This window comes from Azotobacter armeniacus (assembly GCF_054779355.1).
This window is the reverse complement of sequence record NZ_BAAGYK010000134.1, coordinates 1-55422: the sequence shown is the minus strand read 5'-3', so window position 1 is coordinate 55422 and position 55422 is coordinate 1. Positions and strand designations below refer to the sequence as shown.

At 65.4% G+C, this 55422-nt stretch carries 57 protein-coding genes and 1 tRNA gene; 17 read left to right on the top strand and 41 right to left on the bottom strand.

Annotated features, from left to right (window positions below):
* The first annotated feature begins 107 nt into the window (after positions 1 to 107).
* On the top strand, positions 108 to 479 hold the full coding sequence (locus tag ACYVD0_RS18025) for a flagellar protein FlaG (protein ID WP_460428090.1): 372 nt from the start codon (positions 108 to 110) through the stop codon (positions 477 to 479).
* 55 nt (positions 480 to 534) lie between these two features.
* Here the strand turns inward: ACYVD0_RS18025 and ACYVD0_RS18020 are convergent, their stop codons facing one another.
* The 27 genes from ACYVD0_RS18020 to fliE all read right to left on the bottom strand — a co-directional run bounded on the left by ACYVD0_RS18020 (position 535) and on the right by fliE (position 30443).
* Positions 535 to 2229, bottom strand: coding sequence for a PilZ domain-containing protein (locus ACYVD0_RS18020; protein ID WP_460428089.1), 1695 nt, complete (start codon positions 2227 to 2229; stop codon positions 535 to 537).
* A gap of 87 nt (positions 2230 to 2316) precedes the next feature.
* Positions 2317 to 3012: an RNA polymerase sigma factor FliA gene (locus ACYVD0_RS18015; protein ID WP_460428088.1), complete on the bottom strand. Its 696-nt coding sequence runs from the start codon at positions 3010 to 3012 to the stop codon at positions 2317 to 2319.
* Positions 3013 to 3192: 180 nt separating this feature from the next.
* Positions 3193 to 3597: a flagellar protein FlhE gene (locus ACYVD0_RS18010; RefSeq protein ID WP_460428087.1), complete on the bottom strand. Its 405-nt coding sequence runs from the start codon at positions 3595 to 3597 to the stop codon at positions 3193 to 3195.
* A gap of 53 nt (positions 3598 to 3650) precedes the next feature.
* Positions 3651 to 4196 (bottom strand): hypothetical protein, encoded by a 546-nt coding sequence (locus ACYVD0_RS18005; protein ID WP_460428086.1) that lies wholly within the window; start codon positions 4194 to 4196, stop codon positions 3651 to 3653.
* Complete coding sequence (gene flhF / locus ACYVD0_RS18000; protein WP_460428085.1) at positions 4196 to 6463, bottom strand: flagellar biosynthesis protein FlhF; 2268 nt, start codon at positions 6461 to 6463, stop codon at positions 4196 to 4198. Before flhF ends, ACYVD0_RS18005 begins: the two co-directional genes overlap by 1 nt.
* Before the next feature lie 3 nt (positions 6464 to 6466).
* Complete coding sequence (gene flhA / locus ACYVD0_RS17995) at positions 6467 to 8548, bottom strand: flagellar biosynthesis protein FlhA (RefSeq protein WP_460428084.1); 2082 nt, start codon at positions 8546 to 8548, stop codon at positions 6467 to 6469.
* Positions 8545 to 9762 (bottom strand): flagellar type III secretion system protein FlhB, encoded by a 1218-nt coding sequence (gene flhB, locus ACYVD0_RS17990; protein ID WP_460428083.1) that lies wholly within the window; start codon positions 9760 to 9762, stop codon positions 8545 to 8547. The genes flhA and flhB overlap by 4 nt, the downstream gene beginning before the upstream one ends.
* A gap of 226 nt (positions 9763 to 9988) precedes the next feature.
* On the bottom strand, positions 9989 to 10672 hold the full coding sequence (gene cheZ, locus ACYVD0_RS17985) for a protein phosphatase CheZ (RefSeq protein WP_460428082.1): 684 nt from the start codon (positions 10670 to 10672) through the stop codon (positions 9989 to 9991).
* A 22-nt stretch (positions 10673 to 10694) separates the two neighbouring features.
* Entirely contained in the window at positions 10695 to 11084 is a 390-nt protein-coding gene (gene cheY / locus ACYVD0_RS17980) for a chemotaxis response regulator CheY (protein ID WP_376948881.1), read from the bottom strand.
* A 112-nt stretch (positions 11085 to 11196) separates the two neighbouring features.
* The gene (locus ACYVD0_RS17975; protein WP_460428081.1) at positions 11197 to 12918 is read right to left on the bottom strand and encodes a methyl-accepting chemotaxis protein; all 1722 of its coding nucleotides are present in this window, start codon (positions 12916 to 12918) and stop codon (positions 11197 to 11199) included.
* A 37-nt stretch (positions 12919 to 12955) separates the two neighbouring features.
* On the bottom strand, positions 12956 to 14017 hold the full coding sequence (locus ACYVD0_RS17970; protein WP_460428080.1) for a protein-glutamate methylesterase/protein-glutamine glutaminase: 1062 nt from the start codon (positions 14015 to 14017) through the stop codon (positions 12956 to 12958).
* Positions 14018 to 14135: 118 nt separating this feature from the next.
* The gene (locus ACYVD0_RS17965; protein ID WP_460428079.1) at positions 14136 to 15008 is read right to left on the bottom strand and encodes a CheR family methyltransferase; all 873 of its coding nucleotides are present in this window, start codon (positions 15006 to 15008) and stop codon (positions 14136 to 14138) included.
* On the bottom strand, positions 15005 to 16696 hold the full coding sequence (locus ACYVD0_RS17960) for a methyl-accepting chemotaxis protein (RefSeq protein ID WP_460428078.1): 1692 nt from the start codon (positions 16694 to 16696) through the stop codon (positions 15005 to 15007). Before ACYVD0_RS17960 ends, ACYVD0_RS17965 begins: the two co-directional genes overlap by 4 nt.
* Before the next feature lie 66 nt (positions 16697 to 16762).
* Positions 16763 to 18559, bottom strand: a complete 1797-nt coding sequence (locus ACYVD0_RS17955) for a methyl-accepting chemotaxis protein (protein WP_460428077.1) — start codon at positions 18557 to 18559, stop codon at positions 16763 to 16765.
* A gap of 66 nt (positions 18560 to 18625) precedes the next feature.
* Complete coding sequence (locus tag ACYVD0_RS17950) at positions 18626 to 20272, bottom strand: methyl-accepting chemotaxis protein (RefSeq protein WP_460428076.1); 1647 nt, start codon at positions 20270 to 20272, stop codon at positions 18626 to 18628.
* A gap of 170 nt (positions 20273 to 20442) precedes the next feature.
* Positions 20443 to 20943, bottom strand: coding sequence for a CheW domain-containing protein (locus ACYVD0_RS17945; RefSeq protein ID WP_460428075.1), 501 nt, complete (start codon positions 20941 to 20943; stop codon positions 20443 to 20445).
* Positions 20940 to 23045, bottom strand: a complete 2106-nt coding sequence (gene cheA / locus ACYVD0_RS17940) for a chemotaxis protein CheA (protein WP_460428074.1) — start codon at positions 23043 to 23045, stop codon at positions 20940 to 20942. Before cheA ends, ACYVD0_RS17945 begins: the two co-directional genes overlap by 4 nt.
* Positions 23046 to 23068: 23 nt before the next feature.
* The gene (gene motB, locus ACYVD0_RS17935) at positions 23069 to 23998 is read right to left on the bottom strand and encodes a flagellar motor protein MotB (RefSeq protein WP_460428073.1); all 930 of its coding nucleotides are present in this window, start codon (positions 23996 to 23998) and stop codon (positions 23069 to 23071) included.
* Positions 23995 to 24870 carry a flagellar motor stator protein MotA gene (motA, locus tag ACYVD0_RS17930; RefSeq protein WP_460428072.1) on the bottom strand — a complete coding sequence of 292 codons (876 nt, stop codon included), beginning with the start codon at positions 24868 to 24870 and terminating at the stop codon, positions 23995 to 23997. Before motA ends, motB begins: the two co-directional genes overlap by 4 nt.
* Positions 24871 to 25032: 162 nt before the next feature.
* Positions 25033 to 25614 (bottom strand): flagellar transcriptional regulator FlhC, encoded by a 582-nt coding sequence (gene flhC / locus ACYVD0_RS17925; protein ID WP_460428071.1) that lies wholly within the window; start codon positions 25612 to 25614, stop codon positions 25033 to 25035.
* Positions 25611 to 25946: a flagellar transcriptional regulator FlhD gene (gene flhD, locus ACYVD0_RS17920; RefSeq protein WP_460428102.1), complete on the bottom strand. Its 336-nt coding sequence runs from the start codon at positions 25944 to 25946 to the stop codon at positions 25611 to 25613. Before flhD ends, flhC begins: the two co-directional genes overlap by 4 nt.
* Positions 25947 to 26170: 224 nt before the next feature.
* Positions 26171 to 26473: an EscU/YscU/HrcU family type III secretion system export apparatus switch protein gene (locus ACYVD0_RS17915; RefSeq protein ID WP_460428070.1), complete on the bottom strand. Its 303-nt coding sequence runs from the start codon at positions 26471 to 26473 to the stop codon at positions 26171 to 26173.
* Positions 26466 to 27578, bottom strand: coding sequence for a hypothetical protein (locus ACYVD0_RS17910; protein ID WP_460428069.1), 1113 nt, complete (start codon positions 27576 to 27578; stop codon positions 26466 to 26468). Before ACYVD0_RS17910 ends, ACYVD0_RS17915 begins: the two co-directional genes overlap by 8 nt.
* A complete protein-coding gene (locus tag ACYVD0_RS17905; protein ID WP_460428068.1) occupies positions 27575 to 27898 on the bottom strand; it encodes a flagellar protein FliT in 324 nt (107 codons plus the stop codon). The genes ACYVD0_RS17910 and ACYVD0_RS17905 overlap by 4 nt, the downstream gene beginning before the upstream one ends.
* Before the next feature lie 56 nt (positions 27899 to 27954).
* Positions 27955 to 28350 carry a flagellar export chaperone FliS gene (fliS, locus tag ACYVD0_RS17900; protein ID WP_460428101.1) on the bottom strand — a complete coding sequence of 132 codons (396 nt, stop codon included), beginning with the start codon at positions 28348 to 28350 and terminating at the stop codon, positions 27955 to 27957.
* A 27-nt stretch (positions 28351 to 28377) separates the two neighbouring features.
* A complete protein-coding gene (fliD, locus tag ACYVD0_RS17895) occupies positions 28378 to 29772 on the bottom strand; it encodes a flagellar filament capping protein FliD (protein ID WP_460428067.1) in 1395 nt (464 codons plus the stop codon).
* Between the two features lie 131 nt (positions 29773 to 29903).
* Positions 29904 to 30443, bottom strand: a complete 540-nt coding sequence (gene fliE, locus ACYVD0_RS17890) for a flagellar hook-basal body complex protein FliE (protein WP_460428066.1) — start codon at positions 30441 to 30443, stop codon at positions 29904 to 29906.
* 70 nt (positions 30444 to 30513) lie between these two features.
* Here fliE and fliF point away from each other — a divergent pair, with 70 nt between their 5' ends.
* The 13 genes from fliF to fliR all read left to right on the top strand — a co-directional run bounded on the left by fliF (position 30514) and on the right by fliR (position 41590).
* A complete protein-coding gene (fliF, locus tag ACYVD0_RS17885; RefSeq protein WP_460428065.1) occupies positions 30514 to 32238 on the top strand; it encodes a flagellar basal-body MS-ring/collar protein FliF in 1725 nt (574 codons plus the stop codon).
* Positions 32231 to 33226 carry a flagellar motor switch protein FliG gene (gene fliG, locus ACYVD0_RS17880; RefSeq protein ID WP_460428064.1) on the top strand — a complete coding sequence of 332 codons (996 nt, stop codon included), beginning with the start codon at positions 32231 to 32233 and terminating at the stop codon, positions 33224 to 33226. The genes fliF and fliG overlap by 8 nt, the downstream gene beginning before the upstream one ends.
* Positions 33219 to 33971 carry a flagellar assembly protein FliH gene (gene fliH, locus ACYVD0_RS17875; RefSeq protein WP_460428063.1) on the top strand — a complete coding sequence of 251 codons (753 nt, stop codon included), beginning with the start codon at positions 33219 to 33221 and terminating at the stop codon, positions 33969 to 33971. Before fliG ends, fliH begins: the two co-directional genes overlap by 8 nt.
* Positions 33968 to 35347, top strand: a complete 1380-nt coding sequence (fliI, locus tag ACYVD0_RS17870) for a FliI/YscN family ATPase (RefSeq protein WP_460428062.1) — start codon at positions 33968 to 33970, stop codon at positions 35345 to 35347. The genes fliH and fliI overlap by 4 nt, the downstream gene beginning before the upstream one ends.
* 29 nt (positions 35348 to 35376) lie before the next feature.
* Positions 35377 to 35838, top strand: a complete 462-nt coding sequence (gene fliJ / locus ACYVD0_RS17865; protein ID WP_460428061.1) for a flagellar export protein FliJ — start codon at positions 35377 to 35379, stop codon at positions 35836 to 35838.
* A gap of 9 nt (positions 35839 to 35847) precedes the next feature.
* Positions 35848 to 37194, top strand: coding sequence for a flagellar hook-length control protein FliK (locus ACYVD0_RS17860; RefSeq protein ID WP_460428060.1), 1347 nt, complete (start codon positions 35848 to 35850; stop codon positions 37192 to 37194).
* 156 nt (positions 37195 to 37350) lie between these two features.
* Complete coding sequence (fliL, locus tag ACYVD0_RS17855) at positions 37351 to 37827, top strand: flagellar basal body-associated FliL family protein (RefSeq protein WP_460428059.1); 477 nt, start codon at positions 37351 to 37353, stop codon at positions 37825 to 37827.
* Positions 37828 to 37831: 4 nt separating this feature from the next.
* Complete coding sequence (gene fliM / locus ACYVD0_RS17850) at positions 37832 to 38881, top strand: flagellar motor switch protein FliM (protein ID WP_460428058.1); 1050 nt, start codon at positions 37832 to 37834, stop codon at positions 38879 to 38881.
* Positions 38878 to 39345, top strand: a complete 468-nt coding sequence (gene fliN, locus ACYVD0_RS17845) for a flagellar motor switch protein FliN (RefSeq protein WP_460428057.1) — start codon at positions 38878 to 38880, stop codon at positions 39343 to 39345. Before fliM ends, fliN begins: the two co-directional genes overlap by 4 nt.
* On the top strand, positions 39342 to 39752 hold the full coding sequence (gene fliO, locus ACYVD0_RS17840; RefSeq protein WP_460428056.1) for a FliO/MopB family protein: 411 nt from the start codon (positions 39342 to 39344) through the stop codon (positions 39750 to 39752). Before fliN ends, fliO begins: the two co-directional genes overlap by 4 nt.
* Positions 39749 to 40498, top strand: coding sequence for a flagellar type III secretion system pore protein FliP (fliP, locus tag ACYVD0_RS17835; protein ID WP_460428055.1), 750 nt, complete (start codon positions 39749 to 39751; stop codon positions 40496 to 40498). Before fliO ends, fliP begins: the two co-directional genes overlap by 4 nt.
* Before the next feature lie 24 nt (positions 40499 to 40522).
* On the top strand, positions 40523 to 40792 hold the full coding sequence (gene fliQ, locus ACYVD0_RS17830) for a flagellar biosynthetic protein FliQ (protein ID WP_460428054.1): 270 nt from the start codon (positions 40523 to 40525) through the stop codon (positions 40790 to 40792).
* Positions 40793 to 40795: 3 nt separating this feature from the next.
* Complete coding sequence (gene fliR / locus ACYVD0_RS17825; RefSeq protein ID WP_460428053.1) at positions 40796 to 41590, top strand: flagellar biosynthetic protein FliR; 795 nt, start codon at positions 40796 to 40798, stop codon at positions 41588 to 41590.
* Positions 41591 to 41636: 46 nt separating this feature from the next.
* Here the strand turns inward: fliR and flgL are convergent, their stop codons facing one another.
* From flgL to flgB, 11 genes are all read right to left on the bottom strand, one after another.
* Entirely contained in the window at positions 41637 to 42836 is a 1200-nt protein-coding gene (gene flgL, locus ACYVD0_RS17820; protein ID WP_460428052.1) for a flagellar hook-associated protein FlgL, read from the bottom strand.
* A 19-nt stretch (positions 42837 to 42855) separates the two neighbouring features.
* Entirely contained in the window at positions 42856 to 44475 is a 1620-nt protein-coding gene (gene flgK, locus ACYVD0_RS17815; protein WP_460428051.1) for a flagellar hook-associated protein FlgK, read from the bottom strand.
* Positions 44476 to 44583: 108 nt separating this feature from the next.
* Entirely contained in the window at positions 44584 to 45576 is a 993-nt protein-coding gene (gene flgJ / locus ACYVD0_RS17810; protein ID WP_460428050.1) for a flagellar assembly peptidoglycan hydrolase FlgJ, read from the bottom strand.
* The gene (locus ACYVD0_RS17805) at positions 45576 to 46730 is read right to left on the bottom strand and encodes a flagellar basal body P-ring protein FlgI (protein WP_460428049.1); all 1155 of its coding nucleotides are present in this window, start codon (positions 46728 to 46730) and stop codon (positions 45576 to 45578) included. The genes flgJ and ACYVD0_RS17805 overlap by 1 nt, the downstream gene beginning before the upstream one ends.
* A gap of 11 nt (positions 46731 to 46741) precedes the next feature.
* Entirely contained in the window at positions 46742 to 47422 is a 681-nt protein-coding gene (locus ACYVD0_RS17800; RefSeq protein WP_460428048.1) for a flagellar basal body L-ring protein FlgH, read from the bottom strand.
* Positions 47423 to 47444: 22 nt separating this feature from the next.
* Positions 47445 to 48227, bottom strand: coding sequence for a flagellar basal-body rod protein FlgG (flgG, locus tag ACYVD0_RS17795; protein WP_460428047.1), 783 nt, complete (start codon positions 48225 to 48227; stop codon positions 47445 to 47447).
* A gap of 45 nt (positions 48228 to 48272) precedes the next feature.
* Positions 48273 to 49028 carry a flagellar basal body rod protein FlgF gene (locus ACYVD0_RS17790; RefSeq protein ID WP_460428046.1) on the bottom strand — a complete coding sequence of 252 codons (756 nt, stop codon included), beginning with the start codon at positions 49026 to 49028 and terminating at the stop codon, positions 48273 to 48275.
* Between the two features lie 13 nt (positions 49029 to 49041).
* On the bottom strand, positions 49042 to 50193 hold the full coding sequence (gene flgE / locus ACYVD0_RS17785) for a flagellar hook protein FlgE (RefSeq protein WP_460428045.1): 1152 nt from the start codon (positions 50191 to 50193) through the stop codon (positions 49042 to 49044).
* A 72-nt stretch (positions 50194 to 50265) separates the two neighbouring features.
* Entirely contained in the window at positions 50266 to 50934 is a 669-nt protein-coding gene (gene flgD, locus ACYVD0_RS17780; protein ID WP_460428044.1) for a flagellar hook assembly protein FlgD, read from the bottom strand.
* Positions 50935 to 50942: 8 nt separating this feature from the next.
* The gene (flgC, locus tag ACYVD0_RS17775; protein WP_460428043.1) at positions 50943 to 51350 is read right to left on the bottom strand and encodes a flagellar basal body rod protein FlgC; all 408 of its coding nucleotides are present in this window, start codon (positions 51348 to 51350) and stop codon (positions 50943 to 50945) included.
* A 19-nt stretch (positions 51351 to 51369) separates the two neighbouring features.
* Positions 51370 to 51780, bottom strand: a complete 411-nt coding sequence (gene flgB, locus ACYVD0_RS17770) for a flagellar basal body rod protein FlgB (protein ID WP_460428042.1) — start codon at positions 51778 to 51780, stop codon at positions 51370 to 51372.
* Positions 51781 to 51938: 158 nt separating this feature from the next.
* On the opposite strand from flgB, the gene flgA reads away from it, so the two are divergent.
* The 3 genes from flgA to ACYVD0_RS17755 all read left to right on the top strand — a co-directional run bounded on the left by flgA (position 51939) and on the right by ACYVD0_RS17755 (position 53502).
* Positions 51939 to 52640 carry a flagellar basal body P-ring formation chaperone FlgA gene (flgA, locus tag ACYVD0_RS17765; RefSeq protein WP_460428041.1) on the top strand — a complete coding sequence of 234 codons (702 nt, stop codon included), beginning with the start codon at positions 51939 to 51941 and terminating at the stop codon, positions 52638 to 52640.
* Between the two features lie 100 nt (positions 52641 to 52740).
* Positions 52741 to 53028 carry a flagellar biosynthesis anti-sigma factor FlgM gene (gene flgM, locus ACYVD0_RS17760; protein ID WP_460428040.1) on the top strand — a complete coding sequence of 96 codons (288 nt, stop codon included), beginning with the start codon at positions 52741 to 52743 and terminating at the stop codon, positions 53026 to 53028.
* Between the two features lie 24 nt (positions 53029 to 53052).
* Positions 53053 to 53502, top strand: coding sequence for a flagella synthesis protein FlgN (locus ACYVD0_RS17755; protein ID WP_460428039.1), 450 nt, complete (start codon positions 53053 to 53055; stop codon positions 53500 to 53502).
* A 110-nt stretch (positions 53503 to 53612) separates the two neighbouring features.
* Here the strand turns inward: ACYVD0_RS17755 and ACYVD0_RS17750 are convergent.
* The 3 genes from ACYVD0_RS17750 to ACYVD0_RS17740 all read right to left on the bottom strand — a co-directional run bounded on the left by ACYVD0_RS17750 (position 53613) and on the right by ACYVD0_RS17740 (position 55119).
* Positions 53613 to 53702 (bottom strand) — tRNA-Ser (locus tag ACYVD0_RS17750).
* Between the two features lie 865 nt (positions 53703 to 54567).
* Positions 54568 to 54711, bottom strand: a complete 144-nt coding sequence (locus tag ACYVD0_RS17745) for a hypothetical protein (protein ID WP_460428038.1) — start codon at positions 54709 to 54711, stop codon at positions 54568 to 54570.
* Between the two features lie 156 nt (positions 54712 to 54867).
* Positions 54868 to 55119 carry a hypothetical protein gene (locus ACYVD0_RS17740; protein WP_460428037.1) on the bottom strand — a complete coding sequence of 84 codons (252 nt, stop codon included), beginning with the start codon at positions 55117 to 55119 and terminating at the stop codon, positions 54868 to 54870.
* Between the last annotated feature and the right edge of the window lie 303 nt (positions 55120 to 55422).

Sequence of the window (55422 nt, the reverse complement as noted above, 5' to 3'; positions counted from 1 at the left end):
GACCGCCAGCCCGGCTGGCAGCATCCAGATCCGGCAGTCGTCTCAAGATTTAATTCCCCCATCCGATAAAGGGTTATGGATCTGTCCGTCTGCCAAGGAGAACACTCATGAGCTCGCCCCTGAACGATGCCGGTGCCCTTTCCAGCTCGCCCCTGGCCAACCTGACCCCGCGCCAGCGCCTGGAAAACGCCCTGGATGAGTTGCCGCCGGCCGCCGGCAGTGCCGCAGCCCAGGCCGCGGGCGCCCAGCCGGCGCTGATCGCCCGCGAGGAGCTGGTCGAGCCAGTACAGCGCATCAACGAGGTACTGAGCAGTTACGGGGTGGAATTCCACCTGAAGGAGCCCGGACCGCGGGTGGTCGCCGAGATCGTCGACCGCGAGAGCGGCGAAGTGATCCGGCAGATTCCCAGTGAGGAAGTGCTGCGGGTCGCCGAAAGTCTCGAACAGTTGCGCGGGATTCTGCTGCGGGAACAGGCTTGAGCGGCGCATTCGCGCCTCCCGCCACGACGCCCTGCCGGCCTCGACCGAAACCCTCTCAGCCGCTCGCCTCCGGCAGGACGATGCCCTCGATGGGCCCCAAAGCAGCCAGTTCGCTGCCCGAAACCGACGCGCTGAGGGTCGCGCCGCGCAGGGTGGCCTGGTCGGTGAGACGGACCTGGACGATGGCGCCCTTGCGGTCGAGGCGCTCGACCCAGCCCAGGTCGCCCCCGGCGAAACGCACCAGGGAACCGATAGGAATCAGCCCGAAACGCTGGATGTACTCCTGGCACCAGCGCCGGTCGAGCTGGTTCTCGCGGCCGATCAGCTGGCGGTAGACACCGCTGATCGCCTGCTCTGTACGGTCCGGGCGGGCGCGCCCCATGGCGTCGATCACGTCGACCACGGCGGCGATCCGTGCCAGCTCGCCGAGCTGCCCGGCCTCGAGGCCGCGCGGGTAGCCGCTGCCGTCAAGGCGCTCGTTGATCTCCTCGACCACGCTCCGGATCACCGCCTCGGCCAGCCACTTGCAGTGCACCAGCCGCGCGCGCAGCAGCTCCACGTGCCGGACGAAAGCCTCCCGCTGCTCGTCGTCGAAGGAGTCGCTACGCACCAGTGACGACGGCAGCAGCCCCTTGCCCAGATCGTGAACCAGAGCGCAGGCGCAGATGCTCTTGAGCAGATCGGACGGCAGACCACGACTGCGGGCCAGGTCGGCGAGGCGCACGGCCACGGCAATGCAGTGCTGGATCAGCGGCGGATCCTCCACCAGGCAATGCACGGCGAACAGCACGGCCTCTCGGTCCTCGTCCAGCAGTCCGAGCAGAAAGTCACTGTGCCAGGAGAGCTGGACAGGGTCGATCTCGCTACCCTGCTGCAATTGCACCAGGAGACCGTTGAGGTATAGCGCCAGCCGGGCCAGGCGTCGGGCCATGGGCGTGGCGTAGTCCAGCCCGTGAGGACGCGAGGCGCCCGCCGCCGGCTCCGCCGCGCGCGGCACGAACAGCTGCGAGGGCATGCGCGAGGGGTCGCCGCCGACGACACTGCGGGTGCTTTCCCGCTCGATCTCCCGCACATAGAAGTAGAGCCGCCGCTCTTCCTCGGCAGCGAGGTCGACGAAGGCACAGCCGAAGCGGACTGCCTGCCAGTCGTCGTTAAGCTGACGATGACGAATCTGCCCGCGCAGGTCGAGCTGCTGACCATTGGGAAAGCGCAGGCAAAGCCGTTCGACATGCTGCCCGGCCTGTAACTCGGAAGCGGCGCTGGCCGGCAGCTCGATCCGGCAGCCGCCCAGCGACAGATCCAGCAGCCGTCCCAGGATCGGCCGGTCGTCCGCAGTCATCCGCACCTCGGCCTTCACCGAAATACGGGCGCTCAGCTCGGCGCGGAAGGTGCCGCGCCGATGGAGAACCTCCAGCCACTCGGGCCAGGCGCTGGTCAACTGGATGCGGCCCGGGACGCTCAGCCGCTGCCAGCCGCCCAGCGGGGCACTGCGCAGCAGGGTTCCGGCCACCCGCCCGGCGAGCCGGCACGCCTGCCCGGCCTCCAGCTGGGAAGCCACGACCGGCACCGCGGTCAGATCCAGAGTCAGCCGCTCCCCGACGAGAGCCTCCATCAACACCACGGGCAAGGACGGATGGTCCGGCGAGAAGCCAATCAGCCGGGCACCGCCGCGCTCGCAGAGCTGCTCGAGCAGTTCCCGACATGTGTCTGAATTATCGATGCGTGCATAGGCATCGCTGGCCTGAGCCATTTTCATCCTCCGTTCGACGCCGCTCCTCTGGCGGTGTCATGTCCTTCACGCAAACCACGGCTGGCCGGCCACTCCAGAAGCTAAAGGCTAGCCAGCCAGGCCGTTGCGCAGACGGGCCACCGCCTGGCTGTGCAGCTGGCAGACGCGGGACTCGCTGACGCCCAGCACGGCGCCGATCTCCTTGAGATTGAGATCCTCTTGGTAATACAGGCCGAGCACCAGCTTCTCCCGCTCGGGCAGCGCCTCGATGGCCTTGACCAGCCGCTCCATGTCGCGCCCCTCGGCCAGCTCGGCGAAAGGCGAGGCGTAGTGCCCGACGCTCATGGCATCGACCTCGTCCTCGCCCAGCTCGTCGATGGCCACCAGTTGGCTGCCGTTGCTGTCCAGCAGCAGTTGCCGATAGTCGGCCAGCTCGAGCCCCATGGCCGCGGCGATCTCGCGCTCTTCGGCGGGCCGGCCGAGGCGCTGCTCGAGCCGGCGCAGGGTATCGTCCAGAAGGCGCGCATTGCGCCGTACGCTGCGCGGCACCCAGTCGCGGCTGCGCAGCTCGTCGAGCATGGCACCACGGATGCGCAGGCTGGCGAAGGTGGCGAAAGTGGCCCCCTGGCTGGCGTCGTAACGCGGGAGGGCATCGAGCAGACCGATGGTGCCGGCCTGGATCAGGTCGTCCAGCTCGACACTGGCCGGCAGCCTGGTCTGCAGGTTCAAGGCCTGCCGGCGCACCAGCGGCAGGTACTGCTCAAGCAGGTCGCGCTGTCTGATTTTGCCCTGTGCCGTATACATTCCACTGACCTGGAGCATGACGAAAAACGGCCTGTCCTGTCCGGCGCTGCCGGGGCCGATCCTGGCCGGACGGAGGCTCTCCGGTCGGCATTCTCGCCTTGGGGAAGCGCCCGGAAAGCGTCGAACAGTCGCCGGGGAAACGGGCTATTCCGGGCTTTGGGAAATAGCGGCATAGTCAGCCTAGCGGTATTCGGCGATCAGCTCGATTTCCCGCACCGGCTGCGGTTCGGCGCGGGGCGCCAGGCGAAAGCGGAACTGCAGTGGCTGCCCGGCGTCCAGCCCGGCCAGGGCGGTGCTGCGCCCCCGGCCAGCGGACAGCTCGATGCAGCGCTCCGGGTGGCAGAGCCAGGCCCGGACCGGCGCACCGGCCGCAAGCGCGAAGCGCCAGCGCACCCCGGCCAGGCGTTGCCCCTGGGCAAGCGCCGGCGGCTGCAGGGCATCGGATGCGCTTTCCCGGCCGGGCAGCGCCAGGCGCAGGCTGGCAATCCGCGCCTGCCAGCTGCCCGGTGCGGCCTCTGCATCCAGCGCGAAAGCCGGCAGGGCCAGCAACAGGATGCCCAGAAATCCGCCCGAAATAATTGGCATGAATGCCCTTGCGCCGCTGCCGGCAGGACCGGCCTCCGCTTCGATGCCCTGGCTCATCCCTCATGCCCTTTCGGTCGCTCGGCCAGCAGCAACAGCTCGATCTCGAGGAAAGCGCTCGCGGCCTGGCGCAGGTTGTCGAGCAGCCCAGCGTGCGAGGCGAACCCAGGGTGCAGGACCAGCAGCCGGGCCGGCCCGCCGCCCTCGCGCAACCAGCGCAGGCACAGGTAGGCGCGGCGGAAGCTGTCCGGATCGCCTTCGACCCAGAGGGCCCAGCGCGGCTGCTGGCAGGCCAGGGTATGCAGGTGCGGGCTGTCCTCTTCCAGGGCGACCAGCTGCCAGCGGGCCGGATCGCCGACCCAGGCATGGCCATGGGCCTGCCAGCGTTGCAGGGTCTGGCGCACCCGCTCCAGACGCTGGCGCTGCGAGCCGGGCGGCAGGCCGACCACCATCAGGGTCGGGCGCGGCTCCTCGGGGGTGCCGGACGACAGCGCGGCGACGGGCACCTCCCCGGCGTCCCCCCCATGCTGCTCCGCCCAGCTCCGCAGCCCCGCGGCCTGATCGAGCAGGCCGAACCCGTCCTGATCCTCCGGAGCGGCCATCAGTGAACGCGCTCGCCGCCGAGCTGGCGGAAGGCATCGCCAGCCATCAGAAGATGCAGCAGGGCATCGAGCTGCTGACCGGAACCGCGCAGACGCCGCCCGCTACCCAGACCGGCCAGCCGGGCACGCAGGTCCATCGCCCAGTTCTCCGCGGACTGGTCCAGACGACTGGCACTGGCGGCCAAGGCGGCGGCGAGGAACAGCCGCAGCTCCGCCTGCAGCGCTCCCAGGGCCTCGCCGAGGGCCTGCCAGGCACGCAGGGTCAGCGCCGGCAAGTCATCGCAGGCCAATTGCAGACGCAGCCCCTCCGCCTGCCCGGCGAGCGCCTGGCGGCCCGGCTCCGGCGACCAGGCCAGCCAGTGGCGCTGGCCGAGCGGCTGGCCGCTGTCGCCATCGCGCAGGGTGCCGAACCAGGCCTCTACCGGCCAGAGCATCGGTTCCCCCGAACGGTTGCCGGCGACGCGCAGGCGGACCGGCAGATGCCGCAGCTCCAGCCACCGCGGTCGACCACGGTGGCTCAGCTGCAGACTCTCGTGGGGGGCGGCGATGTCGGCCAGCCGGGCCAGGCTGTGGCGTTCGCCCTGGAAGTCGACCCGGTTGCCGGCTCTGGCCCCACCTACCCAGGGACTACACAGCTGCGCCAGACAGTGCAGAAGCCCGCCCTCCGGGCTGGCCGGCAGAAGATGGCAACGCGCCTTGAGCCGCTCGAAGGCCCAGCCCAGGCGCTGCTCGTACCCGGTCGGCAGCAGATGGGCCAGCCAGGGGCGCACCTGCAGGCGACCCTCCGTGTCCAAGGTCAGCAACGGCATGCTCCAGGTGCCACCCGGCACCGGCTTGCCGCTGCCCCAGAGCAATTGTCGCGCACCGGAGTCGACGGATTCGCCGTCGTACTCCTCCAGCAGCCGTGCCAGCCTCTCCCCCTGCACGCCGGTCGGCAGGGCGGCGAGGCACCAGGCGCGCTCCAGCAGGGTAAAGCCGTCCAGCTCGCGACGCAGGCTCTCGAGCGAGGCAGCCAGAGTCCGGCCCCGGCCGAGCAGGCCGCGGGCCCAGGTGTCGAGACGCCGTCCGGCGCCGTCCAGCCCATCCTCTGGGACGAACGGAGACGGCTGGCTGACCGCCAGCGCCTGTTGCAACAACGGTCGGGCCTCGGCTGGTTGCAGGTCTTCCGGCACCTGTTGACCGGTGGACAGGTAGTTCAACCGCAGGCCGTGGCGCATCAGGATGTCCAGCACCGGGCCGAGCCGCGCGGCCTCGTCGCACTTGCTGACGATGCAGTCCCGCAGCCGGGCGCCGGCGGCCAGGGCGGCCCGCTGGTAGGTACCGACCACCTCCTCCAGGGTATCGCCGTGGCAGGCGGCGTTGAGTAGCAGCATCAGCCGCACCGGGCGGCCGGCGGCGCCGAGCTGATTGATCTGCAGCAGCAGGCGCCGGTCGCGCTGGCTCATGCCGACGGTATCGATGATCACCAGGCGCTTGCCGGCCAGTCCGGCGAGTAGGGGCTCGAGCGGCGCGACGGCGGCCAGCGTGTGAACCTCGACGCCAAGCAGGCGGGCATAGATGCGCAGCTGCTCGTGGGCGCCGATACGGAAGCTGTCGGTGCTGACCAGGGCCACCTGGCTGGCACCGTGGCGCATCACGTAGCGCGCCGCGAGCTTGGCGGCAGTGGTGGTCTTGCCCACCCCGGTGGGGCCGATCAGAGCGATAACTCCGCCGCCATCGAGCAGTTCGGCCTCGTCCTCGAGGACCGGCAGGCGCGCCTCCAGCTGGCGCTCCAGCCAGCCCTGCAGGGCCGGATCGGCGACGGACCCGGCGCCCAGTTCGCCCGGCAAGCCGGCCAGGATTTCGTCGCTCAGGCAGGGACCGAAGCCAGCGCCGAGCAAGCGCTGTCGCAGCTGCCCGCGGCAGCTGCTGGTACCCGCCGGGGCCTGCATCTGCCGGTCGAGCAGCGCGCGCATATCCTGCATCTCGCCGAGCAGACGCTCGCCAAGGGCGGCGAAGTCAAGCGTCGCAGGCGTAGGCGAGCGCCCGGCCTGGGCGGAACTGGCCACCTGACGATAGTCTGCGGGGCCGGCCGGCCTTGTCTGCACGGCGGGAGATACAACAGCGGCGGCCTGGGCGGCCTGCTGCGCCTCCTCGGCCAGAGCGAGGACTTCCACTCCCTCGGCAACAGGACGGTTGGACAGGATCAGGGCATCCTCGCCCAGGACCTCGCGCACCTGGCGCATGGCCTCGCGGCTGTTGGCTGCGACGAAACGTCTGACGCTCATGAATCATTTCCCTCCGATCAGGCTGGTCACGCGTAGAGAGCGGTCGTCGGGCAACTCCACCAGCGACATCACCACCAGCTGGCGCAGACGCCGGCGCAGGAAGCGCGCGAGCAGGGCGCGCAGCCTGTGCGGCACCACCAGCACCGGCGGCTCGCCGTTGGCTTCCTGGCGGGCCAGGGCGGTTTCCGTCTGTTGCATCAGGCTGTCGGCCAGTCCCGGCTCCAGGGCGCCGTTGTTCACCGCCTGCAGGAGCACCTGCTCGAGTTGCAGGTCGAGACCGATGACATGCAGCTCGCTTCTGCTGCCGAACCACTGCTGGGTGATCGCGCGACCCAGCGCCACGCGCACCATGGCGGTCAGCTCCTGGACATCGTTCGCATGGGCGGCGGCGTGCTCGGCCAAGGCATCGAGGATGCTGCGCATGTCGCGGATCGACACCTCTTCCTCCAGCAGGCTCTGCAGGATGCGCTGCAGGGTATTGAGCGGGACCAGCTTGGGCACCACCTCCTCGACCAGGGCCTTGTTCTCGTCGCCAAGCTTGTCCAGCAGGCGCTGCACTTCGCTGCGTCCGAGCAGGTCGGCGGCATGTCGATGCAACAGGTGGTTGAGGTGGGTGGCAGTGACCGTGCCGGCATCGACCACGGTGTAGCCGTAGATCTGCCCGTGCTCGCGCAGGCTCGCATCGATCCAGATTGCTGGCAGGCCGAACGCCGGGTCGGTGGTGGCGACGCCTTCGAGACGGCCGCCGACCTGGCCGGGATCGATTGCCAGCCACTTGCCAGGATGGATCTCGCCGCGGCCGATCTCCACGCCCTTGAGACTGATGACATAGGCATTCGGGCCTAGCCCCAGATTGTCGCGGATGTGCACCACCGGCGGCAGGAAACCGACGTCCTGGGCGAACTTCTTCCGCACGCTCTTGATCCGCGCGAGCAGCTCGCCCTGCTGGCGGTTGTCGACCAGCGGGATCAGCCGATGGCCGACCTCCAGGCCCAGAGTATCGACCAGTTGCACATCGTCCCAGCTGGCTTCCGGGGCCTCCAGCCTGGCCGGCGGCACCTCGTTGACGACCCTCTCCACCAGGCGCTCCTGCTCGCGCCGGCCGAGCCCCCAGCCAAGCCCGGCGAGTAGTACGGTGAACAGCAGGAAGACGAAGTTCGGCATGCCCGGCACCAGGCCGAGCAGGCCGATCACCGCGGCAGCCAGGTAGAGCACCTGCGGGCGGCTGAACAGCTGGCCGACCATCTGCTGGCCGACATCCTGCTCGGTGTTGACCCGCGACACGGTGACGCCCGCGGCGATGGAGATGACCAGTGCGGGGATCTGCGCCACCAGGCCGTCGCCGATGGTCAGCATCACGTAGGTCCGCGCCGCGTCGGCGAAGGCCATGTTGTGCTGCAGCATGCCGATCAGCAGGCCGCCGAGGATGTTCACCATCATGATCACCATGCCGGCCATGGCGTCACCGCGGACGAACTTGCTGGCGCCATCCATGGAGCCGTAGAAATCGGCTTCCTGGCTGACCTCGCGGCGCCGCTGGCGGGCTTCGTCCTCGCCGATCAGGCCGGCGTTCAGGTCAGCATCGATGGCCATCTGCTTGCCCGGCATGGAGTCGAGCATGAAGCGCGCACCCACTTCGGCGATGCGCCCGGCGCCCTTGGTGATGACCATGAAGTTGATGATCACCAGGATCAGGAATACCGCCAGGCCCACCGCGAAGTTGCCGCCGACGAGGAACTCGCCGAAGGCCTCGATCACCTTGCCGGCGGCGCCGGTGCCCTGGTGACCCTCCATCAGCACCACGCGGGTCGAGGCGACGTTCAGCGACAGGCGCAGCAGGGTGGTGAACAGCAGGATCGCCGGAAAGGCGGCGAAATCCAGTGGCTTCTCGGTGAGCATGCTCACCAGCAGGACCATGATCGCCAGGGCGATGTTGAAGGTGAAGAACAGGTCGAGGACGAAGGGCGGCAGCGGCAGAATCATCATCGACAGGATGAGGACGATCAGTACCGGCCCGGCCAGCAGCTTGAAGTCCGCCCGCCCCTGCCAGGAGCCTTGGCCCAGTAGATCGGTCAGTGCTTTCATCGGGTCTGCGATTCCTCAGAGTTGTCCCGCCGGACGCGTTCGTCCATCCCCGTGGGAACCGGCAGATCGCGCGGGGTTTCCGGCATCTCGCCGCCCTCCTCGCGGACCCGCCTGAGGCGGTAGGCCCAGGCCAGTACCTCGGCCACGGCGGTGTACAGTTCGGCCGGGATTTCCCGGTCGAGATCGACGTGGTAGTAGAGCGCCCGTGCCAGGGGCGCGGCCTCCAGCAGCGGCACGCCATGCTCGCTACCCAGTTCGCGGATGCGCGTAGCCACCGCGTCAGTGCCCTTGGCCGCCACCCGCGGCGCGCTCATCTGTCCATCCCGATAGCTCAGCGCGACAGCGAAACGGGTGGGGTTGGTGACGATCACGTCGGCGCTCGGCACCTTGCTCATCATCCGCGAGCGGGCCATGGCCTGCTGCTGCGAGCGGATGCGTCCCTTGACGTGGGGATCGCCTTCCGCCTCCTTGTGCTCCTGGCGCAGATCCTCCTTGCTCATGCGCAGCTTCCTGGCGTGGCTCCACAGCTGGTAGGGCACGTCCAGAAAGATCACCAGGATCAACGCCAGCACGATCAGCCCGCAGGCCAGGGCGATCAGGCGCATGGCATCGGCCAGGGCCTGGTGGATCGGCATGCCGGACAGCGCCATCAGTTCGTCGATGTATTTCCTCAGGAAGAACACCGCGACCCAGCCGACCAGAACGGTCTTGGCAAGCGCCTTGCAGAGCTCGGCCAGCGCCTGGGTCGAGAAGATCCGCTTGAGGCCCTTGAACGGATTGAGCCGAGACAGCTGCGGCTGCAGCGCCTTGACCGAAACCAGCAGGCCGCCGAGCAGCGAAGGCGCGACCAGGGCCATCATCGTCATCAGCAGAAACAGCGGCAGCAGCGCGAACAGCGTGTCTTCGCCGAGACGCCAGAAATGCGCCAGCATGTGGGCGGTGTCGAAGGCCTGGTCGTGCTCGAACAGCAGGGCCTGCTCCATGACCTGCGCGAGCTGGTCGTAGAGCACTCCGCCCATGCCCCACAGCGCCGCCACACCGGTCAGCAGCAGCAGGAAGGTGGTCAGCTCGCGCGAGCGGGCGACCTGCCCCTCTTCCCGGGCTTTCTCGAGACGTCGCGGGCTCGCCGCTTCGGTTTTTTCCTGATCGCTGCTCTCGTCAGCCATGGCCCACCAGTGCGCCGGTGGCGACTCATGCAGATGAACGGTGGCCATTCTGCATGGGCATGCCGAAAGGCCATCACCCGAATAGCACGACGAATTCCGTGCTTATGTCGCGATTGGCACAGGCAATGAAACCCGTCGCCGCCCCCATGCCCGTCGGTAGGGTGGGGAAACGGCCGCAGGCCTTTCCCACCATGAGCGCCGCGGCAGCGGTGGAAAATCGCTGCGCGAGTTTTCCACCCTACAAAGCTGAAGCCAAGGTCGGAGGCAGCGGACCTCAGAAGCCGAGCTGATCGAGCAGATCGTCGACCTGATCCTGGTTGACCACCGCATCGCCCGGCGTGGGCTTGATCTGCGGCCCGTTGAGCAGTTTCCTGTGATCGTCGACCGGCTCCCACTCGGCCTCGGCCAGGCGTTTCAGGACCGTCTGTTCGTTGCCATCGGGAACGCTGTCGATCAGCACCTGGAGCAGCTGATGCTCGATCTCCTGGATCACTTCCATCATCTTCTTGATGACCTGGCCGGTCAGGTCCTGGAAGTCCTGGGCCATCAGGATTTCCAGCAGCTGGCTCTGGGTGGCCTGGGTCTGCCGCGGCACCTCGGCCAGGTAGGCACGGGTATCGGTGACCAGTGCCTTGGCCTGGTCCAGCTCCAGCGGGTCGGCGAACCAGGCCTGCCAGCGCTCGTCCAGTTCCCTGGCGCCCTTGGCCAGCTCGTCCTGGATCGGCTGGGCGCGATCGACGGCGTTCAGCGCCCGATCGGCGGCCTGCTCGGTCATCGCGGCGATGTAGCCGAGACGGTCGCGCGCATCCGGAATCGCCTGGGCTGCCTTCTCGATCTCCTTGTCCAGCCCCAGTTCGCGCATGCTGTCGCGCAACATCCGGGTCAGTTGGCCGATACGCTGGATCAAATCCTCCGGGCTGGCGGTGCAGCCCTCTCCCTTCAGCTCGTTGGCGCACATGGACCTGCCTCCCCCCCTGAATTCATTTGCCCAGTTTCTCGAATATCTTGTTGAGCTTTTCCTCCAGGATCGCGGCGGTGAAAGGCTTGACCACATAGCCATTGGCGCCCGCCTGTGCCGCGGCGATGATGTTCTCCTTCTTCGCCTCGGCAGTCACCATCAGCACCGGCAGGTGCTTGAGCCCGTCGTCGGAGCGAATCTGCTTGAGCATCTCCAGACCATCGAGATTAGGCATGTTCCAATCCGACACCACGAACTCGAAACCGCCCCCGCGCAGCTTGTTCAGCGCATCCTGGCCGTCCTCGGCCTCGTCCACATTGTTGAAACCCAGTTCCTTGAGCAGACTGCGGACGATCCGGCGCATGGTCGGAAAGTCGTCCACCACCAGGATACTCATGTTCTTGTCGGCCATTTATGGTCCCCCTCGCGATCAAGGGCGGGTACATCATCGAAACCCGCCGTGGCATGCAAAACGGGGCGCGAAAAGCGCCCCTCATCATCGACCTGTCAGGCGGTCGCCCCACTCAAAACTCCTCCCACTGCTCTTCGGCGACGGCCGCGGCCGCCCTGCCATGCTCCTTCTCCGGCACCGGCTTCGCCACCGGTCGGGCCTGCATTACCGGCCGCGTGGCACGCGGCTCTCTCCGGGCTTCCCGCTGCGGCGCGCGCTGCTGCTCTGCGTTCAGACGAAACACCGCCACCGCCTCCTCCAGATGCCGCGCCTGCTCCGCCAGCGACGCCGACGCCGCCGACGCCTCCTGCACCAGCGCCGCGTTCTGCTGCGTCACCTCGTCCATCTGCGCAATCGCTGTGTTCACCTGCGCGATGCCCTCGCTCTGCTCGTGCGAGGCCGCGGAAATCTCGTCGACGATGTCGGTCACCCGATGCACCGACCTGACCACCTCCTCCATGGTCTTGCCCGCCTGCTCGACCAGCTGCGAGCCGTCGCCGACCCGCTTGGTGGAAGCCTCGATCAGCGTCTTGATTTCCCGCGCCGCGTCCGCGGAGCGGCCGGCCAGGTTGCGCACCTCCCCCGCCACCACCGCGAAGCCGCGCCCCTGCTCGCCCGCGCGGGCGGCCTCCACCGAGGCGTTGAGGGCGAGGATGTTGGTCTGGAAGGCAATCGAATCGATGACCCCGACGATCCGGGCGATCTGCTGCGAGCTGTCGCTGATCTCGCGCATCGTCTCCACCACCCGGCCGACTACTTCGCGGCCCTGGCCGGCGGTGCTCGAGGCGTCGTTGGCCAGCGCGCTGGCCTGACGCGCGTTGTCGGCGTTCTGCTTCACCGTCGCGGTCAGCTCCTCCATGCTCGCCGCGGTCTCCTCCAGCGACGCCGCCTGCTGCTCGGTGCGCGAGGACAGGTCGGCGTTGCCGCCGGCGATCTGCTGCGAGCCGACCAAAATCGAGCCGCTGCCGGCACGCACGCTGCCGACGATCCTGATCAGGCTCTCCTGCATGTCGCGCAGGGCCGCCATCAACTGGCCGATTTCGTTGCGCGAAACCACCGGGATCGGCTGCGACAGGTCGGCCCGGGCCAGGCGCTGCACATGGCCAGCCGCGTCCACCACCGGCCGGACCACGAAGCCCATCAGCATCGCCCGCAGGGCCAGCAGCAGCAGCAGGGCGACGGCCAGCGAAACTCCACCGATGATGGCGAAAGCAGTGAGGTTGCCGCGATAGTCGGCTAGCTGCTGCGCGCCATGGGCTTCGAGGTAAGCTATGCCGGCGGCCAGGTCCTTGCCGATCTGCGGCCCGCGCTTGAGCATCATGTCCTCTTCGAGCCGGTTGTAGGTTATGGCGTCGCTCTTCGCCCAGGCCTGCAACTGCTGATCGAGAGCATCCAGCGCCTCGGCCAGACTCGCCGCTGCCTTTTCAAGCAGCTTGCGCCCATCCTCCTTGGCGAGCGGAGGCATAGCCTGGAAGTCCGCCAGAGTCTTGCCCGCTTCGGTGATCAGCTCCTGGAGCTCGGCCTGCTGCTTCTGCTGATCCATGGCACCGACCAGCCCGACGAGGCTCATCCTGCCGTAGGCCTCCAGGCGCGCGAAGGCTTTCAGACACAGCATGTCGACCTGATGCAGAAGATCGATTCGGTTGGCGGTCCGGGTCCGGTCTTCGAGCGCCTGATCGCCTATATGGGTGCCTCCGTAGCCCAAACCGGCAACGATGGCCAACAACAACGCGAAACAGCCAAGGGTGGTGGTAACGACCGCCCTGATACTCAGACTACGCAAGAAACCCAGCATGAAAATCTCCTTAGCGGCTGTCGAAACAGCCTGAGAATCAAACCCGCTGCGCCCGCCCGGAGGCAGCCACCTGCTTGAGAACCAGCTCGGCCATGTGCTCGAGCGACACCACTTCGCATGCCCCCCCGAGGGCGATGCCCTCCCGCGGCATGCCGAAAACGACACAACTGGCCTCGTCCTGGGCGAAGGTGAAGGCTCCGGCCTGGCGCATCTCCAGCAGACCCTGGGCACCATCCTTGCCCATGCCGGTAAGCAGTACGCCGATGGCGTTGCGCCCGGCGCTCTCCGCCGCGGAACGGAACAACACGTCCACCGACGGGCGATGGCGATTGACCGGTGGCCCGTCGTCCAGCCGTGCGACGTAGTTGGCGCCGCTGCGCGCCAGCCTCAGGTGCGCGGTGCCCGGCGCGATGTAGGCATGGCCCGGCAGAATCCGCTCGCCGTCCTCGGCTTCCTTGACGGCGATGCTGCACAACCGGTCCAGGCGCTCGGCGAAGGAGCGGGTGAAGCCACCGGGCATGTGCTGGGCGATGAGAATGGCAGGGCTGTTGGCGGGCAGCGGTTCGAGCACGGCGCGAATCGCCTCCGTGCCGCCGGTGGAGGCGCCGATGATTACCAGCTTTTCACTGGAGATGATCGGCGCCTGCAACGCCCTCGCTCGCGGTGTCACACCCGAAGGCGCCTGGCGTGGGCGCGAGCGGGCGGCGGCGCGGATCTTCTCGGCGATCAGCTCGCTGTAGTCGAGCATCCCGTGGCGTATGCCCATCTGCGGCTTGGCGATGAAGTCGAGGGCGCCCAGTTCCAGGGCCCGCAGGGTGACTTCCGAACCGGCCTGGGTCAGGGACGACACCATCAGTACCGGCATGGGCCGCAGACGCATCAGTCGCTCGAGAAAGTCGAGACCGTCCATGCGCGGCATTTCGACGTCGAGGGTCAATACATCCGGGTTATGCAGCTTGATCAGATCGCGGGCGACCAGGGGATCGGCGGCGACAGCCACCACTTCCATGTCCGGTTGCGAGTCGATGATTTCGCTCAAGAGGTCGCGTATCAGCGCCGAGTCATCGACGCACAATACCTTGATCTTGGAACTGTCCATGACGGATCTCCTTTTCAACGACCACGACCGCTGCCGGCAACCCGGCAACCCGGCAACCCGGCAACGGGCAGGACCAGCCGTTCGGTCTGCATGTTTTCTGTATATCGGTTGATTGGCGTCAAACTTTAGACTTGCCGGCGAGCGTATAGACGGTGTGCCCGCGCAGCCTGAAGTCATCGCAGAGGTAGGTGAAGTTTTCCGAATGACCGGTGAACAGCAGGCCATCTTCCTTGATATAGGAAACGAAGCGCTTGAGGATGCGTGTCTGGCTCGGTTTGTCGAAGTAGATCATGATGTTCCGGCAGAAGATCGCATCGAACGGGCCGCTCAGATCCCAGCGCGGTGCGTGCAGGTTGACCTGCCTGAAGTCAATCATGCTCATCAGCTCCGGGCATACCCGGGCCAATCCCTCCTGCCCGCCGCTGCCCTTGAGGAAGAAGCGCTTGACCCGCTGCTCGCCGAGCTCGAGGACCTGCTTGAGCGGATACACGCCGATCCGGGCCTTGGCCAACGCGTCGCTGTCGATATCGCTGGCAATGATCCGCGCCTGGCTGGCCTGCTGCGGCCCCAGCGCCTCGACCAGGGTCATGGCGATCGAGTACGGCTCCTCCCCGGTGGACGCCGCGGCGCACCAGATCCGTACCGGCTCGCGACGGCCAGCCACCTGCTCGGCGAGCAACGGAAAATGGTGCGCCTCGCGGAAGAAGGCCGTCAGGTTGGTGGTCAGTGCATTGGTGAAAGCTTCCCACTCCCGCGCCGCGGGCTGCCGGGCCAGACGCTCCAGGTACTCCGAGAAGTGGCTGATGCCGTGCAGACGCAGGCGCTTGGCCAGGCGGCCGTAGACCATCTCGCGCTTGTTGGCGGCCAGGACGATGCCGGCACGCTGATAGATCAACTGGCAGATGCGCTCGAAATCGGCATCGCTCAGCACCAGATCACGTCCCAGTAGGTCGCCCAATAATGGCGATTCGGGGTTCTGCGGAACACTCAAGATCTTTCTCGCTCCCGGCTCTCGTCGCTCCGCTGCGTGCTGTGACGCTCTCTGCCATCATGCCCGCGCCATGGCGACGGCCCCCGGAAAGGCGCCCTGTTCTCGGCTACCCGGAATACGGAAATCGCACGCTGCACCTCCGTCGCCTGGACCTCCAGGTGCGTAGCCTGCTGCGCCACCGACTCCACCAGGCGAGCATTGTGCTGGGTCACCTCGCCCATCTGCGCGACAGCCTGGCTGGCCTGGCCGATGCCGCTGTTCTGCTCGGCGGAGGCCGAGGCGATCTCCTCCATGATGTCGTTGACCCGGGCGACCGCCGCCACCACACCTTCGATGGTCTGCTCGGCATGCCGCACCAGGTGCTCGCCCTCAGTGATCTGTCGCGACGAATTGTCGATCAGGTTGCGGATTTCACTGGCGGCCTCCGCCGAGCGGCTGGCGAGATTGCGCACCTCGCCGGCCACCACGGCGAAGCCGCGGCCCTGCTCGCCGGCCCGGGCCGCCTCCACCGAGGCGTTCAGAGCAAGAATGTTGGTCTGGAAGGCGATCGAATCGATCACATTGATGATCTCGGTCATCTTGTGCGAGGTTGTGGTAATCGACCCCATGGTATTCACCACCTGCCCCATCACCTGGCCGCTCTCGCGCACGGCCCCTGCTGCCTCCTCGGCCAGTCGACTGGCCTGGCGGGCGTTGGCGGCATTCTGCTCCACGGTGACGGTGAGCTGCTCCATGCCAGCCGCGGTTTCCTGCAAGGAGGCCGCCTGCTGCTCGGTGCGGGAGTGCAGCTCCAGGTTGTCCCTGGCGATCACCTGGGCAGAATTGGTGAAGGTGTCGATGCTGCCATTCACATCCACAGATATGCTCACCAGGCTCTTGCGCATGGTTTCCAGCATCCGCGTCATCTGGCCCATTTCGCCGCTGCCGTAGTCGGACATGCGCACCATGAGATTGCCGGCAGCCAGCTGGGCGATGAAGGCGATGGAACCTTGCAGCGGGCGATCCAGCGTACGGACGGTCAAGCGCGCCAGCAGGGTCAGCCAGATCATTCCCAGGACGACCAGCCCCAGCTGAATCTGCAGCAAAGTTTCCGCCAGCTCCTTGTTCCCACTCTGCAGGCCGAAATAGCCGAGCATGCCGCTGGCCAGGAGCAGCATCCCGCCGGTCGAGACGATCAGCTCCAGCTGCATGGACAGGGAGCCCAGCTGCAAACGCTCGAGAAAGCCACGCCAGCCCCGTCGCACCAGTTTCCCGCGCATCAGCCCAAGGTGGTTGCCGCATCCCTCGCGAATGCTCCGGTAGGCCCGCTCGGCCGTTTCGATTTCCTTGCGCGAAACCTTGGTGCGCACCGAGGTATAACCGACCAGTTGCTCGCCCTCGTAATAGGGCGTGACGTTGGCGCGCACCCAGTAATGGTCGCCGTTCTTGCGCCGATTCTTGACGATGCCATTCCAACCCACGCCTTTGCGGACGGTTTCCCAGAGGTTGGCGAAGGCCACTGGCGGCATGTCCGGATGCCGGACGAGATTATGCGGAGCGCCCATCAGCTCCTCATAAGTAAATCCACTGACCTTGATGAATGCGGGATTGGCATAGGTGATCCGTCCTTCGAGATCGGTCCGCGAAATCAGGAAATCGTCCTCCTGCAATTCATACTCGCGTTGGGTAACGGGCCGATTGTTGCGCATGCGAAATTCTTCCCCCGGTACTGCGAAGCGGTGGGCGGTTCGTTGCCGCTCACTCGTGGGTTGCGTTTAGAAAGGCCGCCAGTCATAGCCGGCCTCGGAAGAGGTCCGACCTTGCCGCAACGTGGTCGGCAGCTCCTGCTCCGCCACCTCGCGTTCGGCGCTCTCGTACTGGCATTGAGCCCAGGACTCGGCAGCCTGCCCCGACTGTGAGGGGCTCGCCTCCAAGGCCGCATCGATGCGGAAACCCTCGACGGCCTCGCGCAGGTGGTGGGCTTCGCCGACCAACTCGTCCGCCGCCTGATTGGTCTCCTGCACTAGGTTGGCGTTCTGCTGGGTCACGGCATCCATCTCCAGCACCGCCTTGTCGACCAGGGCGATGCCGTTACTCTGCTCCCGGGAGGCGGCAGAGATTTCGTCCATGATGTCGGCCACCTTCTGCACCGACTCGACGATCTCCTGCATGGCACTGCCAGCCTGGGCGACCAGCTTGCTGCCCGTGTCGACCTGATCGACTGACGCGGTGATCAGGTCGCGAATCTCCTTCGAAGCCTGCGCACTGCGACTAGCCAGGTTGCGTACCTCCCCTGCCACCACAGCGAAGCCACGCCCCTGCTCGCCGGCGCGAGCGGCCTCCACCGAGGCGTTCAAGGCAAGGATGTTGGTCTGGAAGGCAATCGAATCGATCAGCTTGATGATTTCCGCCACCTTGTGCGAGCTTTCGCTGATCCCGCCCATGGTGCTGACTACCTCGGCGACCAGGGCTCCGCCACGCCTGGCCACCTCGGCGGCACTGTCGGCCAGGGCATTGGCCTGATGGGCGTTGTCGGCGTTCTGGCTGACAGTGGAGGTCAACTGCTCCATGCTCGAAGCGGTGTTTTCCAGCGACGCGGATTGCTGCACCGTGCGGGTCGAAAGGCTGCGGCTGCCTTCGGCGATCTCCTGCGCACCTTCGTGGATCAGGCGGCTGCTGTGGCGGACGGTACCCACGGTCTGCGCCAGACGCTGCTGGATGTTGGCCAGGCCGGCGAACAGCTTGCCGATCTCGTTGGTGCTGTGCACTTCGATCCGCCCGGCCAGATCGCCGGCGGCGATCTGTTCGCAATGCTCCACCACCCGCTGCAGCGGACGAATGACATTGGCCGTGACGCCCCACAGCACGATAACGACGGTCAGTACGGAGACGAGCAGGGCCGCGTAGATGGCCCACTCGATCGCCGTCTCGACCCACTCGAGCTCGTTCTGCGGCATCTGCCTGCCGCCAGCAAGCGTCTGGATCAGCGTCTCCAGGTCACGCAGGAAAGGCAAGCTGTACACCTTGGTCGCATTGGCATGATAGGCAGCGACGTCCGGATAGCGCTTGACCAGCTCCTGCAGCTGCTGACGCAGCCCATTGTCGACCAGATTGGCAAAATGCTTCTTCAGCGCCTGCACCTGCTCGGCATGAACGGAAACCTGCGGCAGGGAGACGAGGTGCTCGACTGACGCCTGCAGTTTTTTCAGATGCCCCTCCAGCGCGACCTTGTCCACCTGATAGGTTGGCGTCAACGAGGCCGTCGCATCGACGGCCTCCTGAGCGGCCGCGACTGCTGCACGCTCGCGTTGCACGGCCTGAGCCAGACGACCCTGCTCGTCGTCCAGCAGTTGGCGTAGCTCCCGCAACCTGGCTTCAATGCCCTGCAGACTGACGACCTGCTGGAAATCCTCCTGCTGCTGCCGATTGAACTCGACGAGCCGGGCCTGGTTGCGCTCGGTGTAGTGAAGCGCATAGAGGCCCAGCGCACTCAAGCCCAGCACCACCACGCTGAAAAACGCCAGCACCAGCATCCAGCTCAGTCGTACCGTCATGTTGTTCAGTAATTTCACCTTGCCCTCCCTCTGCGGAGCTCTCCGCTACAAGTGTCTTGCACTGATGATCTGCCCCGACTGGCTTCAGGCCGACTCGGTCATCTCCACGTCTTGCCAATCGCGCGAGCGCTTGCCGCCGAACCTCTCCCTTCTCTGCGCTTCACCAATGGCGTCGACATGACGGGCATCGATGACGAAGCGCACCACATGCCGATTGAGCTGGATACTCTGGCAGGTCAGGCGCTGAGCAGCCTGGGCACCGTCCTGGACCATGCCGGCATTGCGCTGGGTCATCTGGTCCATCTGCACCACAGCCAGATTGACCTGTTCGATACCGTTGCTCTGCTCGGCGGAGGCTGAGGAAATCTCGCCGATCAACGTGTTGAGCTGGCCGATATCGGCGACCATGTTGCGGATCAGTTCGCCGGTCCGGCTCACCTGCTGGTTGCCCGCCTGCACCTGGCTGCCGGCACCGTCGATCAGCCCCTTGATCTCGCGCGCCGCCTCGGCGCTGCGGCTGGCCAGCTGGCGCACCTCGCCGGCCACCACGGCGAAGCCGCGGCCTTGCTCGCCGGCACGGGCCGCCTCCACCGAGGCGTTGAGGGCCAGGATATTGGTCTGGAAGGCGATCGAGTCGATGGTGTCGACGATCCCGGACATGCGGTTGGCACTGACCTGGATGGCGGCCATGATGTCCACCACCGACTGCATGGCCTCGCCGCCCTTGTGCGCGCTCGCCGCGCAGTTTTCCGCCAGGCTGCTCGCCCGGCCGGCGTGTTCGGCATTCTGCCGCACGGTGGCGGTCAGCTGCTCCATGGTCGAAGCCGTCTCGGCCAGGGCCGCAGCCTGCTGCTCGGTTCGGGCGGCCAGCTCGCCATTGCCGACACCGATCGCCTCGGCCTCGGCCTCGACCTCGCGGACGCTGCTGGCGATGTCGCCAATGACCCTGGCGAGGGCTTCGCGCATGCGATTCATGTTGGCCAGTACGCTGTCGCTGTCGCCGGCGCGCAGCACAGGCACCCTGCTGAGGTCGCCATTGGCGATATGCCTTACCACCTCGACCGCATGACGCGGATCGCCACCGAGATTGCGCATGAGATCACGGATGACCCAGCCCATCACCAGCGAGACGGCTGCGCCGGCGAGCAACAGGCCGAATACCGACTGTAGCAATCGCTGAACGAACAGCTCGTCGATGTCGGCAAGGTAGATGCCGGTTCCGACATACCAGCCCCAGGGTTCGAAGGCACGGATGAGGGAACGCTTGCTCTCTAGCTTGCCACCATTGCTGTGGCGCCAGCGGTAGTCGTAGTACGCGCGGCCATGTCCCCCCTCCACCGCCTTGACGAACTCGACGAACAGGTTGCGGCCATCGGCATCCTTGAAATCAGCCAGCGAGGCCCCCGTGGTGATGGTCGGATTGGCAACCATGCGCAAGTCGGCGTCGAAGACGAAGAAATACCCGCGACCATCGTCGTAGCGCATGCTCTTGATCAGCTCGGTAGCACGGGCCTGGCCATCCTCGCGGCTCATGCCACCGAGCGCGACCTGCGCGGCAACCTCCCCCAACACCGAGAGCGCGATATCGACTTCACTCTCCACCTTGGCCCTGCGCTCGTCGAATATCGCGCCGCGCATGCCCCAAACCTCCAGAATCATCAGTGCCAGCATCGCCAACCAGGCTGCCACCAGGGTGCCCCAGAGCCTCTGGCTCGTCGTCAGATTGCCCATTCATCTCTCCTTGTTCTGCTTTTTTATGGTTATGACTCTCGAGATGCTGCCGCCAGCCCTTCTGTCCAACGAGGGCCTTTTCCGCACTATCGGCAATCTCCAGATGAACTTGAGATGAAACCGGTGCCAATCAGCGCAGCCGACAACCGGTGAGCCGGAGAGGCTCCGTTTCAGGCCACGGTCTTCTCCACCAGCGCCATTTCCTCGCTGGTCAGCAGTTTGTCGATATCGACCAGCACCAGCATGCGCTCACCGATGCTCGCCAGACCGCAGAGGTAGTCGGAAGACAGCGACAGACTGAAGTCGGGCGCCGGCTTGATCTGCTCGGGGGGCAGGCTGATCACATCGGAAACCCCATCGACCACCACGCCGACGATGCGCCCTTCGACGTTGACCACGATGACCACTGTCTGCCCGCCATACTCGACGCGGTCGAGGTGGAACTTGATGCGCAGATCGACGATGGGCACGATCACCCCCCGCAGGTTGGTCACGCCCTTGATGAAGTCCGGGGTATTGGCGATCCGCGTGACATTCTCGTAGCTGCGGATTTCCTGGGCCTTGAGGATATCGATGGCGTACTCCTCGCTGCCCAGCGAGAACACCAGAAATTCGCGGGTATGGGTATCGGCGATGGCAGCCGCCAGATCGGCTTGCTTGAAGGTGGTCATGACAACATCGGCTCCTGTTCGTCGGTTGCGGCCGTACGTTCTTGACGGACGGCGCCCTGTCTACGGTTGAGGCGTTGCAAATCGGCGATGTCGAGAATCAGCGACACGCTGCCATCGCCGAGGATGGTCGCGGCAGAGACGCCCGGCACCTTGCGGTAATTGGTTTCCAGATTCTTCACCACCACCTGCTGCTGGCCGACCAGCTCGTCCACCAGCAGGGCGCAGCGGGTACCCTCGCCCTGGACGATCACGGCGATGCATTCGCTGGGCCGGGTACGTGCACGAGGAATGCCGAAGACCCGGTGCAGCGGTAGCAGCGGCAGGTACTCGTCGCGCACCTTGAGCAGTTGGTCGGCGCCGGCCATCGCGTAGATATCCTCGCTGCGCGGCTGCAGGGACTCGATCACGGCATTCAGCGGCAGGATGAAGATTTCCTCACCGGCACGGATCGACATGCCATCGAGGATCGCCAGGGTCAGCGGCAGGACGATGCGGGTGGTGGTGCCCTGGCCCTGGCGCGAAAGGATCTGCACGTGCCCGCCGAGCGACTGGATGTTGCGCCTGACCACATCCATGCCGACGCCCCGTCCGGAAACGTCGCTGACCACCTCGGCGGTGGAGAAGCCGGGGGCGAAGATCAGTTGCCAGACCTCGTCGTCGCTCATACCGTCGGAAACCGGTAGGCCGTTGCTGCGTGCCTTGGCCAGCAACCTGTCACGGTTGAGGCCAGCGCCGTCGTCGCTGACGTCGATCAGGATGTTGCCGCCCTGATGCTGCGCCGACAGGGTCAGGCGCCCGGTACGCGGCTTGCCCGCGGCCTCGCGCACCTCGGGCGACTCGAGGCCGTGGTCGAGGCTGTTGCGCACCAAGTGGTTCAACGGGTCGACGATGCGCTCCACCAGGCTCTTGTCCAATTCGGTGGACTTGCCGACGGTGACCAGTTCGACCTCCTTGCCCAGTTTGGCCGCCAGGTCGTGCACCTGTCGCGGAAAACGGCTGAACACGAAATCCATCGGCACCATGCGGATGGACATCACCGCCTCCTGCAGGTCGCGGGCATTGCGCTGCAAGAGGGCAATGCCGTTGACCAGTTCGCTGTGCATGGCGCCATCCAGCCGGCCGAGCATCTGGTCGAGCATCGACTGGGTGATCACCAGCTCGCCCACCAGATTGATGATCTGGTCGACCTTGGTCACCGGCACGCGCAGGGTGGTGGACTCGTTACTGGCCGGCGCCTTGCCCGGGGCAGCCGGGCAAGGCTGGGAAGCCGCAGCACCAGGAGCCGGAACCGCGACCACTGTGGCCGGAGCCTGTTTCTCCCCAGCAGGCGGGACAGGCTCGCCTGGCTCAGGCTCGGTACCCTCTTCCTGTACCGCCACCTGCGGAGCCGCGGCGAACGCGTGGATCTCCAGCTGTTCGGGCTCGACCACGAAGCAGAGCACGGCCTCGATGTCATCGGCGCTCTCGCCAGTGGCCAGCTCCACTTCGTAACGCCGGGCATCGCCGGCCTGTCCGAGGATGCTGCCGAAATGCCTGAGCTCCTCGATCAACAGCTCGCGGTCCTTTTCGGCGACGCCGAGCAGAACCACGCTCAACCGCTTGCTCCCCTCCTCACCCGCCGGGTCCTTCGCTGTATCCGGCACGGGCGGCGGGGCCGGCTCGGCGGCTGGAGCCGGGGTCGGAGCCTGGATCGCAACCTCCGCCCCTTGCTTGCCGAGTTCATCCATGGCCATCTGCTGCAAGGTTTGACAGATACGCGCAAATGCCTCGGGGTCAGGTTCGCTGCCGTTGCGATAGGCGGCTAGCTGGTCTTGCAGCATGTCCTTGGTTTCCAGGAAGGTGTCAACGATGTCGCGGCGCAGCTTCAGCTCGCCGCGCCGCAGATGGTCGAGAATGTTCTCGAAGATGTGGGTGGTCCGTTGCAGTACGTCGAAGCCGAACGTGCCGGCGCCTCCCTTGATCGAGTGGGCGGCGCGGAAAATGGCATTGAGCTGCTCCGGATCGGGAGCCTCGATATCCAGCTCCAGCAGATGGCGCTCCATATCTTCCAGTAGTTCTGCGGCCTCCTCGAAAAAGGTGTCGTAGAAATCGGTGATATCCATGTAGGCACCCTGGCAGTGGTTGGTTAAGGCCTGGCCTCTCGGCTGCCGAAGCCGCGGGCGGCATCAGGCGCCGCGACATCGGCGGGCTTTTCGGTTGCGGGCATGACCGGCATAGGGCCGTACTCTCGCTGATCGAGAATCGCATCGGCGATGCGGCTGTCGAGGACGATCACGGCGATGCGCCGGTTGGCGGCATCGTTCGGCCCGGCCCCCTGGAAAGGGATGCGGTCGGACATTCCCGAGGCGCGCAACAGTTTTTCGGAAGCCAGCCCGCCGCCGACCAGCTCGCGCCGGGAGGCATTGGCACGCTCGGCGGACAACTCCCAATTGCTGTATCCCGCCTCGCCTCCGGCATAGGGACGGCTGTCGGTGTGCCCGGTGATCTGGATGCGGTTGGGCAGCTCGTTGAGCATGGGCGCGAGGGTACGCAACAGGGTGCGCATATAGGGAGCGACCCGGGCACTGCCGATCTCGAACATGGGCCGCTGCTCGGTATCCACCAGTTGGATGCGCAGCCCTTCAGGCGTGAGGTCGATGAGGATCTGATCCTTGAGCTCCTTGAGTATCGGATCGACCGTCAATGCTGCCTTGATGCGCCTCTCCAGTTTTTGCAGGCGTGCGCGCTCCTGCTCGTCGACCCGCCGCGACTCCTGGCGCGGGTCGACGCGACTGCGCTCGCCCTCGGCGAAGCTCGGGTCGGGACCACCGCCGGGAATGACGTTCTCGCTGGCCCCCTCACGGTCGCCCCCCATCAGGGCCACCACGAGCGGGGTGCGGAAATATTCAGCGACCGCGGCCCGCTGCTCCTGACCGGCGCCGGCGAGCATCCAGAGCACCAGGAACAGGGCCATCAGCGCCGTCATGAAGTCGGCAAAAGCGATCTTCCAAGCACCACCATGATGGCCATGGGCTGCCTTCTTCTTGCGCCGGATTATGACAGGACGATCATTCATGCACTGTCGGCTCCGGAGCTTTTGCTGTTGCGCACATGCTCCTCGAGCTCTGTGGCGCTGGGGCGCTCGGCGGTATGCAGAGCCTTGCGACCGAACTCGACGGCCAGCTGAGGCGCGTAGCCATTGAGGCTGGCCAGCAGGGTGACGCGCATGCACTGCAGCATCTTCACCGCCTCGCCTACCTGGCGATCGACGCGGCTGGCCAGCGGAGCGACCATCCCATACGCCAGCAGGATGCCCAGGAAGGTGCCGACCAACGCATGGGCAATCATCTGCCCCATCTCGTCCGGGTCGGCATCCGCCATGCTCAGCGCCTTCACCACCCCCATGACGGCGGCCACGATGCCGAAGGCCGGCAGCGCATCGCTGACCTTGTTCATGGCATCGACCGGCAAATGCACCTCATGCTCGAACTCCTCGATCTCATGGATCATCAGTTCGTCGATCTCATGGGGCGAGGTGTTGCCGCTGACCATCAGCCGCAGGTAGTCGGTGAGAAAACCAATGATCATCGGATCCTGCACGACCTTGGGATATGCGGCGAACAATGCGCTGTCGTCCGGGCTGTCGATGTCCTTCTCGATAGCCAGCATGCCGTCACGCCGGGTCTTGCTCAGCAGGTTGAACAGCAATGACATCAGCTCCATGTAGAGCGCCTTATCGTAGCCGTTGGCACGCCTGAGGCGGGAAAAGCTTCCCAGCGTGGCCTTGATGGTCTTGCCATTGTTGGCAGCGATAAAGGCTCCCAGTCCGGCCCCGGCGATGATGAGCAGCTCGAAGGGCTGAAACAGCGGCCCCAGACTGCCGCCGGACAGCGCGTAGCCGCCGAATACCGAGAACATGACAACGATGAGTCCTAGAGCGATCAGCACAGGCGCGTCCTTCCAGAGAGAAGCGGTATCCGGGATATCGGCAGGACGGTGCAATGCTTGAGGGCTTTCCGGAAAACTTTGCCGGCCCCCGCTGTTGCGGGGACCGACAGAACCTGACGAGCTACGAACATGAGGAAGCGGAAGGAGGACCGCCGGCTGGAGTCAGCCCTTGGCGCAGAGCCCCGGCAGCACCGGCTCGTCGACTGCCATCCGCAGCTCGATTTCCCGCCGCTTGCGCGTCTTGCCGGCACGCGAGGGCGGCTGGCAGATGCCACAGACGAAATCCCGAGCCGGCGCATGGGCATGGGCCACGAACGCTCCCCCACAAGAGGTGCAGCGGATCATTTCGAGCATTTCACTCTCGAAGAAACGCACCAGCGTCCAGGCCCGGGTTAAGCCAAGGACGAATTCGGCATCATCCAGACCAACCTGCTCGAGATAGAGACGGAACGCCTTGACGAACGCCTCCATCCGCTCGCAGCCGCAATTCTCCAGCAGGTTGCGATAGATCCCGTAGAACAGCGAGGAATGGATATTTGGCAGCCAGGTGACGAACCAGTCGGTGGAAAAAGGCAGCATGCCCTTCGGCGGCGACACGCCCCGCAACTCCTTGTACAAGCGGATCAGCCGGCCCCGACTGAGATCGGTCTCGGTTTCCAGGACCTGCAGGCGAGCCCCCAGCTCGATCAGCTCGATGGCCAGCTGCACCTGGAGCATTTCGTTGACCAGACTCTTCTCCGTCATCGCTCGGCATTCCCAACCCGCTCCGCCGGTTGATCGGCGGAAACCATCAGCAAGGTCGCATGGAGCCGTGCCAGCCCCGGCTCGCGGGAATTGTTCAGAACCTTCGTCAACTGCCCGGCATCCTCGAAGCCCGGCCGACAGATCAACTGATTGGTACGTGCCAGCTGCATCAGCTGCTTGCCCGATAACCCTGCCAGCAAGTTGGCCATCTCGTCGCTCAGTTTCAAACGAAAAATGGCAGTAGCGCGATCCTTGCGTAACAGCCGCTGCACCAGCAGCAGATAAGTGAGATTCAAATCCTGAATCTCTTCGATGAGGCTATCGGCAACCATTGGCACCCCTGAAACTCCTAACGACAAGCACTCCTGAACGCGGAACGCCCTATGAAGATTTCCGAAAAATCATCGCACTAGAAATGGCTGGCGAGGCAATTGTGAACAGCGTCAAAAAAACCGACGAGCGGAGCGTCATTTTTTGAACTTTATCATGCTGCAGCTGTATCCACCCTATCAGGCCGGGCAAAGTTATCCATGGAAGGCAGGACGCTCTTGCGCCCTCAATCGACAGGCTCACGACGAGCCGCCTCGAGGCCATAGACCCAGACCAGCAGTTCGGCTACCACCTGGTAGAGCTGTGGCGGAATCTGCGCATCCAGTTCCACCTGCATGAGCAGGCCGACCAGTTCCGGCGCGGCATGCACCGGAACGCCCTGACGTTGCGCCTCGGCAACGATGCGCTCGGCCAACTGCCCATATCCCTTGGCCACCACCCGCGGCGCCCCATCCCCCTCGCCATAGGCCAGTGCCAGCGCCTGCCGGCGCCCCCCCTGCGCGTCCTGGCCGCTCCGCTCCTCACTCATCCTCAGTCTCCGCGGCCTGCCGCGCATCGAGGCAGCGCAATTTGAGCTCACCAGGACAGCACTGCCCGATACGTTCCCGCAAGAGCTGGCCGGTACGCGAAAAATAATCGAGCAGGGCCTCCGAAGCGGTGACCATCGTCAACGACAAGGACTGCGCCCCCAGCCAGGCCTCCATTCGCAGCGTACCGTGCCCGGGCAACTCCAGATCCAGCCGCAGGCACCACTCCGACCCCTCCTGCACAGCCGTGCCCCCACCCTTATCCTGTCGAACCGAGTCCTGCCGGTCCGCTTCCGGCGCCTGCACGAGCAGGGACATGAACAAGCCCGGCCAGGCTTCGCCTTCCCAACGCAGGGCCGGATTGACCAGCAACTCCAATTGATGGCGAACCAGGCCTTGCAGTTGCTCCTGTGAAAGCGCCGCCCCGGTCTGAAGAGCCTCCTCGGCACGGATCGAGGAAGGCGCGGCGGGCAGCATCTCGGCCGGCAGCGACTCACTGTCCGCAGCCCCTGGCATGCCAGGCATCGGCACAGGAGGTGGCACGCCGCCACCCGCGCGCGGCGAGGCTGCAACGCCCTCGCCCGGGGGCAGCCAGCCCCCCATCTGCGGCTCGCGCGCCAACGCCTGCAGCGGCAGTTCACCGCGATACCAGCGCGCCAAGTGCGCCTCGTAGAAGAGCCCGCTCTCGCCGATGCTTTGCCTGAGCAGGGCGGCGAGCAGGGTGGCGACAGGAGGGGTGCCGACGGAGGAGAACAAAGGGGTGCCCGGCGTGATCGCCGAGGGTTGCGGCGGGTGTTCGAGGAGCACATCGGCAATGGTGCGCGCCGCCGGGCTGAGCTGGGTCGAGGCGGAAACCGCCCCCGCCGGCCCTGCTGGGGGCGACGGGCGGGGAGCCGCCTCATCGCCACGTTGCGGAGTCTGCAACAGCGGCGACAGCAGCCGGGGACTGCGCGCATCCAGACGGGAATCGCTGTGCACCACACGCGCCGCACCATCCGGGGCGATCGGCTCGACCGGCCGCCCGTCCTGCCTTGCCGCAGGCAGATCGGCCGGTTTGCCCAACACCTGATGCAACAGACTGTCAAGCAGAGGGGTGATCCCGCTCACGGCAAGTCTTTGTCAACGCACTCGGCAGCCTGGTACATCATCGATGCACCCACGGCAGGACGATAGGTACGATTCAGCTCGCGCTGGCGGCGCGAACTCAGGATCAGCCGGCCGAGCTCATCTCGCCGCGTCAGCAGATGCGTACGAATCTCCGCATCCAGCGCGAGAATCTGCTCCAGCAACTCCACCTTGCGCAGCTGCTCCCGGCGATCGAGAGAGGCCCGGACTTCCAGCTGCCGCAGTTTTTCGGCATCGATCAACCCACAGGACTTTTTCTGCAGCAGAGCAGCCCAGTCGCCACGACGGGCCAGCTCCAGCATGCTTTTCGACTGCTGCAGAAGCAGTTCGTAGGACTCGATGAGTTGCCAACCTCCATTCATGATCGGCCTCCCCCTGCCTGGGGGCCGACTTCCCGCCAGGCGGAGCCGATCTGCTCCAGCAGGGCCGAGGCCTCGTCCAGACTGCGCTCGTCGTTGCGCAAGTTGGCCTGCAGCAGCAGCCGCGACACATAGTCGTAGAGCTGCTCCAACCGTCCGGCCAACTCTCCGCCGCGCTCATGGTCCAGAGCGGCCAGCAACCCCTTGTTGACAATATCGATCGCCTTGGAAATGGCCTTGCCCCTCTCCGCGACGTTACCTGCCTGCATGTGCAGCCGGGCCGCCCGGATCGCAGCGTGGGCACCATCGAACAGCATCACGATCAACTGGTGCGGAGAGGCAGACATGACCCCAGTCTCAACCCCCACCCTGGCATAGGCACTGGCCCCGCGCATGACAGCCACGTCAATCCCCCCTCTTGCTTACGAGCTGCCCAGCATCGCGCTCAGGGCGTCGAACTGCTGGGTCAGATAGGTACTGGTCGAGTTCATCTGGGCGACCAGGGTGTCGAGCGCGGAGAACTGCACCCGATAACGCTCGATGGTAGTTTCGATGCTGCTTTCCAGGCGGGCATAACGCTCGTCCAGAGCCTCACTGCGCGATTCGAGCCCCGCAATGGCATTGCTGATGCCCCCCTTGGCGCCCAGGATGTCGGTCAGCGAAGTGTTCAGCTTGGCAGCCAGACCCGGTTCGTCGGCAGTGCCGACGAACAGCGCGCCGAGCGCCGAAACATCGCCTTCGAGCGCCTTGTTCAGTTTGCTGTCGTCGACCTTCAGGGTACCGTCGAGCTGCAGGGAAATGCCCAGATCCGACAGATAGCGATAGGTACCCTCAGTGAGGCCGCTGGTGATCGCCTGGCGCAACCGTCCCTGCACCCCGCGCAGGGTCGAGTCGCCGAGCAGCAGCCCGGCCGCGCCGCTATCGGCATCGAACGCGGTGAGGCTGTCAGTAGTGCTGTCCAGGGAGTTGAAGGCGCTGACGAAGCTGGTGATGGCCGAATTGATCGACGCAGTGTCGCGCTCGACGGTCAGGGTCTGCACATCGCCGGTAGCGGAGAGGGTCAGGGTTACCCCCTGCAGGGCGCCTTCGACCGTATTGCTCTGGCTGCTGATGGGGATGCCGTTGACCGTGAGCAGTGCATCCTTGGCCGCGACGGTTTCCTCAAAGCCGGTCGGATTGGTAGTCGCATCGTAGGGGTTGAGCAACGCGTTTAGCTGATCGCCGGTACCGCTCGCCCCATCGTCGAAGCTCACCGTCATGGCCGCCTCGGTGCCGGTGGCCTTGGCGGTGAACACCAGACGATAGGGGGTGCCGCTGCCGTCGTTGACGATGGAGGCGGTGACACCGCCGCCCGCGGCATTGATCGCGTCGCGAATGCCCTCCAAGGAATTGTTGCCGGCACCCACCTCGATCTCCAGCGGCTCGCCGCCGATTTCGATGGTCAGGGTACCGACGCCCAGGGCCGCCGTCTTGTCGGTCACCCCGCTTGTCGCCAGACTCTGCGCCTGGGCCAGCTGAGTCGCCTGTACCTGGTAGCTGCCCGGCACTGCATCGGCGGTCACCGCCACGCCCACGCCGCTGCCGCTGATGCGGCTGGTCTGTCCCTGGTAGGTGGAGGCCGTGGCGAGCTCCTTGACCGCGCTCTGCAAGCTGGTCAGGGCGCCCTGCAGGCGGCCGAAGGCGGAAATCTTGCTCTCGATGGTGTTCTGCTGCTCGCTGATGGACGTCAGTTTCAGGCGCTCGGCCGACTTGAGCTGATCCAGCAAGCCGGTCAGATCGAGTCCTGAACCAACGCCCAGTGATGAGATGCTAGCCATGTCTGTCCTTCATGTAGCGGCGCGAGCTCCTCCGGAACCGTCAGAGGGCTGCGCGAAAACCGGGATTCGTTTGCGACATAGAGAGTATCGGCCCCACCAAGCCAGACTTTAGCCTCCGCTGTCCGCCTGCCTCAGACCTGCATGTTCATCACATCCTTGTAGGCGGAAACCAGACGGTTGCGCACCTGTACGCCCATCTGGAAGGCGATGCTAGCCTTCTGCATATCGACCATCACATCGTTCAGGGCCACACCCGGATCGCCGGCCTGGAAGGCATCGGCCTTGGAGCTGGCCGCCTGCTGCAGCCGGTCGATGCGACGGATCGCGGCCTGCAACTCGCCGGAGAAGCTCCCCACCGCCAGCCCCTCCTCCAGCTGCGACCCCTTGCCGGCAGCACCGGCGGCTTGACTGGCAAGAATCTGCATCTGCTGCAGGGCGGACTGGATGGCGAACGAACTCATGAGCATGGCCTGAACGAAACAAGGGGGACTGCGCGAATCGGCGGCAAGCCTAACAATCCCGCCTCCCCCGGCAAGCTGGCAATTAGCCATAAAAGCACCGGCTTTTTGGACCTTTAGGCGCCAGCGCACGCCGGAATAATAGTGCTCGCCCAAAACCGTCCCCGCCTCCTGCAGCTCGTCACCCGCGAGCCGCATTACCTGGGAACGCATGCGACACAACCCCGGAACCGGACTCTGCAATGTCTTTCGTACCGCCCCCTTCCATCTGCCGGAGGCACTTGTGACTGTCGCAGCCCAAGGGCTGGGCAGCATTCCAGGCACCCTGCCGGAGCGACCTCTCGCCCCCCGCCTGCTCGCCCAGCTGCACAGCCGGCCACAACTGCCGCTGCTGCTCGCCGGCGCCGCGGTGTTGGCCATCGTCACCGCCCTGCTGCTCTGGGCCCGTCAGCCCGAGTATCGGGTGCTCTATGCCAACCTCAGCGAGGCCGACGGTGGTCGCATCATCGCCGAGCTGGAAAAGCGCGCGATCCCCTATCGCCTAAGCGAGGGCGGCCAGGCGCTGTTGGTGCCGGCCGAACAAATGCACAGCCTGCGCCTGCAGCTGGCCGAACAGGGGCTGCCACAAGGTGGCAACGTCGGTTTCGAACTGCTCGACAGCCAAGCCTTCGGCGTCAGCCAGTTCGCCGAGCAGATCAACTTCCAGCGCGGCCTGGAAGGCGAGTTGGCCCGCTCCATCGAGTCCCTCGGCCCGGTGGCGCGGGCCCGCGTGCACTTGGCGATGGCCAAACAGTCGGTGTTCGTCCGCGAGCGCGAACCGGCCAGGGCATCGGTGGTGCTCAACCTGCAGCCGGGGCGGGAGCTTGGAGACAGCCAGGTCAGCGCCATCGTCCATCTGGTGTCCTCCAGCGTTCCCGGCCTGCCGGTCGATGCGGTGACTGTAATCGACCAGAACGGTCGCCTGCTGTCCCAATCCAGGGATGCCCGCGACCTGGATGGCAGCCAGCTGAGCTATATCGACGAAGTCGAACGCTCCTACCAGCGCCGCATCGAGAACATCCTGGCGCCGATCCTCGGCGCGCAGAACGTCCGCGCCCAGGTAGTGGCACAGATCGACCTCGCCAGCCGCGAACAGACCGCCGAGCGCTACGCGCCGAACCAGCAGCAGGGCGCAGCGGCGATCCGCAGCCAGCAACTGTCGGAAGACCAGGCCGGTCCCGGAGAGCTGGGGCGTGGCGTACCCGGCGCCCTCACCAACAGTCCGCCGAATTCGCCGCCGGCGCCGCCAGCCAGGACGGAGACCGGCGAGGCCGCCGCCCCGAAGGCCGGCGAAGAGGCCGAAAAGGCCGGAAAGGCCGAACCGGCCACCCCCGCGTCCCTGCGCCGCGACAACATGATCAATTACGAGGTCGACCGCAGCGTCGAGCACGTGCAGTACCAGCGCGGCAGCATCCAGCGCCTGTCCGCCGCCGTGGTGGTCAACTACCGCGGCACCGTCAAGGACGACCAGCGGGTCCGCGAGCCCCTGACCCCGGAGGAGCTGGCGCAGATCGACCGCCTGGTGCGCCAGGCCATGGGCTTCTCTGCCAGCCGAGGCGACGAACTGGAAATCATGAACAGCCCGTTTGCCGAAACGGCGGACGGCATCGAAGCTGCGGAGTGGTGGAAGACGCCGGAGTTCTACAACCTGGCCGCGAGCCTGTCGCGCTACCTGCTGGTGGCCTTCATAGCCCTGCTGCTCTGGCTGCTGGTCCTCCGCCCGCTGAAGCGCCGCCATGCCCAGACCCTCGAAGCGCAGGCTGCCGCCAGGGCCGAGGCCCTCGCCGCGGCTCAGCCGGCACTCGCCGGACCGCAGGACGAGGAGGGTCGCGAGCGGCCGGCCACGCACAGTCTGCGGCGCAAATCCTCCATCTACGAACACAACCTGCAGAGCCTGCGCGAAATGGCCAGCGAAGATCCCCGCCTGGTCGCCATGATCATCAGAGGATGGATAAAGAAGAATGACTGACATGAGCGGTGCGCGGCGCAGCGCCATTCTTCTGCTGTCCCTCGACGAGGACAGTGCAGCCGAGGTCTTCAAGTACCTGCCCAACCAGGAAGTGCAGGCAGTCGGCATGGAAATGGCCCGCCTCAGCCAGGTCTCCCACGAAGAGATGCGCCAGGTGCTGGAAGAGTTCATGGACGAAACCGAGCAGTACGCCGCCATCAACATCCAGTCCAGCGAACACATCCGCGCCGTGCTGACCAAGGCGCTCGGCAGCGAACGGGCGGCCAGCCTGATCGATGACATCCTCGAAACCAACAATACCGGCAGCGGCATCGACAAGCTGAACCTGATGGAGGCCTCGACGGTCGCCGAGCTGATCCGCGACGAGCATCCACAGATCATCGCCACCATCCTGGTGCACCTGGATCGCCACCAAGCGGCTGATGTGCTCGAGCTGTTCGACGAGCGCATGCGTAGTGACATCATCCTGCGCATCGCTACCTTCAGCGGCGTGCAGCCCATTGCCCTGCACGAGCTGACCGAAGTGCTCGGTGGCATGCTCGACGGCCAGAACCTCAAACGCAGCAAGATGGGTGGCGTGAGGACCGCGGCGGAAATCCTCAACCTGATGAACTCCGCCCAGGAAGAGCTGGCGATCCAGACGGTGCGGGCGCACAGCGAGGATCTCGCCCAGAAGATCCTCGACGAGATGTTCCTGTTCGAGAACCTGCTGGAGATGGACGACCGCGCCATCCAGCTGATCCTCAACCAGGTGGATAGCAACTCCTTGGTGATCGCCCTCAAGGGCGCCCAGCCAGCGCTGCTCGACAAGTTCCTGGCGAACATGTCGAACCGCGCCGCCCAACTGCTCAGGGAGGACATGGAGGCGCGCGGACCGATCCGCATCTCCCAGGTCGAGACCGAGCAGAAGACCATTCTGCAGATCGTCCGCCGCCTCGCCGACAGCGGCGAGATCGTGATCGGCGGCGGAGAGGACGCCTATGTCTGACCAACCGTCCTGGTCGCGCGAGCCCGAGCAGTGGCGCCCCTGGCTGATGGACGAACTGGACCGCCCGCGCGAGGAACGTCCGGAGCCGCACGACCAGCGCCTCGCGACCCTGCGCCAGCAGGCCGCCAAACGCAACGCCGAGTTCGAGGCCCTGCGCGAACAGGCGCGCCAGGACGCCAGCCGGCAGGGTTACGACGAGGGTTACGACGAGGGCTTCGCCGCCGGCAGGGCCGACGGCTATGCGTACGGCGTGGAGGAAGGCCGGCAGGCCGGCGAACAGGCGCAGCAAGAGCAGACCCGCGAAGCCCTGGAGCCACTGCTCGCGCTGTCCCGGAATTTCGCCCAGGCCCTCGAACAGCTCGACGGCCAGATCGCCGAACATCTGGTCGATCTCGCCCTGGCAACCGCCCGCCAACTGGCCGGCGAGGCCCTCAAGGCCGAGCCGGAGCAGATCCTGCCGATCATCCGCGACCTGCTGCACAGCGAGCCAGCACTCACCGGCCAGCCGCGCCTGTGGCTGAATCCTGCCGACCTGCCGCTGGTCAAGACGCACCTCGGCGGCGAACTGGAGGCAGCTGGCTGGAAACTGCAACCGGACGCCCTGATCACCCGCGGCGGTTGCCGGGCCAGCGGCGCCAGCGGGGAACTCGACGCCACCTGGGAGGCGCGCTGGGCCGGAATCGCCCGGCAGGTACGCAAGCGCCAGAGCGCTGCGACGGTCGAAGAAGAGGCCGTCGGGCCATGAGCACCGACCTCCACCGGCAGCGCTGGTCCCAGGCCCTGGAGGGCCTGCGCCGGCGCATCGAGGAGGTTCCGCCGTACCGCCGTAGCGGATGCATCGTGCGCGCTACCGGCATGGTGCTGGAGGCCGTCGGCCTGCACGTTCCGCTGGGCGGTGTCTGCCGCATCGAGCTGGCCGCCCAGGCGCCCGGCGCCGAACGGCAGGCGGAGGCCGAGGTGGTCGGCTTCTCCGGCGAGCGGCTGTTCCTCATGCCGCTGGAGGAACTCAGCGGTCTGCAGCCCGGTGCCCGCGTCTTTCCCCTCTGCGAGGGCGGCGACAGCTCCGGCGCACGGCGCTTCCCACTGGGCGAGCGCCTGCTCGGCCGGGTCGTCGACAGCAGCGGCCAGCCGCTGGACGGCAAGGGCCCGCTCGACGATGCCCGCCATGCCAGCCTGCACAGCGCGCCGCTGAACCCGCTCAAGCGCGCGCCCATCGATCGCCAGATCGATGTCGGCATCCGCGCCATCAACGGCTTGCTCAGCGTCGGCCGCGGCCAGCGCATGGGCCTGTTCGCCGGCTCCGGGGTCGGCAAGTCGGTGCTGCTCGGCATGATGGCGCGCTACACCTGCGCCGATGTCATCGTGGTTGGCCTGATTGGCGAGCGCGGCCGTGAGGTCCAGGACTTCATCGACAACATCCTCGGCGCGGAAGGTCTGCGCCGCTCAGTGGTGGTCGCCGCCCCGGCCGACACCTCGCCGCTACGGCGCCTGCACGGCGCCGCCTACACCACCCGCCTGGCCGAGGACTTCCGCGATGCTGGCCACGATGTGCTGCTGATCATGGACTCGCTGACCCGCTACGCCATGGCCCAGCGCGAGATCGCCCTGGCCATCGGCGAACCGCCGGCGACCAAGGGCTATCCGCCATCGGTGTTCGCCAAGCTGCCGAAACTGGTCGAGCGTACCGGCAACGGTCCACGCGGCGGTGGCTCGATCACCGCGTTCTATACCGTACTCACCGAAGGCGACGACCAGCAGGACCCGATCGCCGACTCGGCGCGGGCCATCCTCGACGGCCATATCGTGCTGTCCCGCAGCCTGGCGGAAAGCGGCCATTACCCGGCCATCGACATCGAGGCCTCGATCAGCCGGGCGATGACCGCCATCGTCGAGAGCGGGCAGCAGCGCAAGGCCCAGCACTTCAAGCAGTTGCTCTCGAAATACCAGCGCAACCGCGACCTCATCAGCGTCGGCGCCTACGCCGCCGGCCACGATCCGCAGCTGGACCGTGCGGTGCAGTTGCACCCGCAGCTCGAGCGCTTCCTCCAGCAGCGCATCGACGAACGCGCCGGCGTCGAGGAGACGCTGCAGATGCTCAACACAGTGATTCCCAACCCATGACGCCATGCGCGCAAGGCAGGTGACTCGGCATGTCCACGACCAGCGCCCTTGATACCCTCATCGACCTGACCCGGGAAGCCTTGGAGACCGCCGGCCGAACCCTGGCCGACCACCGCCGCACCCAGCAGCAGGCGCAGGCGCAGATGAACACCCTCGAGCAGTATCGCCAGGAATACCGTCTGGGCCTGCAGCAGGCCATGCAGAACGGCATCGCCCCCGCCAGCCTGCACAACTACCGGGCCTTCCTGGCCTCGCTGGACGGTGCCATCGAGCGCGCCGGGCAGACGCTCGCCACCCAGCAGCAGCACGTCAACCACAGCCAGCGCCACTGGCAGGAGCAGCGCCGCAAGCTGAACTCCTACGACACCCTGGTCGAGCGCCGGGCCTTGCTCGGCCAGCTGCGCGAGAGCCGCGCCGAGCAGCGCCGCAGCGACGAGACCAGCACCCAACTATGCCAGCACCGCGACAGTTCGGCCGACAGCAGCCTGTAAGAGGTCTTCATGGATATCATCGCCCTGCCAGCCAGCCCCCCGTCCGGCGCCGCAGCGTCCGCGACGCCGCCCCCCCCTCCTTCCAGCGACACCAACGGCTTCGCCCGCAGCCTCGACCAGGCGGCCGGCCGCCAAGTGCACGCCGAAGCCTCCACCCCGGAGGCTCGAACCGTCCGCACTGCCGCCGCGGAAATGCCAACCGCTCCGGCCGGTACTCCACTGCCGCTCGCCACGCCCAGTCTGCCGGGCCTGTCCCTTGCTCGCTCGACAGGCAGCCTGAGCGGCCAGGAAGAAAAAACGGACAACCCGCAAGCGAACGAAACCTCCAAGGCGCCCCCGACCGATCTGGCCGGCATGCTCCTGCCGGGTGCGCCCATCCCGACTCTGCCAGCGGTGTCCCTTGCCGTCCCCGGCAGTCCTGAGGCCGGCACCCCCGACAATCTGCAGCGCATCCGCTCGCGTCTACAGGCGATCGAAAGCGCCGGACAACTGGCCGTCCCTGATCCCACCGGTCAGGCCCAGGCATTGCCGGCAACCGCCGCGGACGCAGCGGGCAATCCAGCCACCACGACAGACCAGTCAGCACAGTCCGCCATACCCCCGCTCCAGATCGCGAGCGGTGCCGCGACTATCGCTGCGCCCGCGGCAGGGCCGGCGGCGAACGCCGGGCAGCCGCTCCACCAGACGGCCCCCGACGGCGCCGAACAGACCGAGCCCACAGCGTCAATCCCGCCGGCAGGCACCGGGCAGCCGGAGTTCGCTGGCAACGAACGGGCGAGCTATACGCTGCCACCTTCCGAGACTGTCCAGACAGGCGACAGCCTCCCGGACAGCATCGAGGGCTTGCCGGGCAACGGCGGCCCGCTCCCGCTCACTACCCACAGCCCGTCCGCTGGCGGCTTCGCGATGGGGGGCAGCTCCGCTGCCGCCAACCTGACCGCACCGCTGGCCAGTCCTGAGTGGCAGCGTGGACTCGGCCAGCAACTGCTCAACCTGCAGCAGCGCGGCGAGCAGGAGATCGAACTGCATCTGCATCCGGCCGAACTCGGCCCCCTGTCGATCAGCCTCAAGCTGGGGGAATCCACTGCCCAGGCGCAGTTCCTTTCCGCCCATCCGCAGGTGCGGGCCGCCGTCGAACAGGCCATCCCGCAATTGCGCGAGGCGCTCGCCGAGCAGGGCATAACCCTCGGCGAAGCCTCGGTGGGCGAGCAACAACAGCAGCCACGAGGTGGGCAGGAAACGCCGAACGGACGCAGCGGCGGCTGGCAGCTGGGCAGTGCCGATGAAGGCAGCCGGCTTGAGGCAAACACTCCGCCCGTCGCCCGCACCAACGGAGGCATCGACCTTTACGCCTGAACCGGCCGGACCTGCCCGGTCAGATCCGTCTGGCCAGGCAAAACCGGAAGATACGCGCGATACCGGGGTCTTATCGCCCCTTCGGAGCTTAGGGCCTGTCGTCATACTTTTCTTCCCTGCGCTTGAGCAGACATCTCCTCCCACAGGGCACACGTCATGAGCAATACCCGTACCGCAGACGCCAGGAAAACCCCATGGCTGCTGGTCATTCTTCTGGTTCTCGTCGCTGCGGCCGGCAGCGCGGCGGGCATGTATTTCCTTATGGGCAAGGGGAACACTGGTGCCGATGAGGCCGTCGAGGCGGAACCGATCCTGGCGCCGATCTTCGTCCCGGTCGCGCCCTTCACCATCAACCTGCGCGGCGAGCAGCACGAGGAGCGCCTGCTGTACGTCGGCCTATCCCTGCAGGTGGCGGACAAGGCCTCCGAAGACTTCCTCAAGCAGTACATGCCCCAAGTGCGCAGCCGTCTGCTGAAGCTCTTCACCGCCCAGACCGCCGCAGAGCTGTTGACGCCCAACGGCAAGGAAGCGCTCTCCGCGAGGATCCTCGATCAGTTGCAAACGCCCATGACGACGCCGCAGCCGGCCCTGAAGCTGAACGACGTGCTCTATACCGACTTCATCGTGCAATAACACCATGGCCCAAGACGACCTGCTCTCCCAGGAAGAGATCGACGCGCTGCTCAAGGGGGTCAGCGGCGAGGAAGACACCTCGCCCAGCGAGCCCTCCGGCGAACAGCGCATCCGTCCCTACAATCCGGCGACCCAGCACCGGGTGATCCGCGAGCGTCTGCACGCGCTGGACATCATCAATGAGCGCTTCGCCCGCTACTTTCGCATGAGCCTGTTCAACCTGATCCGGCGCAGCGCCGACATCACCGTCGACAGCGTGCGCTATCAGAGTTACAGCGAGTTCGCGCGTAACGTGCCGGTGCCGACCAACATCAACCTGCTGGCCATGAAACCCCTGCGCGGCACGGCTCTGGTGGTCTTTCCACCCAACCTGGTATTCATGGTGGTGGACAACCTGTTCGGCGGCGACGGCCGCTTTCTCACCAAGTCCGAGGGGCGCGAATTCACCCATACCGAGCAGCGCATCATCCGCCGCCTGCTGGGGCTGGCGGTGGAGGCCTACCAGAGCGCCTGGAAGTCGGTGTACCCGCTGGAGATCGACTACCTGCGCTCGGAGATGCAGGCCAAGTTCGCCAACATCACCAGCTCACCCAACGAGATCGTGATCAACACCACCTTCCATCTGGAGGTCGGCAACCTGGCCAGCGACTTCAACATCGTCATGCCCTACCTGATGATCGAACCGCTGCGCAGTCTGCTCAACGGTCCGCTGACCGACAGCCATCCGGACGAGGACCGCCTGTGGGGCAAGCGCATGGCGACCGAACTGAAGCAGTCGCAGGTCGAGCTGATCGCCGACTTCGCCAGCATCGATACCCGCATCGCCCAGGTGATGGCGCTCAAGGTCGGCGACATCCTGCCCATCGAGCTGCCGGAAAGGGTCACCGCCCGAGTCGACGGCGTACCGGTTATGCGCTGCGAGTACGGCAACCAGAACGGCCTGCGCGCCCTGCTCGTCAAGGAGCTGATCGACCACTCGTCCGCGGCCGCCAGCACGACGACCGACCGATTCGTCAAAGGCCCCCTGCCCGCCGCCAAGGAATCCGAACAATGACTGATCTGAACAAACCCGACCTGAACACCCTGGAGGACGACTGGGCCAGCGCCATGGCCGAGCAGGCCGATCCCGCGGCTGGCGAGGATCCCTGGGCCGCTGCCCTCGCCGAACAGGCTGCCACCGCCCCTGCCCCCAGCCCGCAGAGCGCAGGCGAGAGCGTGTTCAAGCCGATCGCCAAGGCCCCCGCCGGCGGCGCCATGCGCGATCTGGAAATGATCATGGACATCCCGGTCAAGCTCAGCGTCGAGCTCGGCCGCACGCGCATCACCATCAAGCAGCTGCTGGAGCTGGCCCAGGGCTCGGTGGTGGAGCTGGAAGGCCTGGCCGGCGAACCGATGGACATCCTGATCAATGGCTACCTGATCGCCCAGGGCGAGGTGGTGGTGGTGGACGACAAGTACGGCATCCGCATCACTGAAATTGTCACGCCCTCCGAGCGGGTGCAGAAACTCAACCGATGAGCACCGCCAGCCTCACCGGCCCGACCGGCACCGACAACCTGCTGGGCTTCGCCGCCCTGGGCAAGACCGCCCTGGCCCTGGCCCTGGTGATGGGCCTGATCGTCCTCTGCAGCTGGCTGCTGCGCCGTATCGGCCCGGCCCGGCCATGGCCCGGCCAACACCTGCGGGTGATCGGCAGCACCCTGCTCGGGCAACGGGAACGGCTGGTGATCGTCGAGGTGCAGGACACCTGGCTGGTGCTCGGCGTCACTGCCGGTCAGATCAGCAAGCTGCACGAGCTGCCGGCGCCCCCGGCAGCGCCGACCGATACGCCCAGCGTGGCCGGCGACACTTTCGCCGAGCGCTTCGCCGGCGTCATCAGGCAGCGCCTGGGTGGACGCAATGCGGAGCAGCCGGAGCGACCATGAGCCTGCCCGCCCTGCGCCTGAGCGTCGTCGCGCTCGCCCTGGCCCTCCTGCCGGACATCGTGCTGGGCCAGACCCTGCCCGCCCTCACCAGCCAGCCGCTGGCGGATGGCGGCCAGCAATGGTCGCTGAGCCTGCAGACCCTGTTGCTGCTCAGCTCCATGGCCTTTCTCCCAGCCCTGCTGCTGATGATGACCGGCTTCACCCGCATCATCATCGTCCTCGGCCTGCTGCGCACCGCCATCGGCACCCCGGCGGCACCGCCCAACCAGGTGCTGCTCGGCCTGGCGCTGTTCCTCACCTTTTTCGTCATGTCGCCGGTGCTGGAGCGGACCTACCAGAGCGCCTGGCTACCCTTCTCCCGCGACGAGATCAATTTCGAGCAGCTCCTCGACACCGGCAGCCAGCCCTTCCGCCAGTTCATGCTGGCGCAGACCCGCCAGGGCGATCTGGCCCTGTTCACCCGTCTGGCCGGGATCGACGAACTCGAAGGACCGGAGCAGGTGCCCATTCGGGTGCTGATGCCGGCCTTCGTCACCAGCGAACTCAAGACCGCCTTCCAGATCGGCTTCACCCTCTTCATCCCCTTCCTGATCATCGATCTGGTGGTGGCCAGTGTGCTGATGGCGCTGGGCATGATGATGGTGCCGCCGGCGACCATCTCACTGCCCTTCAAGCTGATGCTGTTCGTACTCGTCGATGGCTGGCAACTGCTGATCGGCTCGCTGGCGCAGAGCTTCCACCTGTAACCTTCCCCTGAGAGGTACCGCACGATGACGCCTGAAATGGTCATGGACCTGGCCCACCAGGGCATGCGTGTCACCCTGTTCCTCGCCGCGCCGCTGCTGCTAGCCGCACTGCTGATTGGCCTTTTGGTCAGCCTTTTCCAGGCAGCCACCCAGATCAACGAGATGACCCTTTCGTTCATTCCGAAGATCCTCGGCGTATTCGCCATGCTGGTACTGGCCGGCCCGCTGATGATTCAGCTGATCTGCGACTTCACCCGGGAACTGTTCACGAACCTGCCCGGCATGCTCGGCTGAGCCGTGGTCGAGGTCGACTACGCGCAACTGCAGCTATGGCTGGTCAGCTTCTTCTGGCCGCTCTGCCGGATCGGCGCCTTTCTGCTGGTCGCCCCGCTGCTCGGCCACACCAGCGTTCCCGCCCGTGTGAAGATCGCTCTGGCGGTATTGCTGAGCGTGCTGCTGAGTCCCAGTCTGCCGCCGCTGCCAACGGTGCCGGTGTTCTCCTGGGCGGGCCTGGGCATCATGGTCGAGCAGATGCTGATCGGCCTTGCTATCGGCATGGTCATGCGCGTCACCCTCGCCGCGACCCAAACGGCCGGCGACATCATCGGCCTGCAGATGGGCCTGGCGTTCGCCACCTTCTTCTCCCCGGACACCGGCACCAACAGCATGGTCCTCTCGCGCCTGCTGTACATGATCGCGCTGCTGATGTTCCTTGCCTTCGACGGCCATCTGCTGGAGCTCGAGCTGCTCGCCGGCACCTTCAGCAGCCTGCCGATCGGCCTGCTGCGCCTCGATCCGGCCGCCTGGGAGATGCTCGCCCGCTACGGCGGCAGCATCTTCGTCTCCGGACTTCTGCTGGCCCTCCCGCTGGTGGCTTCGCTGCTGATCATCAACCTGGCGATGGGCATCCTCAACCGCTCGGCGCCGCAGCTGACGGTATTCTCAGTGGGCTTCCCGCTGTCGCTGAGCGTCGGCCTGGCGCTGCTGACCGTGCTGATGACCGATAGGGGAGGCTTTCTCGAAGGGCTGTTTCGCAGTGGTCTGGAATTTCTTGCACGGCTGATCGCCAGCCTGGCAGTGCCGGAAGCCTGAGGCGAGTAGCTGACTCGCCTCAGTTCCCGCTCCCGGGTGCGCTGCCTCAGAGCAGCTTGAACAGCGACAGCTGCTGGATGTCGACGAAGGCCTTCTGCGCCGCCTGCAGCCCCACCTGGCGCAGGCTGTATTCGGAAATGGCCGCGTTGTAGTCCAGGTCGATCAGATCGGACAGGGTCTGCTCGTAGTTCAGCATGCGGTTGCCGCCCACCGTGTCGAGTACGTCCAGCTCGTTCAGACGGGCGCCCACCGAAGCGCGGGTGGTCAGCACGTTGTCCAGGGCATTGTCCAGCTCGCGGCTGGAAGTGGACAGGGTGTTCCGTAGGCGTGCCCGATCGGCGTCGGTCTGCACCGGCGTATTCAACGCATCGAGCATGTTCTTGAGGGTGCGGAACAGGTCGGGATCGGCCTCATCAGCGGCGCTCACGGCGATCGAGTCGCCGTCCGCCGGCATGCCCTCCAGGGTCAGGGACAGGCCGTTGACACTGAGGCTCATGCCCGAGGAATAGCCCCCTTGGTCAACGCCATCGATGCGATAGTGAGTCTCGCCGGCCACGGCTACGAAATCGATGGTGAAGCCGATGCCGAAGTTCGCATCCCCCGCACTCAGCACGCTGGGCCCGGTAAAGGTAGCGCTGCCGGTGTTCCCCTCGGCGGCATGAGCCAGATATCCGGCGGAGCTATGCACGGTCTGGAAGATCTGCTTGCCGTTGTCGGCGCTGGGCATGAGTCGCGAAGCGTCCACCCGCTGGGTCACCACGCCCTCGTCGCCCTGGTAGGAGACGCTGCCGGTGAGGTTGTCCTTGACGAACGGCGGACTGCTGTCCTGGTAGCCGCCAAACAGATAGCGCCCATTGCCGTCGGTGGCATTGGCCTGGCCGAGCAGGGCCGCGTAGATGCCGTTAAGCTCGCTGGCCAGGGAGGAGCGGTCGGCGTCGCTGAGCGTACCGTTGCCGGCCTGCACCAACAGGGTCTTGGCACTGACGATGGCGTCGCCGATGGAGTCCAGCACGCTCTCTTCCTGAGAGAGGGCGTTGCGGGTGCTGATCCGGGCGTCGGTATATTGCTGGTTGACCGCCGCCGACTGGGCGACGCCGACCGCCTGCGAGGCGGCCTGGGGATCGTCGGAGGGATTGATTACCCGGCGGCCGCTGGCAATCTGCTGGCCAACCTTGAGGTACTCGCTCTGCTGACGGACCATCGAGCTCAGGCTCTGCTCGAACATGGTGACGGTGCTGATGCGCATGCTTGGCTATCCTCCGGGATCAGGCGTCGAGGCCGAGCAGGGTGTCGAGTACGGTCGCCCCCACCTCGATGACCTTGGCGCTGGCCTGGTAATACTGCTGGTAACGGATCAGGTTGGCCGCTTCCTCGTCCAGGTTGACCCCGGATTCCGACTGCTGCAGGGCACGCAGCTGCTGGGTGAGCCCCTTCTGCGCGGCCAGGTTGACCTGCACCACGTTGGCCCGGTTGCCGACATCGCCGACTATCGCCGCATAGCCCTGGCTGAGGGTAGCGATGCCGCCGACCAGCGCCTTGCTCTGCAGGTTCTGCAGGGCCAGGGCGTTGCGGTTGTCGCCGCTGCCGGTACCGTCGGCGGCCTGGCCGGCAGCTATCAGCGAGGTGTCCTGGATGACGTTATCCAGCTGGCCGGCGGCGCGGCGGGTCGGCTGGATGAGGAAGCGGTCGCCATCGGCCGGGGTGCCGTTGACCGCCACGCTCATGCCGCCGAACTCGAGAGTGGTAGCGGCGGCTGCGAAGGCGAGGGTTTCGCCGGTGTCGCGGTGGGTCACGGTATAGCCGTCGGCCGCCGAGAATTTCACATCGTAATCGCTGGCGGTCAGCCCGCTCAGATCCTCGGAGAAAGTCGCCTCCAGGTAGGCGGCACTGGCATTGTTGGCATTACTGTAGACGGTCGGCTCGCCGATGGAGAAAAAATCCTGGCCAGGATCGCCATTGAGATCGACACCCTCGGCGTGCTGGGCGTTGAAGCCCTGCGCCAGGGACACGGCGAGCTGGCCGAGCTGATTCTGGGTCTTGTCCAGGGTTTCCCTGCGGAAGGTCATCAGCCCTCCCAGTTCGCCACCCTTGAAGGTGGTTTCGGCGAATTCGCGCAGGTTGCCGGCGCCGTCCTGATAACCGACCACAGTGCGCGTCGGATCGGCGGACGAAGCCATGGTCTCCAGGGCGAAGCTGCGGGTGCCGGCAACCAGGGCCTGGCCGTTGCCGATACTGATGTTGTAGCTGCCGCCGTCCTGGATGGTCAGGTCCACGTCGACCATCGTGCTCAGCTCGGCGACCAGTTGGTCTCGCTGGTCCAGCAGGCTGTTCGGTGCCGTGCCGGTCTTGGCCTTGGCCAAGCTGATCTCGCGGTTGAGCATGCCGATCTGCTCGGCCGTGTTGTTGATCTGGAAGACCACGTCCTTGATCTGCCCGTTGACGCCCCGCTGCATATCCTCCAGATAGCTGTCGAAGGCCCGGAACTGCGCGGTCAGGGTGTCGGCCGTGCCGATCAGTCCCTGGCGGGCGGCCGGGTCGGAGGGCGACGAGGCGAGATCCTGCAGGGAGGAAAAGAAGCTCTGCAACAGGGGCGCCAATCCCGCCTCGCTATCGGCCAGCAGGTTGTCGATCTGGGTGATCTGGGTCTCGTAGGTATCCAGCGCACTGGAGTTGCTGGTAGCTTGGTTGAGCTGGCTGGCGACGAATTGGCTGAACTGGCGCTGCACGCCATTGACCTGCACACCATTGCCCACGCCACTCTCGCCTAGCAGGGTGGTCTGGCGGTTGTAGCCGTCCGTGTAGACGTTGGTGATGTTGTTCGAGGTGGTGCTCAATGCCATCTGGGCGGCATTCAGACCACTGATGCCGATGGAGAAAATGCTCATGAAACCTTCCCTTTCGCAGCTTGTTTCAGGTTATCGGCTGCTGTGACGAAGACTTGAGGCGGGCGCACCCGCCACGTCCCGGGTGGCCCTTCGGGGGCTATCCTGTGCTCAGTCCCGAGCCCCCGCCGCCTGCCCCATGTCCGCCGCGTCCAGGCGAGCGATCTCGTGCGTCTGACCGAGCGGGCCGAGGGTAGCCATTACCGCGATCAGCTTGTCGGCGTAGGCCGGATCGGTGGCGTAGCCGGCCTGCTGCAGCGCCTGAGCAGCCTGACTGGCGTCCTGCGCGGCCACCACCCCGGCGTAGCGGGGATTGTTGCCGATCAGGCGGGCGTAGTCGGCCATGGCGGCCTCAAAGGACGGATAGGCACGGAACCGCTCCACCCGCTTCTGTGCCTGGCCGTCGGCATACTCGGTGGTCAGCACGTCGACAGTCGCTCCGCGCCAGTGAGTGCCAGCCTTGATGCCGAACAGATTGTGGCTGTCGCCGCCGTTGGCCGTGGTGATCTGCCGCCGCCCCCAGCCGGTTTCCAGGGCCGCCTGGGCGAGGATCAGCCCGGCGGGCACGCCGCTGGCGCGGCTGGCACGCTGCGCCGGCGCCTGCAGGCGGGCGAGGAAGTCCGTCACATGTGCCGGACGCTCCACCACGACACCCAGCGGGGTCCGCGACTCCACCGTTCGCTCGCCCTCGGCCTGCGCGCCAGGCGAAAGCGCCACGCTGCCGTACAGCGGTCGCGGCGTGCCTCGCGGGATACCGGCCAGCAGATCCTCCTCCCTGGCGTTATCCTTGGCGCCTGTCGCCTGGCCGGTCCCGCGCAGCTGGCCAGCCAACTGCTCGGCCAGTCCCAGGCCATGTCCGGCCAGATGCTGCGCCCACTGCTGGTCCAGCAGCTCGGTATACAACCGCGTCTGTGCGCTGTCGAATAGGCCCGATTGCGGGCTAGCCTCGCGCATGCTTTTCAGCATTGCCTGCAGGAACAGCGCCTCGAACTGCTTGCTCACCTCGCGCAGTGCGGCCGGCGAGTCCTCGCGGGCGGTGTGCTTGAGGCGCTGCAGCCCCTGCAGGTCGAGGGCGAAACGCTCGCCGAGCGCGGCCACGCCCATCAGATGATCTCCAGTTCGGCGCGCAGGGAGCCGGCGGCCTTCAGCGCCTCGAGGATCGACATCAGATCCTGGGGCGTGGCGCCCAGGGCGTTGAGCGCCTTGACCACATCCATCAGATCGGCGCTGCCCTCGACCAAATGCAGGGCGCCGCCCTGCTGCTCGATGGAAATCTCGCTGTTCGGCGCCACCACCGTCCGCCCCCGGCTGAACGGCTCCGGCTGGGATACCCGGTTGTCGGTGTCGATGACGATCGACAGGTTGCCGTGCGCCACGGCCGCCCGGTGCAGCTTGACCGTGCCGTTGAGCACCACGGCGCCGGTGCGCGAGTTGACGATCACCTTGGGCCGTTCCGAGATCGGCATGACCTGGACGCCCTCCACCCGCGCCATGAAGTTGACCCGCTCGTTCGGCGACGACGGCCCCTGCAGGCGGATCAGGCCGCCGTCCCGGGCGCTGGCCACGGTACGGCCGAATTCGTTGTTGATGGCGAGCACCACCCGCCGGGCAGTGGCGAAGTCGGGATAGCGCAGATACAGATCGAGCTCGCCCCTGGCATTGCCGAGCTCAAGCGGCACCTCGCGCTCGACCAGCGCGCCGCGGGCGATCCGTCCGCCGGCCTGCTGGTTGATCTGTACGCTGCTGCCGTTGGCCTGAGCGCCGACCCCGCCCACCAGCAGGTTGCCCTGGGCCAGGGCGTAGGTTTCCCCATCCATCCCCTTGAGCGGCGTCATCAGCAGGGTGCCGCCGCGCAGGCTACGGGCATTGCCGATGGAGGAAACAACGACGTCGACCTGCTGGCCGGGGCGGGCGAACGGCGGCAGGTTGGCGGTCACCATCACCGCCGCGACGTTGCGCATCTGCATGTTGCTGCCGGAGGGCACGGTGATTCCTAGCTGCGACAGCATGTTGGTCAGCCCCTGTTCGGTGAAGGGCGTCTGGGTGGTCTGATCGCCGGTTCCGTCCAGGCCAACAACCAGGCCGTAGCCGACCAGCACGTTGTTGCGCACGCCGGCGAAATCGGCGATGTCGCGCACCTGCTCGGCCGCCGCCCCGACCGGGAGCAGCAGGCAGGCGAGACAGAGCAGCCGGCACAGCGCCCGGCATGCCGTAGTGGCGAAGGACGCGGGTCGGGCACGGGAAACGGAATCAGCCATGTCAGGATGCATCAGAATGGGGACACATTGAGGAAGAAGCGCTGCAGCCAGCCCATGTGCTGGGCCTCGTTGATGTAGCCATCGCCGACGTATTCGATGCGGGCATCAGACACCAGGGTCGACGACACCGTGTTCTGCACGGTGATGGTGCGCGGATTGACCATGCCGGAGAAGCGGATGAACTCGGTGCCCTGGTTGATGGCGATCTGCTTTTCGCCGACCACGCGCAGATTGCCGTTGGGCATTACCTGCAGCACCGTCACGGTGATGGTGCCGGTGAAGGAATTGTTCGCCCGCGATGCGCCGCTGCCGGCAAAGTCGTTGCCGCTCGAGGCGTCGGCGCCGAACTCGCCCACCTTTTCCGGCTTGTCCGAAGTCGTGGAGAAGCCCAGCGACATTCCCCCCGAACGGTTGGCATTGGAGGCCGAGTTCTTGCTGGCGCTGACCTGCTCATTGAGCACTATGGTCAGGATGTCGCCAACCATCCGCGGACGGCGGTCCTCAAACAGAGGCTGGTAGATATGGCCGGTCTGGAAGATGGAGCCATTGGCCTGCCTGGGCGGCATCCGGGGAGCCTCCATCGGCTCATCCCGGACCACCGAAGTCCGCGGCAGCTGCGCGCAGCCGGTCGCGGACAGCAGAGCGGCCAGCAGCAGGCCCTGGCCCGGGCGAAGCCTACATGGACGGAACACTCGACTATTCCTCGCCATGCGCTTACAGCTGGGTCAGACGCGCGAGCATCTCGTCCGAGGTTTCCACGGCCTTGCTGTTGATCTCGTAGGCACGCTGGGTCTGGATCATGCTGACCATCTCTTCCACCACATTGACGTTGGAGGTTTCCACGTAGCCCTGGTAGAGGCGGCCAGCACCGTTGGTGCCCGGGATGTTCTCGTTGGGCGCCCCCGAGCTGGCGGTTTCCAAGTAGAGGTTCTCGCCGATGCTCTGCAGGCCGGCCGGATTGATGAACAGCGCCAGGTTGAGCTGGCCGACCTGGTTGGGCTGGGCGTTGCCGGGCTGGGTCACCGAGACGATGCCATCCTGGCTGACGGTCACCGATAGGGCGTTTTCGGGAATGGTGACGCCACCCATCAGCAGGTAACCACTGGAGGTGACCATCTGGCCGTTCTCGTCGAGCTGGAAGCTGCCGTCGCGGGTGTAGGCGGTGGTGCCGTCGGGCATCTCGACTTGGAAGAAGCCCTTGCCGTTGATCGCCAGGTCGTTCGAGTTTTCGGTCCCCTGCAAGTTGCCCTGGCTGTGCAGGCGCTCGGTGGCCACCGGACGCACGCCGGTACCGATCTGCAGACCGGACGGCAGCTTGGTCTGGGTGGTGTTGTCGGCCCCGGGCTGGCGCAGGTTCTGGTAGAGCAGGTCCTCGAATACCGCGCGGGTGCGCTTGAAGCCATTGGTGCCGACGTTCGCCAGGTTGTTGGCGATCACGTCCATCTGCACCTGCTGGGACTCGAGGCCGGTCTTGGCCGTCCACAACGATCTGATCATCGGTGAAATTTCCTCCGTTCACGGCCGTCGCGACGGCCGCGCCTGTCAGCCCTGCAGGGACAGCAGGCTGTTGGCGCGCTGCGCGTTGTCGTCGGCGCTAGCGATGGCCTTCATCTGCATTTCATAGCGCCGCGCATTGTCGATCATCGCCACCATGGCTTCGGTGGCACTGACGTTGCTGCCCTCCAGGGCACCGGTAACCAGCCGCGCGGTTTCGTCGGCAGCCAGCGGCTGCGGGGCTCCGTCGGCGCCCGGCGGCGCACGGAACAGGCCGTCCTCACCGCGCTCGAGCTCGCCGGGAGCGGCGGTCGCCAGCTTCAGGCGGCCCACCGCGGCGCTGGTATCGGGATCCTGCCCTTCCTCCACCACGCTGACGGTACCGTCGCTGCCGATCGTCACCTCACTGCCCAGCGGCACCAGCAAGGGGCCGCCATCGCCGATCACCGGATGGCCAGCCACCGTCATCATGCCGTTGCCGTCGATCTGCACGTCGCCGCGGCGGGTATAGGCCTCGCTACCGTCGGCGGCCTGTACCGCTAGCCAGGCATCGTCGTCGAGCGCCACATCCAGGCCGCGACCGGTGCGGGTGACCGGCCCCTGTGTGAAGTCGACGCCGACGGTGGCGACCCGCACCGAGGTACGGGTCGGCAAGCCCTCGCCGTCGACCGGCACCGCCTGAAGCTCCATCAGTTGGGCACGGAAGCCCGGCGTCACCGCGTTGGCCAGGTTGTGGCTGACCACCGCCTGCTGGTCGAGGCTCTGCTTGGCGCCGCTCATCGCGGTGAATAGCATACGATCCATGGATCAGGCTCCGTCAGCGGCCGAGGTTGACCGCTTGCTCGAGCACGTCACTCTGGGTCTTGACCGACTGGGCGTTGGCCTGGAAGTTGCGTTGGGCGATGATCAGACTCACCAACTCCTTGGTCAGGTCGACGTTGGAGGTTTCCACCACACCGCTTTCGACCGTTCCGAGCTGCCCGACGCCAGCCATGCCCACCAGGGGCTGTCCCGAAGCCGCGGTTTCCACCCAAACGTTGTCGCCCAGCGGCTGCAGACCTTCCGGGTTGCGGAAACTGGCCAGTTGGATCTGGCCGAGAACTTGGCTCTGCTCGTTGGAGTAGTTGCCAATGATGTTGCCGTTCTCGTCCACGCTGAAACCCACCAGACTGCCGGCGGTGTAGCCGCTCTGGGTCAGGCTGGACACCTCGAAGTCGTTGCCGAACTGGGTGGTGCCGGTCAGATCCAGCTCGAAATCGATGCCGGCGGCGCCATTGGTCATGGCGAAGATGAAGTCGCTTGCCGCATAGGCGGCATCGAGCACGCCGCTGGAAGTGAAATTGACGCTCTGCGAGTTTGCCGATACATCTCCGTCAAGGGCGGCATGCACTTCCCAGGTATTGGTGCCGGTCTTGGTGAAGTACAAGCTCAATTCATGAGCATTGCCCAGGGAGTCGTACACCGTGGCGGTATTGGCGTAGGAATAGGTGGCCGAGTCGGTCGCATCGAAAGTCGCCGTCACTGCATCGGCACCGGCATCCAGATTCAGGGTGGCCTCGACCTCATCCGTCGGACTGGCCTGCAAGCCTTCGGAGGGGATCTGGATGACGCCGTCCGCTCCCATCAAGCGGGCGCCCTGGGCATTCTCCAGGTAACCGTCGGCGCTCAGGCTCAGTTGGCCGTTGCGCGAGTAGACCACCTGGCCGCCCTGCTCCAGCCGGAAGAAGCCCGAACCGCTGATGGCCAGGTCGAGCCCGCGGTCTGTGGTTTCCAGGTTGCCGGAGTTGAAGTTCTGCATCACGGCCGCGACCCGGGTCCCCAGGCCAACCTTGGCACCGGCATAGACGTCGGCGAACAGGGTGGTGGAACTCTTGAAACCGACGGTCTGCGAGTTGGCGATGTTGTTGCTCACCACGTTGAGGTTAGTGGAAGCGGCGTTGAGACCGCTCAATGCCTGCGAAAAACCCATGTTCTGCTCCGTGAAGGTTATGGCGGCCGGCTGCCCGGCTGGCCGGGAATCTTTGATCGGCGGGAGACTTGCTTAGAGAATCTGGCGAATATCCTTGAGAGCGACGCTTCCCTGCACAGCTCCCAGGTCCAACTGCAGCCCCCCGCTGCTGCGGGTGACGCCACTGACCTCGGCATAGTGAAGGGTGGTGTGCGAGAGAGTCTCACCCTCGGCGCTGGCCTTGATGCTTACGGTGTAGGCGCCGTCCGGAGCCGCGCTGCCATCGTCCAGAGTGGCGTCCCAGACGAAGGACTGCACGCCGGCGTCCAGCGCCCCCAGGTCGAACTGGCGCACTACCTGGCCATTGCCGTTGGTGATGGTCACCTTGACCTGATCGGCCGGCTTCGCCAGCTCGATGCCGAACGCCGTCGCTACCTGGTTACCGACCAGTACTTGGTTGCCGGGCACCAGCACGCCATGCCCGACCAGCGCAGCGGCCTGCAGGGCCTGGCTCTCGTCGATCTGCCCAGTGATGCTTTCCAGCGTCGTGTTCAGCTCCTCGATGCCGTTCAGCATATTGATCTGCGCCAGCTGCGAGGTCAGCTCGGAGTTCTCCATGGGATTGAGGGGATCCTGGTTCTGCAACTGCGTCACCAGCAGGGTCATGAAGTTTTCCCGCAGCTCTTCGGCGGTGTTCTTGCTCTGCGTCGTGCCGACATTGCCGTTGAGGGCGTTGACGACCGAAGTGTCGATGGTGCTCATGGAAGAATTCAGCCCTCGCCAAGCGTCAGGGTTTTCAGCAGCAACTGCTTGCTGGTGTTCATCACTTCGACATTGGCCTGGTAGGAGCGCGAAGCGGCGATCATGTTGACCATCTCGTGCACTGGCTCGACGTTGGGCAGGCTCACGTAGCCCTCTCCGTCGGCCAGCGGATGCTCGGGGCGATATTCCTGACGCAATGGCGAAGGATCTTCCACGACCTGAGTCACACGCACACCGCCAATACCTGAGCGCCCCCGAGCCTGGGCTTCGAAGAGCACCTGCCTGGCACGATAGGCCTGACCATCCTCGCTACCCACACTGTCCACGTTGGCCAGGTTGCTGGCGGTCACGTTCATCCGCTGCGACTGCGCGCTTAGTGCCGAGCCGGCGATATCGAAGACACTGAACATCGACATGCTTTTTTACCTACCCCCTTCACTCCGGTTGCATGGCAGTCTTAAGCCCCTGCAGGCGGCTGTTCAAAAAGGTCAGACTGGCCTGGTAGCGCACCGTGTTGTCGAGGTACTGGGTCCGCTCGCGATCCATGTCCACGGTGTTTCCGTCCAGGCTGGGCTGGTCAGGAACCCGATAGAGCAGCTCGCGCACCGCGAACGCCTCTGAGGTTCCCTGCAAATGCCGCGATGAGGTGGTCGTCAGGCGCATGGAGGAAACCCTCCCCCCATCCTTGACTGCCCTGGCCAGCTCACGGGAAAAGTCGAAATCCCGCGCACGAAACTCCGGCGTGTCAGCATTGGCGATATTGCCGGCCAACACATGCTGGCGCTCGGAGCGCAGACTCAAGGCTTCCTGTTGAAAGCGCAGCGAGGCATCGAGTTTGTCGAGCATGCCTGCGATTCCTTATTGGGTCATTTATGTAGTGGCAGAATAGCGGCACACTTTCCAGGGCAAAGGCAGAAACAGGCCCGCATTTACCGACCAATTCTGCCCTTGTCCCAGCGGCCTACTCCCTAGAATTTCTGCCTCGCCGCCGACGGAACAACCGCATGTCGAGTCTTCCTCCGCTTCGCCTCCCCTTGAAGGTGCTGCTATGCCTTCTGGCCTGGCTGCCAAGCCAGCCGGCCGAGGCCGCGCCAGACCTGCTGGAAACCAGGGTCCGCGAACTGATCCTGCAGCGCTTGCCAGCCGGCGATCGGCAGGACGTGCGCATCGAGATCGAGCGCCCAGCCGCCAGCTTTCCCGACTGCGACGACCCCCAGCCGTTCCTGCCGCAACCCAACCAGCGCTTACAGGGACGGCTCACCATGGGCGTTCACTGTCCTGGAGAAAGCCAGCCGCACCGCTACCTGCAGGCCTCCATCGGCATCCTTGGGGAATACGTGGTCGCCCGGCGCATGATCGAGCCCGGCGAAATCATCGAGCCCAGCATGCTTGCGATGCGAGAGGGCCGATTGGAGCGCCTGCCTCGCAACGTTGCGACCTCAGCAGGAGAGATTCTCGGTATGCAGGCCATTCGCGCCTTCGCCGAGGGCAGCACACTCCGGCGCAACGCCCTGCGCACCCCCGAACTGATCGAGCGCAATGCCCGAATTGTCTTCGAGGCTCGGGGACCCGGCTTCATTGTCAGCCGGGAAGCCACCGCACTCGACAGCGGCGGCCTGGACAGCGAAGTACGAGCACGCACCGAAGGGGGGAAAATACTGCGCGGCAGGGTCATTGGTCGCAATCGACTACAGGCCAGCCAGTGAGCCCCAGCTGGCAGCTTTCGCATTTTGGCAAACTGGCAGTTCAAGTTTGCCTGCCAGGGGCCGATACTTCGTCTTGGAAACATTGCGAGAGAAAGCCACCGTGAAAATCGACAGCTCTACCCTACCGACTGCTGCACAGCTGCCCGAAATCAGGGAGACCAGCCCTCGCATCCGCCGCGACGAGCCCCTTGCACAGCCGGAATCGCCCGCCGCAATTGCCCACATCAGCCAGGCCGCAGAGGCGGATGCAACGCAAGACATCGATATAGTCCGTGTCGCAGAAATCCGCCAAGCAATTGGCGAAGGTCGCCTGCAGATTCGCCCTGAACGCATAGCCGAAGGATTGATCGAGAGTGTCCGCGAATTACTCGACGACGCCGGGGCTTGAGTTTTCTCGCCTGAAAGGACTTCCATGAGCCTGAGCAAGCACCTTGCGACCCAGCAACAGACCCTGCGGCGCTTTATCGGACTGCTTGAAGAGGAGCAGCAAGCTCTGATCAAAGCCGATATCGATGGCCGACGCCTGACCGGCCTGGCCACCACAAAGCAGACGCTGCTTGCCGAACTCGAACACCTGGAAAACCAGCGCAGCAACGCCCAGATCAAGCTTGGCTACGGCGCAGGACGCCGCGGAGCCGAACAAGCCGCCCTGGATGCCGGCTGCCTTCCAGCCTGGCAACGCCTGCTCGAATTGGCCACCCATGCCCAACTGCTGAACCGCCTCAACGGTGACACCATTCGCAATCGCCTGGGACACAACCAGCGCATTCTGAACTTCCTGCACGAAGCGGCCGGACATTCCCTCTATGGGCCGGATGGACGCTCCCGACGCCATGGCAGCTTCTCCGGGCTATCGACCTGAAAGGCCGGAGAAAGCAGTAAGGACAAAAGGACACGGCCATTGCAGACCGCCCGACATATCCACCCTGAAAACGCAAAGGCCCCGATCTCTCGGGGCCCTTGTTTTCAATCTGGCGGTGGGGGAGGGATTCGAACCCTCGATACGGTTTCCCGTATACACACTTTCCAGGCGTGCTCCTTCAACCGCTCGGACACCCCACCGGACATCTACGGACCTTCTTGCCCGTCGACGGCGCGTAATCTATCCGAACAACGATTAGAAAGCAAAGCTTTTTTCAAAAAATTCATGCGCTTAGCCGGAGAGTCGGATCCGCAGCACCTGCTCGCCATGGCGAAATGGCGCCATCCTGGGCCAGGCCAGAGCCAGGGAAGCGAAGAGACTGCTAAAGAACAGCTGAACCACTCCCCAAGGGCTATGGCTCAGCGGAGCCAGAGCCAAGCCAATCAAGGCCACGAGCGCCAGCCCGGCCAAGCTGGCCCCAGTAGACGCGTTGGAAAGTTTGCACCGAATCATCGGCATGCCTCCTTTCACCCAGAAATGCGTCACCATATTGCGCGGACAACAGCACAGCCAATTACCTCTACCCAAAATTCAATAGACCGCACATTAATGGGGACAGCCAAGTCAGTTTTGGGCGGTGAATCACCATAACGCCCTGAATCCCACTGTTTCCCAAGTTTCGGACAGATGGCCATAAACATGGCCCCTTCGGAACATGCCCTAGCCGGCGAACACAATCGCATGGATGGTCAATACCAATAACAAAATGATATAAAAAACAAAAAACACGCAAAATCCTTCTACATGCCCGAGTGAAAATCCTTTAAAGTTTTCCCTATGAGTCAGCACCCTTCGAAATGAAAGGGAGTCACCTCATGGCACAAGACATGCATTGTAAAAATGACCCAATGTCATATCAACAATAAGAAAGGCAGAGCATGTTCAGACAACCCAAAAAAGTCAGGCAAGTCGGCCTGATCGTTTTCACCATCCTGGTGCTCCTGATCCTACCCAACCTGAACCATTTGATGGGGTAGAACGCTGTCGCCCGGTGCATCCATCGACTCAACGTACCGTCGACAGCCACCAGGCCAGCAATGGCAGAAGCAAACCGAACGCCAGAAAGGTCGAGCACAACACCGGACTCGCCACCGGCTCCGGGGAGCACACGGCGAACAGGAACTGGTAGTTGAATACCACTACCGGCATGGCCGACTGCGTGACCACCCCCCCTGCGCCAGCGATGACAGCCCCGGCACCAGGCCGCGCCGGCTCTGCAGAGAATCCGCAGCGCACCGAGCAGCATGCCCTGACCCAAGCTGGCGGGTACGGATGCTGGCCAGCGCACGCCCAGGGTGATCAGCATCACCGGGATGGCCATGCCACCGAGCAGTTGCACGGTATTGCCCTGCCAGAGCGGCACTCAAGGTCGAGCAGCAGGATCGGCAGGACCAATCCGAGACCGACAATGATCGGGTTGACCAACAGCCTCCTGAAGGAATGCTCGGCGCCGGAAAGCACCATGCCCAAGGTGAAGTATCCCACCGAAAGCACCAGAAAGAAGGCCACTGCTAGCGCCAGCCCCTCCTCGCCGAAGGCATGAAGGCTGATCGGCAACCCCCTGTTGCCGGAATTGAGGTACAGACTCCCGCCACGATCACGATAAAGATGGGCGCCATCACGACAAACAACTCAGCCAGCAGGGCTTTTTCCTTAACCGGTCGATAGGAAGCCGTACATCCTGGCTGCTTGGTCTCAGGAAGTAGTGGTTTGAGTCGCTTTTAAATTGCCATGGAACTGTATGCCACTGCTCCAGGTTACTAATCTTTTAAAAAGTAATGTCATGCTGCTGTATATCGGCAGTCCGGGTGGCGGAAAAACGATCTCACCAGCTCCGGCAACTTCTGGATTCTGCGCAGC

Excerpts from the sequence above, each read along its gene's own strand:
- ACYVD0_RS18025 (WP_460428090.1), top strand. The coding sequence starts at position 108 with ATGAGCTCGCCCCTGAACGATGCCGGTGCCCTTTCCAGCTCGCCCCTG.
- ACYVD0_RS18020 (WP_460428089.1), bottom strand. The coding sequence starts at position 2,229 with ATGGCTCAGGCCAGCGATGCCTATGCACGCATCGATAATTCAGACACA.
- ACYVD0_RS18015 (WP_460428088.1), bottom strand. The coding sequence starts at position 3,012 with ATGTATACGGCACAGGGCAAAATCAGACAGCGCGACCTGCTTGAGCAG.
- ACYVD0_RS18010 (WP_460428087.1), bottom strand. The coding sequence starts at position 3,597 with ATGCCAATTATTTCGGGCGGATTTCTGGGCATCCTGTTGCTGGCCCTG.
- ACYVD0_RS18005 (WP_460428086.1), bottom strand. The coding sequence starts at position 4,196 with ATGGCCGCTCCGGAGGATCAGGACGGGTTCGGCCTGCTCGATCAGGCC.
- flhF (WP_460428085.1), bottom strand. The coding sequence starts at position 6,463 with ATGAGCGTCAGACGTTTCGTCGCAGCCAACAGCCGCGAGGCCATGCGC.
- flhA (WP_460428084.1), bottom strand. The coding sequence starts at position 8,548 with ATGAAAGCACTGACCGATCTACTGGGCCAAGGCTCCTGGCAGGGGCGG.
- flhB (WP_460428083.1), bottom strand. The coding sequence starts at position 9,762 with ATGGCCACCGTTCATCTGCATGAGTCGCCACCGGCGCACTGGTGGGCC.
- cheZ (WP_460428082.1), bottom strand. The coding sequence starts at position 10,672 with ATGTGCGCCAACGAGCTGAAGGGAGAGGGCTGCACCGCCAGCCCGGAG.
- cheY (WP_376948881.1), bottom strand. The coding sequence starts at position 11,084 with ATGGCCGACAAGAACATGAGTATCCTGGTGGTGGACGACTTTCCGACC.
- ACYVD0_RS17975 (WP_460428081.1), bottom strand. The coding sequence starts at position 12,918 with ATGCTGGGTTTCTTGCGTAGTCTGAGTATCAGGGCGGTCGTTACCACC.
- ACYVD0_RS17970 (WP_460428080.1), bottom strand. The coding sequence starts at position 14,017 with ATGGACAGTTCCAAGATCAAGGTATTGTGCGTCGATGACTCGGCGCTG.
- ACYVD0_RS17960 (WP_460428078.1), bottom strand. The coding sequence starts at position 16,696 with ATGCGCAACAATCGGCCCGTTACCCAACGCGAGTATGAATTGCAGGAG.
- ACYVD0_RS17950 (WP_460428076.1), bottom strand. The coding sequence starts at position 20,272 with ATGGGCAATCTGACGACGAGCCAGAGGCTCTGGGGCACCCTGGTGGCA.
- ACYVD0_RS17945 (WP_460428075.1), bottom strand. The coding sequence starts at position 20,943 with ATGACCACCTTCAAGCAAGCCGATCTGGCGGCTGCCATCGCCGATACC.
- cheA (WP_460428074.1), bottom strand. The coding sequence starts at position 23,045 with ATGGATATCACCGATTTCTACGACACCTTTTTCGAGGAGGCCGCAGAA.
- motB (WP_460428073.1), bottom strand. The coding sequence starts at position 23,998 with ATGAATGATCGTCCTGTCATAATCCGGCGCAAGAAGAAGGCAGCCCAT.
- flhC (WP_460428071.1), bottom strand. The coding sequence starts at position 25,614 with ATGACGGAGAAGAGTCTGGTCAACGAAATGCTCCAGGTGCAGCTGGCC.
- flhD (WP_460428102.1), bottom strand. The coding sequence starts at position 25,946 with ATGGTTGCCGATAGCCTCATCGAAGAGATTCAGGATTTGAATCTCACT.
- ACYVD0_RS17915 (WP_460428070.1), bottom strand. The coding sequence starts at position 26,473 with ATGAGTGAGGAGCGGAGCGGCCAGGACGCGCAGGGGGGGCGCCGGCAG.
- ACYVD0_RS17905 (WP_460428068.1), bottom strand. The coding sequence starts at position 27,898 with ATGCTGGAGCTGGCCCGTCGTGGCGACTGGGCTGCTCTGCTGCAGAAA.
- fliS (WP_460428101.1), bottom strand. The coding sequence starts at position 28,350 with ATGCGCGGGGCCAGTGCCTATGCCAGGGTGGGGGTTGAGACTGGGGTC.
- fliD (WP_460428067.1), bottom strand. The coding sequence starts at position 29,772 with ATGGCTAGCATCTCATCACTGGGCGTTGGTTCAGGACTCGATCTGACC.
- fliE (WP_460428066.1), bottom strand. The coding sequence starts at position 30,443 with ATGCGTTCCCAGGTAATGCGGCTCGCGGGTGACGAGCTGCAGGAGGCG.
- fliG (WP_460428064.1), top strand. The coding sequence starts at position 32,231 with ATGACTGACATGAGCGGTGCGCGGCGCAGCGCCATTCTTCTGCTGTCC.
- fliH (WP_460428063.1), top strand. The coding sequence starts at position 33,219 with ATGTCTGACCAACCGTCCTGGTCGCGCGAGCCCGAGCAGTGGCGCCCC.
- fliI (WP_460428062.1), top strand. The coding sequence starts at position 33,968 with ATGAGCACCGACCTCCACCGGCAGCGCTGGTCCCAGGCCCTGGAGGGC.
- fliJ (WP_460428061.1), top strand. The coding sequence starts at position 35,377 with ATGTCCACGACCAGCGCCCTTGATACCCTCATCGACCTGACCCGGGAA.
- ACYVD0_RS17860 (WP_460428060.1), top strand. The coding sequence starts at position 35,848 with ATGGATATCATCGCCCTGCCAGCCAGCCCCCCGTCCGGCGCCGCAGCG.
- fliL (WP_460428059.1), top strand. The coding sequence starts at position 37,351 with ATGAGCAATACCCGTACCGCAGACGCCAGGAAAACCCCATGGCTGCTG.
- fliM (WP_460428058.1), top strand. The coding sequence starts at position 37,832 with ATGGCCCAAGACGACCTGCTCTCCCAGGAAGAGATCGACGCGCTGCTC.
- fliN (WP_460428057.1), top strand. The coding sequence starts at position 38,878 with ATGACTGATCTGAACAAACCCGACCTGAACACCCTGGAGGACGACTGG.
- fliO (WP_460428056.1), top strand. The coding sequence starts at position 39,342 with ATGAGCACCGCCAGCCTCACCGGCCCGACCGGCACCGACAACCTGCTG.
- fliP (WP_460428055.1), top strand. The coding sequence starts at position 39,749 with ATGAGCCTGCCCGCCCTGCGCCTGAGCGTCGTCGCGCTCGCCCTGGCC.
- fliQ (WP_460428054.1), top strand. The coding sequence starts at position 40,523 with ATGACGCCTGAAATGGTCATGGACCTGGCCCACCAGGGCATGCGTGTC.
- flgL (WP_460428052.1), bottom strand. The coding sequence starts at position 42,836 with ATGCGCATCAGCACCGTCACCATGTTCGAGCAGAGCCTGAGCTCGATG.
- flgK (WP_460428051.1), bottom strand. The coding sequence starts at position 44,475 with ATGAGCATTTTCTCCATCGGCATCAGTGGTCTGAATGCCGCCCAGATG.
- flgJ (WP_460428050.1), bottom strand. The coding sequence starts at position 45,576 with ATGGGCGTGGCCGCGCTCGGCGAGCGTTTCGCCCTCGACCTGCAGGGG.
- ACYVD0_RS17805 (WP_460428049.1), bottom strand. The coding sequence starts at position 46,730 with ATGGCTGATTCCGTTTCCCGTGCCCGACCCGCGTCCTTCGCCACTACG.
- flgG (WP_460428047.1), bottom strand. The coding sequence starts at position 48,227 with ATGATCAGATCGTTGTGGACGGCCAAGACCGGCCTCGAGTCCCAGCAG.
- ACYVD0_RS17790 (WP_460428046.1), bottom strand. The coding sequence starts at position 49,028 with ATGGATCGTATGCTATTCACCGCGATGAGCGGCGCCAAGCAGAGCCTC.
- flgE (WP_460428045.1), bottom strand. The coding sequence starts at position 50,193 with ATGGGTTTTTCGCAGGCATTGAGCGGTCTCAACGCCGCTTCCACTAAC.
- flgD (WP_460428044.1), bottom strand. The coding sequence starts at position 50,934 with ATGAGCACCATCGACACTTCGGTCGTCAACGCCCTCAACGGCAATGTC.
- flgC (WP_460428043.1), bottom strand. The coding sequence starts at position 51,350 with ATGTCGATGTTCAGTGTCTTCGATATCGCCGGCTCGGCACTAAGCGCG.
- flgB (WP_460428042.1), bottom strand. The coding sequence starts at position 51,780 with ATGCTCGACAAACTCGATGCCTCGCTGCGCTTTCAACAGGAAGCCTTG.
- flgA (WP_460428041.1), top strand. The coding sequence starts at position 51,939 with ATGTCGAGTCTTCCTCCGCTTCGCCTCCCCTTGAAGGTGCTGCTATGC.
- ACYVD0_RS17755 (WP_460428039.1), top strand. The coding sequence starts at position 53,053 with ATGAGCCTGAGCAAGCACCTTGCGACCCAGCAACAGACCCTGCGGCGC.
- ACYVD0_RS17745 (WP_460428038.1), bottom strand. The coding sequence starts at position 54,711 with ATGCCGGTAGTGGTATTCAACTACCAGTTCCTGTTCGCCGTGTGCTCC.